Source organism: Telluria sp. LT2P34 (assembly GCF_059685915.1).
Genome location: NZ_JCASIN010000002.1, coordinates 629,818 through 686,070, shown reverse-complemented (window position 1 = coordinate 686,070; position 56,253 = coordinate 629,818). Strand labels below are relative to the sequence as shown.

Annotated in this window: 49 protein-coding genes and 2 tRNA genes (2 of these 51 cut by a window edge); 28 read left to right on the top strand and 23 right to left on the bottom strand. The window is 64.5% G+C overall.

Going from position 1 to position 56,253, the window contains the following annotated elements; all coding sequences use genetic code 11:
* Positions 1-1,237: the 3' portion of an AAA family ATPase gene (locus AC56KZ_RS08885; protein WP_497161787.1), read on the top strand. The gene continues 722 nt to the left of window position 1, outside the view; 1,237 of the gene's 1,959 nt are visible here — the last part of the coding sequence; its start codon lies beyond the left edge, outside the window; the stop codon is at positions 1,235-1,237.
* Between the two features lie 74 nt (positions 1,238-1,311).
* Here AC56KZ_RS08885 and AC56KZ_RS08880 read toward each other — a convergent pair whose 3' ends face one another.
* A complete protein-coding gene (locus tag AC56KZ_RS08880) occupies positions 1,312-3,012 on the bottom strand; it encodes a cation:proton antiporter domain-containing protein (RefSeq protein ID WP_497161786.1) in 1,701 nt (566 codons plus the stop codon).
* A gap of 166 nt (positions 3,013-3,178) precedes the next feature.
* Between AC56KZ_RS08880 and AC56KZ_RS08875 the strand changes: the two genes are divergently transcribed.
* From AC56KZ_RS08875 to AC56KZ_RS08855, 5 genes are all read left to right on the top strand, one after another.
* Positions 3,179-4,360 carry a lipid-transfer protein gene (locus AC56KZ_RS08875; protein WP_497161785.1) on the top strand — a complete coding sequence of 394 codons (1,182 nt, stop codon included), beginning with the start codon at positions 3,179-3,181 and terminating at the stop codon, positions 4,358-4,360.
* Positions 4,361-4,367: 7 nt separating this feature from the next.
* On the top strand, positions 4,368-5,510 hold the full coding sequence (locus AC56KZ_RS08870; protein ID WP_497162128.1) for an acyl-CoA dehydrogenase family protein: 1,143 nt from the start codon (positions 4,368-4,370) through the stop codon (positions 5,508-5,510).
* 86 nt (positions 5,511-5,596) lie between these two features.
* Positions 5,597-6,748 (top strand): CaiB/BaiF CoA transferase family protein, encoded by a 1,152-nt coding sequence (locus AC56KZ_RS08865; protein WP_497161784.1) that lies wholly within the window; start codon positions 5,597-5,599, stop codon positions 6,746-6,748.
* 46 nt (positions 6,749-6,794) lie between these two features.
* A complete protein-coding gene (locus AC56KZ_RS08860) occupies positions 6,795-8,060 on the top strand; it encodes a DUF445 domain-containing protein (protein ID WP_497161783.1) in 1,266 nt (421 codons plus the stop codon).
* 21 nt (positions 8,061-8,081) lie between these two features.
* On the top strand, positions 8,082-8,390 hold the full coding sequence (locus AC56KZ_RS08855; protein ID WP_497161782.1) for a putative signal transducing protein: 309 nt from the start codon (positions 8,082-8,084) through the stop codon (positions 8,388-8,390).
* Between the two features lie 50 nt (positions 8,391-8,440).
* On the opposite strand, the gene AC56KZ_RS08850 is transcribed toward AC56KZ_RS08855, so the two are convergent.
* The 5 genes from AC56KZ_RS08850 to AC56KZ_RS08830 form a co-directional block, all read right to left on the bottom strand.
* Positions 8,441-9,214: a PEP-CTERM sorting domain-containing protein gene (locus AC56KZ_RS08850; protein WP_497161781.1), complete on the bottom strand. Its 774-nt coding sequence runs from the start codon at positions 9,212-9,214 to the stop codon at positions 8,441-8,443.
* Positions 9,215-9,444: 230 nt separating this feature from the next.
* A tRNA-Met gene (locus tag AC56KZ_RS08845) sits at positions 9,445-9,521 on the bottom strand.
* Between the two features lie 79 nt (positions 9,522-9,600).
* Complete coding sequence (miaA, locus tag AC56KZ_RS08840; protein WP_497161780.1) at positions 9,601-10,563, bottom strand: tRNA (adenosine(37)-N6)-dimethylallyltransferase MiaA; 963 nt, start codon at positions 10,561-10,563, stop codon at positions 9,601-9,603.
* Complete coding sequence (gene mutL / locus AC56KZ_RS08835) at positions 10,564-12,471, bottom strand: DNA mismatch repair endonuclease MutL (RefSeq protein WP_497161779.1); 1,908 nt, start codon at positions 12,469-12,471, stop codon at positions 10,564-10,566.
* A gap of 42 nt (positions 12,472-12,513) precedes the next feature.
* Positions 12,514-13,407: a peptidylprolyl isomerase gene (locus tag AC56KZ_RS08830; RefSeq protein WP_497161778.1), complete on the bottom strand. Its 894-nt coding sequence runs from the start codon at positions 13,405-13,407 to the stop codon at positions 12,514-12,516.
* 195 nt (positions 13,408-13,602) lie between these two features.
* On the opposite strand from AC56KZ_RS08830, the gene AC56KZ_RS08825 reads away from it, so the two are divergent.
* The gene (locus tag AC56KZ_RS08825) at positions 13,603-14,247 is read left to right on the top strand and encodes a VTT domain-containing protein (protein WP_497161777.1); all 645 of its coding nucleotides are present in this window, start codon (positions 13,603-13,605) and stop codon (positions 14,245-14,247) included.
* 82 nt (positions 14,248-14,329) lie between these two features.
* Entirely contained in the window at positions 14,330-15,547 is a 1,218-nt protein-coding gene (locus tag AC56KZ_RS08820) for a carbonic anhydrase (RefSeq protein WP_497161776.1), read from the top strand.
* Here the strand turns inward: AC56KZ_RS08820 and AC56KZ_RS08815 are convergent, their stop codons facing one another.
* From AC56KZ_RS08815 to tsaE, 3 genes are read right to left on the bottom strand one after another with little or no spacing between them, the layout of a single operon-like run.
* On the bottom strand, positions 15,548-16,342 hold the full coding sequence (locus tag AC56KZ_RS08815) for a D-hexose-6-phosphate mutarotase (protein ID WP_497161775.1): 795 nt from the start codon (positions 16,340-16,342) through the stop codon (positions 15,548-15,550).
* A 10-nt stretch (positions 16,343-16,352) separates the two neighbouring features.
* Positions 16,353-17,801, bottom strand: a complete 1,449-nt coding sequence (locus AC56KZ_RS08810) for an N-acetylmuramoyl-L-alanine amidase (protein ID WP_497161774.1) — start codon at positions 17,799-17,801, stop codon at positions 16,353-16,355.
* Complete coding sequence (gene tsaE, locus AC56KZ_RS08805) at positions 17,756-18,262, bottom strand: tRNA (adenosine(37)-N6)-threonylcarbamoyltransferase complex ATPase subunit type 1 TsaE (RefSeq protein WP_497161773.1); 507 nt, start codon at positions 18,260-18,262, stop codon at positions 17,756-17,758. The genes AC56KZ_RS08810 and tsaE overlap by 46 nt, the downstream gene beginning before the upstream one ends.
* Before the next feature lie 56 nt (positions 18,263-18,318).
* On the opposite strand from tsaE, the gene queG reads away from it, so the two are divergent.
* Positions 18,319-19,413: a tRNA epoxyqueuosine(34) reductase QueG gene (queG, locus tag AC56KZ_RS08800; RefSeq protein WP_497161772.1), complete on the top strand. Its 1,095-nt coding sequence runs from the start codon at positions 18,319-18,321 to the stop codon at positions 19,411-19,413.
* 8 nt (positions 19,414-19,421) lie between these two features.
* Here queG and AC56KZ_RS08795 read toward each other — a convergent pair whose 3' ends face one another.
* The 3 genes from AC56KZ_RS08795 to AC56KZ_RS08785 all read right to left on the bottom strand — a co-directional run bounded on the left by AC56KZ_RS08795 (position 19,422) and on the right by AC56KZ_RS08785 (position 22,533).
* A complete protein-coding gene (locus tag AC56KZ_RS08795) occupies positions 19,422-19,751 on the bottom strand; it encodes a DUF3052 family protein (protein WP_497161771.1) in 330 nt (109 codons plus the stop codon).
* Between the two features lie 168 nt (positions 19,752-19,919).
* A complete protein-coding gene (locus tag AC56KZ_RS08790) occupies positions 19,920-20,501 on the bottom strand; it encodes a response regulator transcription factor (protein ID WP_497161770.1) in 582 nt (193 codons plus the stop codon).
* 28 nt (positions 20,502-20,529) lie between these two features.
* Positions 20,530-22,533 (bottom strand): sensor histidine kinase, encoded by a 2,004-nt coding sequence (locus tag AC56KZ_RS08785; protein ID WP_497161769.1) that lies wholly within the window; start codon positions 22,531-22,533, stop codon positions 20,530-20,532.
* A gap of 93 nt (positions 22,534-22,626) precedes the next feature.
* On the opposite strand from AC56KZ_RS08785, the gene AC56KZ_RS08780 reads away from it, so the two are divergent.
* From AC56KZ_RS08780 to AC56KZ_RS08765, 4 genes are all read left to right on the top strand, one after another.
* A complete protein-coding gene (locus AC56KZ_RS08780) occupies positions 22,627-23,619 on the top strand; it encodes a TRAP transporter substrate-binding protein (RefSeq protein WP_497161768.1) in 993 nt (330 codons plus the stop codon).
* Between the two features lie 314 nt (positions 23,620-23,933).
* Positions 23,934-24,458: a methylated-DNA--[protein]-cysteine S-methyltransferase gene (locus AC56KZ_RS08775; RefSeq protein WP_497161767.1), complete on the top strand. Its 525-nt coding sequence runs from the start codon at positions 23,934-23,936 to the stop codon at positions 24,456-24,458.
* Complete coding sequence (gene xerD, locus AC56KZ_RS08770; RefSeq protein WP_497161766.1) at positions 24,431-25,333, top strand: site-specific tyrosine recombinase XerD; 903 nt, start codon at positions 24,431-24,433, stop codon at positions 25,331-25,333. Before AC56KZ_RS08775 ends, xerD begins: the two co-directional genes overlap by 28 nt.
* A 70-nt stretch (positions 25,334-25,403) precedes the next feature.
* Positions 25,404-25,607, top strand: coding sequence for a hypothetical protein (locus tag AC56KZ_RS08765; protein WP_497161765.1), 204 nt, complete (start codon positions 25,404-25,406; stop codon positions 25,605-25,607).
* 30 nt (positions 25,608-25,637) lie between these two features.
* Here AC56KZ_RS08765 and AC56KZ_RS08760 read toward each other — a convergent pair whose 3' ends face one another.
* On the bottom strand, positions 25,638-28,748 hold the full coding sequence (locus AC56KZ_RS08760; RefSeq protein ID WP_497161764.1) for an efflux RND transporter permease subunit: 3,111 nt from the start codon (positions 28,746-28,748) through the stop codon (positions 25,638-25,640).
* A gap of 3 nt (positions 28,749-28,751) precedes the next feature.
* Positions 28,752-29,960, bottom strand: coding sequence for an efflux RND transporter periplasmic adaptor subunit (locus AC56KZ_RS08755; protein WP_497161763.1), 1,209 nt, complete (start codon positions 29,958-29,960; stop codon positions 28,752-28,754).
* Between the two features lie 338 nt (positions 29,961-30,298).
* On the opposite strand from AC56KZ_RS08755, the gene AC56KZ_RS08750 reads away from it, so the two are divergent.
* On the top strand, positions 30,299-32,401 hold the full coding sequence (locus AC56KZ_RS08750; RefSeq protein WP_497161762.1) for a putative bifunctional diguanylate cyclase/phosphodiesterase: 2,103 nt from the start codon (positions 30,299-30,301) through the stop codon (positions 32,399-32,401).
* On the opposite strand, the gene AC56KZ_RS08745 is transcribed toward AC56KZ_RS08750, so the two are convergent.
* Positions 32,398-33,381: an endonuclease/exonuclease/phosphatase family protein gene (locus AC56KZ_RS08745; RefSeq protein ID WP_497161761.1), complete on the bottom strand. Its 984-nt coding sequence runs from the start codon at positions 33,379-33,381 to the stop codon at positions 32,398-32,400. The two genes, AC56KZ_RS08750 and AC56KZ_RS08745, sit on opposite strands and share 4 nt — an antisense overlap.
* A gap of 38 nt (positions 33,382-33,419) precedes the next feature.
* Between AC56KZ_RS08745 and ybaK the strand changes: the two genes are divergently transcribed.
* The 3 genes from ybaK (at position 33,420) to AC56KZ_RS08730 (ending at position 35,452) form a co-directional block, all read left to right on the top strand.
* Positions 33,420-33,911 (top strand): Cys-tRNA(Pro) deacylase, encoded by a 492-nt coding sequence (gene ybaK, locus AC56KZ_RS08740; protein ID WP_497161760.1) that lies wholly within the window; start codon positions 33,420-33,422, stop codon positions 33,909-33,911.
* Positions 33,912-34,003: 92 nt separating this feature from the next.
* Positions 34,004-34,624 (top strand): glycerol-3-phosphate 1-O-acyltransferase PlsY, encoded by a 621-nt coding sequence (plsY, locus tag AC56KZ_RS08735; RefSeq protein WP_497161759.1) that lies wholly within the window; start codon positions 34,004-34,006, stop codon positions 34,622-34,624.
* A 165-nt stretch (positions 34,625-34,789) separates the two neighbouring features.
* Positions 34,790-35,452 carry a DsbA family oxidoreductase gene (locus AC56KZ_RS08730; protein WP_497161758.1) on the top strand — a complete coding sequence of 221 codons (663 nt, stop codon included), beginning with the start codon at positions 34,790-34,792 and terminating at the stop codon, positions 35,450-35,452.
* 42 nt (positions 35,453-35,494) lie between these two features.
* Here AC56KZ_RS08730 and AC56KZ_RS08725 read toward each other — a convergent pair whose 3' ends face one another.
* The 3 genes from AC56KZ_RS08725 to AC56KZ_RS08715 form a co-directional block, all read right to left on the bottom strand.
* A complete protein-coding gene (locus AC56KZ_RS08725) occupies positions 35,495-36,355 on the bottom strand; it encodes an endonuclease/exonuclease/phosphatase family protein (protein ID WP_497161757.1) in 861 nt (286 codons plus the stop codon).
* Between the two features lie 110 nt (positions 36,356-36,465).
* Positions 36,466-37,506 (bottom strand): tRNA (adenosine(37)-N6)-threonylcarbamoyltransferase complex transferase subunit TsaD, encoded by a 1,041-nt coding sequence (gene tsaD / locus AC56KZ_RS08720; RefSeq protein WP_497161756.1) that lies wholly within the window; start codon positions 37,504-37,506, stop codon positions 36,466-36,468.
* A gap of 99 nt (positions 37,507-37,605) precedes the next feature.
* A complete protein-coding gene (locus AC56KZ_RS08715) occupies positions 37,606-38,667 on the bottom strand; it encodes a 3-deoxy-7-phosphoheptulonate synthase (RefSeq protein WP_497161755.1) in 1,062 nt (353 codons plus the stop codon).
* 117 nt (positions 38,668-38,784) lie between these two features.
* On the opposite strand from AC56KZ_RS08715, the gene ybiB reads away from it, so the two are divergent.
* The 11 genes from ybiB (at position 38,785) to AC56KZ_RS08660 (ending at position 51,518) form a co-directional block, all read left to right on the top strand.
* Positions 38,785-39,768: a DNA-binding protein YbiB gene (ybiB, locus tag AC56KZ_RS08710; RefSeq protein WP_497161754.1), complete on the top strand. Its 984-nt coding sequence runs from the start codon at positions 38,785-38,787 to the stop codon at positions 39,766-39,768.
* A gap of 297 nt (positions 39,769-40,065) precedes the next feature.
* On the top strand, positions 40,066-40,602 hold the full coding sequence (locus tag AC56KZ_RS08705) for a DUF4402 domain-containing protein (RefSeq protein WP_497161753.1): 537 nt from the start codon (positions 40,066-40,068) through the stop codon (positions 40,600-40,602).
* Between the two features lie 33 nt (positions 40,603-40,635).
* Positions 40,636-41,142, top strand: coding sequence for a DUF4402 domain-containing protein (locus AC56KZ_RS08700; protein WP_497161752.1), 507 nt, complete (start codon positions 40,636-40,638; stop codon positions 41,140-41,142).
* Positions 41,143-41,161: 19 nt separating this feature from the next.
* Positions 41,162-42,022, top strand: a complete 861-nt coding sequence (locus AC56KZ_RS08695; protein WP_497161751.1) for a fimbrial biogenesis chaperone — start codon at positions 41,162-41,164, stop codon at positions 42,020-42,022.
* 79 nt (positions 42,023-42,101) lie between these two features.
* Positions 42,102-44,732, top strand: a complete 2,631-nt coding sequence (locus AC56KZ_RS08690; RefSeq protein WP_497161750.1) for an MSCRAMM family protein — start codon at positions 42,102-42,104, stop codon at positions 44,730-44,732.
* Positions 44,733-44,805: 73 nt separating this feature from the next.
* Positions 44,806-46,014 carry a BaiN/RdsA family NAD(P)/FAD-dependent oxidoreductase gene (locus AC56KZ_RS08685; protein ID WP_497161749.1) on the top strand — a complete coding sequence of 403 codons (1,209 nt, stop codon included), beginning with the start codon at positions 44,806-44,808 and terminating at the stop codon, positions 46,012-46,014.
* A gap of 122 nt (positions 46,015-46,136) precedes the next feature.
* Positions 46,137-46,349, top strand: coding sequence for a 30S ribosomal protein S21 (rpsU, locus tag AC56KZ_RS08680; RefSeq protein ID WP_005665410.1), 213 nt, complete (start codon positions 46,137-46,139; stop codon positions 46,347-46,349).
* Between the two features lie 132 nt (positions 46,350-46,481).
* Positions 46,482-46,931: a GatB/YqeY domain-containing protein gene (locus AC56KZ_RS08675; protein WP_497161748.1), complete on the top strand. Its 450-nt coding sequence runs from the start codon at positions 46,482-46,484 to the stop codon at positions 46,929-46,931.
* 113 nt (positions 46,932-47,044) lie between these two features.
* Entirely contained in the window at positions 47,045-48,841 is a 1,797-nt protein-coding gene (gene dnaG, locus AC56KZ_RS08670; protein WP_497161747.1) for a DNA primase, read from the top strand.
* A 277-nt stretch (positions 48,842-49,118) separates the two neighbouring features.
* Positions 49,119-51,326: an RNA polymerase sigma factor RpoD gene (gene rpoD, locus AC56KZ_RS08665; protein ID WP_497162127.1), complete on the top strand. Its 2,208-nt coding sequence runs from the start codon at positions 49,119-49,121 to the stop codon at positions 51,324-51,326.
* Between the two features lie 113 nt (positions 51,327-51,439).
* A tRNA-Ile gene (locus AC56KZ_RS08660) sits at positions 51,440-51,518 on the top strand.
* Between the two features lie 190 nt (positions 51,519-51,708).
* Here AC56KZ_RS08660 and AC56KZ_RS08655 read toward each other — a convergent pair.
* The 5 genes in view from AC56KZ_RS08655 to AC56KZ_RS08635 are tightly spaced (at most 39 nt apart) and all read right to left on the bottom strand, a layout consistent with a single transcriptional unit that may run on beyond the window.
* Entirely contained in the window at positions 51,709-53,013 is a 1,305-nt protein-coding gene (locus tag AC56KZ_RS08655) for a 5-methylcytosine restriction system specificity protein McrC (protein WP_497161746.1), read from the bottom strand.
* Positions 53,010-54,191: an AAA family ATPase gene (locus AC56KZ_RS08650; protein WP_497161745.1), complete on the bottom strand. Its 1,182-nt coding sequence runs from the start codon at positions 54,189-54,191 to the stop codon at positions 53,010-53,012. The genes AC56KZ_RS08655 and AC56KZ_RS08650 overlap by 4 nt, the downstream gene beginning before the upstream one ends.
* An 8-nt stretch (positions 54,192-54,199) precedes the next feature.
* Positions 54,200-54,748, bottom strand: a complete 549-nt coding sequence (locus AC56KZ_RS08645; protein ID WP_497161744.1) for a hypothetical protein — start codon at positions 54,746-54,748, stop codon at positions 54,200-54,202.
* Positions 54,749-54,768: 20 nt separating this feature from the next.
* On the bottom strand, positions 54,769-55,791 hold the full coding sequence (locus tag AC56KZ_RS08640) for a DNA adenine methylase (RefSeq protein WP_497161743.1): 1,023 nt from the start codon (positions 55,789-55,791) through the stop codon (positions 54,769-54,771).
* 39 nt (positions 55,792-55,830) lie between these two features.
* Positions 55,831-56,253, bottom strand: the 3' portion of a protein-coding gene (locus AC56KZ_RS08635) for an adenine-specific methyltransferase EcoRI family protein (protein WP_497161742.1). It continues 606 nt past the right edge of the window; only the last 423 of its 1,029 coding nucleotides appear in the window; its start codon lies beyond the right edge, outside the window; the stop codon is at positions 55,831-55,833.

Genomic DNA, 56,253 nt, shown 5'->3' with positions numbered 1-56,253 from the left:
CATGCCGCTGCTGCAAGCCTCGGGTTCGGCGCTCGAATCGGGCTATGTTGGCGGCGGTTCGAAAGCGCTCAACGCCCTCTATCGCAAGGCCTGCGCCAAGGGCAAGTGCATCATCTTCCTCGATGAAGCGCAGAGCCTGTTCATGCCGCGCGGCCGCAGCGAAAAGAAATGGGAAGACGATACCGCCAACACCCTGCTTGGCCTGCTCGACGGCGTCAAGAGCGACAAGGGCCAGGGCGTGATCTGGGTCGTCGCCTCGAACTTTGACGACGCCACGACCGACATGGACGAAGCGATGCTGCGCCGCTTCTCGGTCAAGATCAACTTCCGCCTGCCGAACAAGAACGAGCGGCGCGAACTGCTGAAGAGCTTCCTGTCGCGTAAAAAAGAAGGCCTGGTCGACTACCAGGACCTCGACCTCGACCAGGTCGCCGAGATCACCCAGAACCTCAGCCCGGCGCTGCTGGAAACCGTGGTCGAACGCGCTTCGATGCTCTCGATCCAGGAAAAGGTGGTCATCAATACCGACCTGCTGTTCCGTGCCTACGAGCGCGCCACCATCGGCCTGACCGACCGCGCCACCACGCTCGAGAAGCACAAGCAGCGCGAACGCATCGCCCTGCACGAACTGGGTCACTTCTTCATGCAGATCGACCCGCACCTGCGCGCCGGCCTGTCCCTGGCCGAAGTGAAGGAAAAGTCGCACCTGCTGAAAATCAGTACCGAAGCGGTCTCGAAGATCGGCGCGCTCGGTTATGTGCTGTCCTCGGGCGAGGACATGTCGCTGCGCACGCTCGAAGAACTCGAGCACGACGTGGTCGGCCTGTACGGCGGCATGGCGGCCGAAGAGATGTTCTACGGCGCCAGGGGCGTGTCGGTCGGCGCCCAGAACGACATCGAAAAAGTGACCAAGATGCTGAACCTGATGGTCAACCGCCTCTCGATGTACTCGCGCTCGAAGATCGACTACAGCCAGCTGAAGAACGACGCCAGCGGCGAGCACACGCTGCGCCAGATGGAAGCCAAGGCCGATGAGCTCTACAGTTATACGCTGGGCGCGATGCGCGACTACCGCGCCCTGATCGAGTCGCTGAAAGACACGCTGCTCGAGCAATACGTGCTCTCAAAAGACGCCGTCTTCGCACTGCTGGAAGAGCGCAAGGACTTGCTCAATTTCGCCCCGAAACACGCGAGTCTGAAGCTGTGCACCGAGACCGGGCAAATGGTCGCGGCGTAAAGCCGAAGCCGAAAAGACAAAATGCCCGCTGCGCGTTGGACGCCAGCGGGCATTTTTCATTCACACAGCCGCCCTCAGTGCGCGGCCTGCGCCTCTTTCAGGGTCTCGAGCACATAGCGCGTCATGTTGGTCGCCAGTTCCTGCTCGCCCAGGAACACCTTGCCGCCCGTGTCGAGGCGCAGCAGCGCCGCTTCCTGCTCGTTATGCGTGCGCACCACGCAGCGAATCGAAGGATTGAGCATCTTCGCCGTTTCGATCATCGAGCGCACATGGAAGGTGTCGGGAACGGCGATCACCATCACCGACGCGTGCGCGATATGGGCCTGGATCAGCACCGACGGTTCGGCCGCATTGCCGACCACGGCCGGCTGGTCTTCGCTGCGCAGCATCTCGACCAGTTCGCGGTTCTGCTCCGCCACCACATAATGCACCCCCTGCGCGGTCAGCTCGGCGGCGATCATCCGTCCCACGCGGCCGTAGCCGACCAGCACCACCTGCCCGGTGAGGCGCTCCTGCGGGACCGTCATCGGCAGTTCGGCCAGCGGATCGGGATTGGCTTCGAGCTTGCGCACGGCCTCGGAGTTGGCGCGCAGCCAGCGCTGCAGCGGCTCGATCGCCTTGAACAGCAGCGGATTGACCGCGATCGAGATGATCGCCCCGGCCAGGATCAGGCTCTGGCCTTCCTGCGGCATCAGTCCCAGCGAGATACCGAGCGCGGCGAGGATGAAGGAGAATTCGCCGATCTGCGCCAGGCTGGCGGACACGGTGATCGCGGTATTCAGCGGGTAGCGCAGGGCCAGCACCAGGGCCATCGCCGCGAGCGATTTGCCGAAGACGATCACCAGCACCACCGCCAGCACCTTCAGCGGGCTCTCGATCAGCACCATCGGGTCGAACAGCATGCCGACCGAGACGAAGAACAGCACCGAGAAGGCGTCGCGCAGCGGCAGCGATTCTTCGGCGGCGCGGTGCGACAGGTCCGATTCGCGCAGCACCATGCCGGCAAAGAAGGCGCCCAGCGCAAAGGAGACCCCGAACAGTTCCGAGGAGCCGTAGGCGATGCCGACAGCAGCCGCGATCACGGCCAGCGTGAACAATTCGCGCGAATTCGTCTTCGCCACTTTCCACAGGAACCAGGGGAAGAGCTTGCGCCCGACAATGAGCATGAAGGCGATGAAGCCGCCCACCTGCAGCAGTGTCATGCCGAGGGCGGTCCAGAGCGAGGTGTCGCCGCCCAGGCTCTTGCCGCCCAGCGGGCCGGAAAGCGCCGGCAGCAGCACCAGCACCAGTACCATCACCAGGTCTTCCACCACCAGCCAGCCGACCGCGATGCGTCCGTTCATCGAGTCGAGGATGCCGAGGCCTTCCAATGCGCGCAGCAGCACCACGGTGCTGGCCACCGACAGCGCCAGGCCGAACACCAGTCCGGCGCCCAGGCTCCAGCCCCACAGGTGGGCCATGCCGATACCCATCGCGGTGGCAACGGAAATTTGCAGGATCGCGCCGGGCAGGGCGATCTTGCGTACATCGAGCAGGTCGCGCAGCGAAAAATGCAGTCCCACCCCGAACATCAGCAGCATCACACCAATCTCGGCCAGTTGCGAGGCCAGCGATATGTCCGCCACGAAACCGGGCGTAGCCGGTCCGATGACCACGCCGGCGGCGAGGTAGCCGACCAGGGCCGGCAATTTCAGGCGCACGGCGAGCATGCCGAAGATGAGTCCGGCGCCGAGCGCGGCGGCGATGGTGGTGATCAGGCTGAGTTCATGGTGCATGCAGGACAGCTCCTTATCAAGGTGGAATCATTACAGTATAAGCGACGTAGCCGCGTGATCCCGAAAATAGAGGACTGCTTCCAGTGGTTCGGCCATCCGGCGCTCACGTTGCTGGCTATAATCGTTCGCACAAGGCCCAGGCCACCAACGCACACCAGGAGACAGCATGAACAAGGTATTCGTGACCGGCGTCGGGATGATCCCGTTCGCCAAGCCGGGCGCCAGCGCCCCGTACCACGAGATGGCCGCCGATGCCGTCCGCGCCGCCCTGCAGGACGCCGGCATCGATTACCAGCAGGTCGAGCAGGCCTATGCCGGCTATGTCTATGGCGACTCCACCTGCGGCCAGAAAGCCCTGTACGGCGTCGGCATGACCGGCATCCCGATCGTCAACGTCAACAACAACTGCTCGACCGGTTCCACCGCGCTGTTCCTGGCGCGCCAGGCTGTCGCCAGCGGCGCGCTGGAGTGCGTACTGGTGCTGGGCTTCGAGCAGATGAGTCCTGGCGCACTCGGTTCCGTCTTCAACGACCGCCCGGCACCTTTTGACGATTTCGACGCCGTCACCGACCGCCTGGTCGGCAAGCCCGAAATCCCGCTGGCGCTGCGCTACTTCGGCGGCGCGGGACTGGCGCACATGGAAAAATACGGTACGCCCTTCGAGGCCTTTGCCCAGATCCGCGCCAAGGCCAGCCGCCACGCCGTGAACAATCCGCTGGCGCTGTTCCGGAAGGAAGTCACGGCCCAGGACGTGCTGGACGCGCCGATGATCTGGCCCGGCGTGATGACGCGCCTGATGGCCTGCCCGCCAACCTGCGGCGCTGCCGCCGCCGTGCTGGTGTCGGAAAGCTTCGCCAGGAAGCACGGCCTGCGTGCCGACGTCTTCATCGCCGCCCAGGCCATGACCACCGACCGCCCGAGCACCTTCGAGGCCAACGACATGATGCGCCTGGTCGGCTACGAGATGAGCCGCGAGGCCGCCGACAAGGTCTACCAGCAGGCCGGCATCGGCCCGGAAGACCTCGACGTCGTCGAACTGCATGACTGCTTCGCCCACAACGAACTCATTACCTACGAAGCCCTGGGCCTGTGCCCGGAAGGCGGCGCCGACAAATTCATCCGCGACGGCGACAATACCTATGGCGGCAAGGTCGTCACGAATCCTTCCGGCGGACTGCTCTCGAAAGGGCACCCGCTGGGCGCCACCGGCCTTGCGCAATGTTTTGAATTGACCCACCAGCTGCGCGGCAGCGCCGGCGCGCGCCAGGTAGAAGGGGCACGCACGGCACTGCAGCACAACCTGGGCTTGGGCGGCGCCTGCGTCGTGACCCTGTATCAGGGAGCTTGAGGCCATGATGGACATCAGCCCTTCCTGGATGAACCCGGAACTGGAATCCTTCCGCGACGCCGTGCGCCGTTTCGTCGCGACCGAAGTCGCGCCGCACGGCGAGCGCTGGCGCCAGCAGCAGCACGTCGACCGCGAACTCTGGACCAAAGCCGGCGAGATGGGCCTGCTGGCCGCCGACATCCCCGAAGAATACGGCGGCTCGGGCGGCAATTTCGCCCACATGACGGTGGTCTTCGAGGAACTCGGCTATGCCGGCGACATGGCCTTCGGCCTGCACGTGCACGCCATCGTCGCGCACTACCTGCTGAACCAGGGCACGGAAGAGCAGAAGCACCACTACCTGCCGAAGCTGGCCAGCGGCGAGATGATCGCGGCCATCGCCATGTCCGAACCGGGCGCCGGCTCCGACCTGAAAGGCATCCGCACGGTTGCCGTAAAGGGGGAGGACGGCTACCGTCTGCACGGTTCCAAGACCTTCATTTCGAACGGCTACCTGGCCGACCTGATCCTGGTGGTGGCCAAGACCGACCCGGGCGCGGGTTCGAAGGGCATCTCGCTGATGCTGCTGGAAACCCGGAACAACCCCGGTTTTCGCGTCGGGCGCATCCTGGAAAAAGTCGGGCAGAAGGGCCAGGACACCTGCGAGCTGTTTTTCGACGACGCGCACGTGCCGCTCCAGAACGTGCTTGGCGGTGACGAGGGCAGGGGCTTTGCCCAGCTGATGACCGAACTGCCGTATGAACGCACGATCCTCGGCGTTGCCGGCGTCGCCGCCATCGAGCGCGCGCTGCGCCTGACGGTCGAGCACACCAAGGAGCGCCGCGCCTTCGGCCAGGCCCTGATCGAGATGCAGAACACGCGCTTCGTGCTGGCCGAGATCAAGACCGAGGCGACGATCGCGCGCATCTTCATCGACCGCTGCGTGGAAGACATGCTGGCCGGGCGCATGGACACGGTGCGCGCCTCGATGGCGAAGTACTGGATCTCGGACCTGCAGTGCAAGGTCGTCGACCAGTGCGTGCAGCTTTTCGGGGGCTACGGCTACATGCTCGAATACCCGATCGCCCAGATGTACGTCGACGCCCGCGTCCAGCGCATCTACGGCGGCGCCAACGAGATCATGAAAGAGATCATCGCCCGCTCGTTGTGACGCTTTCGTAGGGTGGGCTCGTAATTGAAGCCACTGGCTTCAATTACCCCACGCGGTACAACGCATCACGAGCCAAGGAAAATTCAATGCCGGGCCCATTAGAAGGCATCAAAATCATCGAAATGGTCGGCATCGGCCCTTGCCCCTTCGCCGCCATGATGTTGGCCGACATGGGCGCCGAAGTCATCCGCATCGACCGCAAGCCGCAACCCGGCGTTCCCAATCCCTTCCCCATGCTCGGCACGAAATTCGACGTCATGGCGCGCGGCCGCCGTTCGCTCGCGCTCGACCTCAAGCAGCCCGCGGCGCGCGAGATGGTGCTGCAACTGGCGGCACAGGCCGACATCCTGATCGAAGGCTTTCGCCCCGGCGTCATGGAGCGCCTCGGCCTGGGGCCGGATGCATGCATGGCGCATAACCCGAAGCTGGTCTTCGGCCGCATCACCGGCTGGGGCCAGGCCGGGCCGCTGGCGCAGGCCGCCGGCCACGATTTGAATTACGTCGCCCTGTCCGGCATGCTGCACGCCATGGGCCGCGCGGATGGGCCGCCGGCGCCGCCCCTGAACCTGGTGGGCGACTTCGGCGGCGGCGCCATGATGCTCGCCTTCGGCGTCGTCTGCGCCGCGCTGGAAGCGAAGCGTTCGGGCAAAGGGCAGGTGGTCGACGCCGCCATGACCGACGGCGCGGCCCTGCTCGGCGCCATGATGTACGGCCTGCGCGCCCATGGCTCCTGGAGCGACGCGCGCGGCGCCAACATGCTCGATGGCGGCGCGCCCTTCTACGACACCTATGCCTGCCTCGATGGCAAATTCCTTTCGGTCGGCGCCATCGAACCGCAGTTTTACGCTCAATTGCTGGCGCTGAGCGGCGCAAGCGACCCCGCGCTGCAACAGCAGTGGAACCAGGAGCGCTGGCTTGACCAGAAAGCCAGCTTCGCCGCACTGTTCGCCACCCGCACGCGCGACGACTGGTGCGCGCTGCTGGAAGGGACCGACGCCTGCGTCGCTCCGGTGCTCGACATGGCGGAGGCGCCCCTGCACCCGCACAACCGCGCGCGCGACACCTTCGTCGACATCGACGGCGTGGTGCAGCCGGCGCCGGCCCCGCGCTTTTCCCGCTCCCATCCCGAAGCGGGGCAGGCCGCCGCCGCGCCCGGCCAGCACAGCGCGGACATTCTGGCGGACTGGGGCTGGAGCAGCGAGGCAATCGAAACGCTGGAAAAGGCCGGCGTCATATAGGATTGGCAAGGATGAGCCGAGAGCTCTTACATGCGCGCTGCGATCAATGACAAAAGCACTGGAACTGGATAAATCGAAACGGCTGGCGCTGGCTTTCTTCATCGGCGCCGCCTTGCTGTTCGTCCTGAGCCTGTTCCTGCCTCAGACCTGGTGGACGGGCTTGTTAAAAGCGTTTTCGGAAGCGGCAATGGTCGGCGCCCTGGCCGACTGGTTTGCCGTCGTCGCGCTGTTCAAGCGCGTGCCGATTCCGATCGTGTCGCGCCACACGAATATCATCCCGAACAACAAGGTCAAGATCGCCGATAACCTGGCCTTGTTCGTGCGCGAGAAATTCCTCGATACCGATTCGATCGTGCGCCTGATCCAGAAACACGATCCGGCGCAGAAGGTGGCCGACTGGCTGGTCAAGCCGGCCAATACGGATCACCTGGGCGGCTACCTCGTCAAAGTGGCGGGCTGGATGCTCGACTTCACCGAAGACACGGCCATCCAGAATTTCATGCGCCGCGCGGTGCACACGATGGTGGGCAGCGTCGATTTATCGAAGTCGGCCGGCACCATCCTGGAGAGCCTGACGAAAGGCGGGCGCCACCAGGAATTGCTGAATGAAGGGATTCACCAGCTGGCGCAATTGCTCGATAACGGCGACACGCAATCGTTCATCTCGCAAGGCATCGTCGACTGGCTGCGCGAAGAATATGCCTTCATTGAAAAGATCCTGCCGTCCGAACTGATCGGGCGCAAGGGCGCCGATATCGCGGTGCGCCTGGCATCGGGCATCCTGAGCAAGGTCGCCGCCGACCCCGATCACCCGTTGCGTGCGCGCTTCGATACGTTTACCAAAGAATTTATCGAGCGCCTGAAAGCCGATCCGGCCTTTTCAAGTAAAAGCGAAGAGATCAAGCATTACCTGCTGAACGACGACACCCTCAACAATTACCTGAAATCCCTGTGGGGCGATTTGAAGGCCTGGCTCAAGCGCGACCTCGACAGCCCCGAATCGACGCTGCGCGCACGCATGCAGGCCACCGGCGCCTGGCTCGGCAAGACCCTGGCCGAGGACCCGCAACTGCGCCAGTCGCTCAACGATAACCTGGAGTTGGCCGCACGCGCGGCCGCACCGGAATTCGCGGTCTATCTCACCCGGCACATCGCCGATACGGTGAAAAACTGGGACAGCGCGGAAATGTCGGAACAAATTGAACTCAATATCGGCAAGGATCTACAATTCATTCGCATCAATGGAACGATTGTCGGCGGCTTGATCGGGGTGGTGTTGTACCTGCTGTCGTCGCTGCCGGCCCTGCTGTAGTAAACCTTCACAGGAGAATTCATGGAACAGGCACTGAATGCTTGGCTGGCCGCGCACCCGGAAATCGAAGCGCTGCCGGGACGCGACCTGTTCATCGTCGCGCGTTACCTGGTTCCGATGGAGGCGACACTGATGCAGGGCTGCCTGGAAGCCTCGGGCATCCCGGCGGTCCTGGCCGACGCCCACCTGATGCAAACGGATTTATTGCTGGCGCCCGCGCTGGGCGGCGTGCGCGTGCTGGTGCCGGCCTCGTATGTGCAGCAGGCGCAGGCCGTGATCGAGGCATTCGGGCGCGGGGAATTCGAGCTCGATGAAGATGCGGCGGTATAAAAAAAGCCCCCGCGCAAGGCACAGGGGCAGTTCGACCAGCTAGCGGGATGTCAGGCCTTCTTGCGCTTGTAGCCGGCCATGCCGAGAGCGCCGATCAGCAGCAGCGCGATTGAACCCGGCTCAGGCACTTCCGAAACGGCGGTGGCGCCGAAGATGTTCAGGTGGATGCCGGAGGGCGAGGTACCATTGGCGATGAAGTCGAAGCTCTTCAGCTGGCGCGTTCCATCGACCACGAAACGGTGGCCGAACAGTGCCGGGTCGTTGGCATTTTCGTAGGTCGAGCCATCGGCGGTAAGGCGGTCGAGCGAGTCGGCGAGGTAATACGTATTCGCGTTCGCGTTGAAATCGTTGTACCAGTCATTGACCGTAACCAGGCGCGACAGCACGCTGCCATCCGCATAATTCAGCATCAGATTCATGGTCGCACTGCCGCCGCCGCTCATTGCCGCGACATGGATTTCCTTGTAAAAGCCGGCCAGCGTGAAGTTGACCGGCCCGTTGCCGGCGAACTGCAGCACGTTATTTCCGTTAGGGTTCAGGCCATAGCCAAGCTGCATCGCTGGACGGGATTTGTCGCCCTCGAAGAAGCCGGAGTCGACCAGGCCATTACCGCCAGCGCCTGCGACGGCGGTCGCCCGCGATTGCGTCATGAACACGAAATTGCCGCCGGCGTTATTCACGTCGAGCGAGGTCTGGGTGTTGTCACCGACATTGGCGACGCCGTCGATGTTGTAGACCGGGGCCAGGTCCAGCATGATCTCGCCAGCCTGGGCGAAAGAAGCGGATGCGCACAGTGCCGCCAGTAAGACTTGAATCGATTTCATCAGGATTTCCTCGTTATGGAGTTTGTTTTAATAAAGAACAATGTCCGTAATGCAAGGACTGTGCCAGCACGGCAAGTATTTGATTCAATTAGGAAATAATTATTGCTCTATTGCCAGCAATGAGAGGGTGTAAAGATTTTCGACAAGAATGTTGTCGCGGGCGATTGCGCAGGAGGACGCAAAAAAGCCCCGAAGCTGTTGTCAGCTCAGGGGCTCATCTGGAAATCCTGTGGTGGTGATAGGTGGACTTGAACCACCGACCCCAGCATTATGAGTGCTGTGCTCTAACCAACTGAGCTATATCACCAAGAGAACGCTATTATCCAAGGCGCCGCACGTTGTGTCAAGGCTGTGTGCACGGAGCAAGCACAGTTTTTGCCGACACTCTAGCGCGGCAAGCCCTGCAAGTGCGTCAACATCGCGCCCGCCGGATCGCGCCCGAGGAAGTCGATGACGATCCGGTCCGGCATCGCGCGCAGCCAGGTCAGCTGGCGCTTGGCGAGCTGGCGCGTGGCGATGATGCCGGTGTCAATCAGCGCCGCGCGGTCGATCTTGCCGTCCAGGTAATCCCAGGCCTGGCGGTAGCCGACGCAGCGCATCGACGGCAAATTCGGGCTCAGGTCGCCCCGGGCACGCAGGCGCGCCACTTCCGCCACCAGTCCGCCCTCGTCCGAGTCCCCCAGCATCTGCTCGAAGCGCAGCGCGATGCGTCGATGGAGCACGCTGCGATCCGGCGTCTCGAGCGCGAACGAGACCAGGGCGAAGGGCAGTTCGGGTTTCGCGCGCAGGGCGAGCAGGGCCGACATCGGCTTGCCGGTGAGTTCGATGATCTCCAGCGCGCGGTTGATGCGCTGGGCGTCGTTCGGCGCCAGCCGCTCGGCGGTGACCGGGTCGAGCGTGCGCAGCCTGGCGTGCATGCCGGGCCAGCCGATGCGCGCGGCTTCGGCGTCGAGGGCGGCGCGCACGGCGGTGTCGGCGGTCGGCAGGTCGTCCAAGCCCTCCACCAGCCCCTTGAAATACATCATCGTGCCGCCGACCAGCAGCGGCAGGCTGCCGCGCGCCACGATCTCGGCCACCAAGCGCAGGGTGTCGGTGCGGAACTGCATCACCGAATAGGCATCGAGCGGGTCGATGATGTCGATCAGGTGGTGCGGCACGCTGGCCAGTTCTTCAACCGTCGGCTTGGCGGTGCCGATGTCCATCTCGCGGTACACCAGGGCCGAGTCGACCGAGATGATCTCGACCGGGCGCTCGCGCGCGATGCGCAGTGCCGCCGCCGTCTTGCCCGAGGCGGTCGGGCCCATGATCGCCACCGCCAGCGGCTTGGCGCCCCTAGTGTCGAGCGCCATCTACTGACCGCGCAGGAACAGTTTGTCGAGCGCGGAGATCTCGAGCTGGACCCAGGTCGGGCGGCCGTGGTTGCACTGGTCGGCGCGCTCGGTGCCTTCCATCTGGCGCAGCAGCGCGTTCATCTCCGGGATGCTGAGGATGCGGTTGGCGCGCACCGCCGTGTGGCAGGCGAGGGTGCCGAGCAATTCGTTCCTGCGCTCGATCAGCACGCGCGAGCCGCCGTATTCGCGCACGTCGCGCAGCACGTCGCGCGCCAGCGTCTGGGCGTCGGCATTGCGCAGCAGTATCGGCACCGCACGCACGGCGAGGGTGGTCGGCGACAGCGCGGCGATGTCGAAGCCGAGCGCCTTCAAGGTGTCATGGTGGTCGGTGGCGGTGGCGACCTCGATCGCGTCGGCGAAGAAGGTGACCGGGATCAGCATCGCCTGCACCTGCATGTCCTGGCCCTCGACTTGGGCGTCGAGCGCATTCTTGAGCTGCTCGTACAGGATGCGCTCATGCGCCGCGTGCATGTCGACCAGCACCAGCCCCTTCGTGTTCTGCGCCAGGATGTAGATGCCGTGCAGCTGGGCCAGTGCGAAGCCGAGCGGGAAGTCGTCGTTGTTCGGTGCACTCGACATGACGGGCATCGGCATGGCTGAACCCGACTGCGCCGACTGCGCCGGCCGCTCGCCGGCGCCGGCGCCGGCGAACAAGGCGCCGTAGTTGGCGGTGCTCTGGGCGACACCCTGTTGCTCGGGCGCGTCCCAGCGGCTGCCGGCCGCGAAGGGGGAAGGCGAAAAAGTCTGGCTCAGCTGCGTCCCGAAGCCGGTCTGCTCGTGCGGCCGGCGCCAGTCGGCGGAAGACGAGGACGATGCGATAGCGCCCGCCGTCAGCGGCGCCGGTACGCTGCCGTGGGCCGTGGCCGAAGTCTGCGCCAGGCTGCGCTGCACCGCGTGGAACACGAACTGGTGCACCGCGCGGCTGTCGCGGAAGCGCACTTCGATCTTCGACGGATGCACGTTGACGTCGACCAGCGCCGGATCGAGATCGAGCGCCAGCACGTAGGAGGGGAAGCGGTCGCCATGCAGCACGTCCTGGTAGGCCGCGCGCACCGCGTGCACCAGCAGCTTGTCGCGCACGTAGCGCCCGTTCACGTAAAAGAACTGGCCGTCGGCACGCGCTTTCGAGGCCGTCGGCAAGCCGGCAAAGCCGTGCAGGCGCAAGGGACCGGCCGCTTCGTCGATGGCGAGCCGCGCCTCCGCAAAATCGGACCCCAGGATCTGGCTGCTGCGGCGCGCCATCTCGCACACGTTCCAGTGGTCGATGGTGCGGCCGTTGTGGCTCAGGCTGAAGGCCACGTCCGGGCGCGACAGCGCGATGCGGCGCACGACTTCGGCGCAGTGGCCGTATTCGGTCTGCTCGCTTTTCAGGAATTTGCGGCGCGCCGGGGTGTTGAAATACAGGTCCTGGACATCGATCGTGGTGCCGCAGGGGCCGGACGAGGGCGCTACGGTCCCCAGGTGCGAACCGACGATTTCCCAGGCATGCGGCGCGTCAATCGTGCGCGAGGTGATCGACACCGCCGCCACCGACGCGATCGAGGCCAGCGCTTCGCCGCGAAAACCGAGGGTGGCCACGTTTTCGAGGTCGGTCAGCGACGCGATTTTCGAGGTCGCGTGGCGCGCCAGGGCCAGCGGCATCTGCTCGGGCGCGATGCCGCGGCCGTTGTCGGTGATCGCGATGCGCTTGACGCCGCCTTCCTCGAGGCGCACCGTGATCTGGGTGGCGCCCGCGTCGAGCGCGTTCTCCAGCAATTCCTTGACGACGGCCGAGGGCCGCTCGACCACCTCGCCCGCGGCGATCTGCGAGATGAGCTGGTCGTTGAGCTGGACGATGGGGCGGAACTGGGGCAGGGGCGCGTTCATGCCGATAATTATACGCGTGGCGAATACCCCCCGCCGTCAGACTTATTTTGCTTCGCGCACCGGAATCGGCGCATGGCACAGGTCGATATGGCCGGCCGCGACCTTGGTCCACGGACCGCCGCGGTTGCGCTGGGCATCCACCACTTTCTGGTAAATCGGGCTGTCGGTGCGCATGATCTCGAACTTGCTGCGTTCAGACTCGGGCAGGTCGGCGGCCACGCGGAAGGCCTTGATCGGAATGCGCATTTCCGGCTTGTCGAAAAAGCCCATCGGCGCCGGGCCGCGCGGCACGGTCGACAACAGCGGCATGCCCGAGACGACGCGGCCGACCACGGTGATGTTGCGGTCGAGGTGGCGCGGCGACTGGCCGGTAACGACATACAGCGCGGTGCCGCCGCCGCTGTCGGACTCGGCATCGCGGCCGACGCCGACCATGCCGTAACAGTGCGCAAGCCAGGTTTCGCCCTTTTTCGGATCGCGCCCGACCGGGAAGCCGTTCGAATGGCCCACCTGCGGCGCGTAGCCGTCCACGTCCTTCAGGCGCGTGAAGGATGTGTCGTTCTTCATCGGCACCGTGAACTCGGCCGGCAGCTTGGCTTTCGCGTTCTTGACCGGCTTCGCATTCTTTTCGTCCGGGTCGCCCCACTGCACCACGAAATTGTCCTGCGAGCGGATGATGGCGAGGCCGTCGAAATAGCCTTCGCGCGCCAGCGCCTTGATGTTGCGGGCGTGGTTCGGCGCGAAGGTCGGCGCCATTTCGATGACGACGCGTCCGCCGGGGAGGTCCATGTACAGGGTGTTGTCCAGGTCGAGCGCGCGCCAGTCCGCCGCTTTCGCTTCCTTGACGACATCGGCCACGCTCGGTTTCGGCGCCAGCGGTTTCGGTTCCGCCGCCTGCACGCCAATCGCCGCCACGCTCAAGGCTATGGAAGCCATCCCCAGTCCAACTGCCATCCTTGCTGCCTTCATCTCCGCTCCAGATAATTGTTAGTGTGGGGTAATTGTAATCTTGAAAAGCCCCCGAATCTTGAAAACTTGGCACAGGAGCAAAGATCGGGCCGGGGCTTGTCCCCGGCAGGGAAGAGGGGCGGGGACAGGTGGTATCATGCGGCCTTACCGCTTAGGGCACATATGGATTTAATGCAATTTTTCGACATGATTCTTCATGTCGATAAGACCTTGGGCATGTTGCTCGCCCAATACGGCATTTACGTCTACATTGTCCTGTTCGCCATTGTGTTCTGTGAAACCGGCCTGGTGGTCTTTTTCATCCTCCCGGGCGACACCCTCCTGTTCATCGCCGGCGCCTTCTGCGCCACTGGCCAGATGAGCTATCCGCTGCTGATGGCGCTGCTGATCGCCGCCGCCATTGCGGGAAACACCGTGAATTACCATATCGGCGAGGCGGTCGGCCAGCGCATGTTTACCCAGAATTACCGGTGGATCAACAAGGACGCGCTGCACCGCACCCACAATTTCTTTGAAAAGCATGGCGGCAAGACCATCATCCTGGCGCGTTTCGTGCCGGTGGTGCGCAGCTTCGCGCCCTTTGTCGCGGGCGTGTCGGACATGACCCACTGGCGCTTCCAGCTCTACAACGTGACCGGCGCCGTGGCCTGGGTGGCCAGCCTGGTCACCGCCGGCTATTTCTTCGGCAATATCCCGGTCGTGCGCGATCACCTCAGCGAGATCGTGCTGGTCGGGGTATCGCTGGCGCTCGGGCCGCTGGCGATCGGCGCCCTGTACAAGGCCGGGCGCCGCATGCTCAGCCGCTGATTCGGCAGCCGGAACAGATTTCGGCTCAAGTTTCCCTGCCGGTAAGTCGTTAAAGCCATAAGAGTCCACTTTTCCTTTCCCCATGCGTAAGCTTATTGCCCTGTTCGCCTGCAGCTTCGTCGTGCTGCATGCCAGCGCCGCCGAACCGATTGCCCCAGCTGCCAAGCCCACGCCGGAAGCCGCCAAGAAAGCGGCCGACACCGCCAGGCTGGCGGCCGAGCTGGCCAAGCCCGCCACTGTCAAAGGCGTCGACAAGGCGGCCGCGATCGCGGCGGCGGCCGACAAGCAGCTGGCCGAGAAGCAGGCCGCTGACAAGGCGACGGCCGACAAGGCGGCCAAGGCCGCGCTCGAGAAATCCGCGCCCGCCAGGCCTGCCCCTGCCAAGGCTGCGGGTTCCACCTCCACCACGTCGGCCACCGCCGACCGCGTCGCCGCCGCCATCTCGGCTCAGGCCGAGGACGAAGCCCAGGTCGATCTGTCGGTGAAGATCGCCGCGCGCCTGGCCGAAATGCGCGCCAAGCAGCTGGCGCGCGTCGCCGCCGCGGCCAAGGCGAAGAAGGCGCTTGATGCGCGCCGCAAGAAGCAGGCCGCGGAGCAGGCAGCGGTCGTCGCCGCGCCGAAGATCAGCCAGCACTGGGACTACGACGGCGAATTCGGCCCGGAGAACTGGGGCAAGATCAATCCCGCCTGGGCCCAGTGCGGCAAGGGCAGCCGCCAGTCGCCGATCGATATCCGTGACGGCATGAAGGTCAGGCTCGACGAGATCGACTTCCAGTACGGGCCTTCCACCTTCAGCGAAATCGACAACGGCCACACGGTGCAGGTGAATGTCGCCGGCGGCAACGTCATCACGGTCGGTCCGGAGAGCTACGAGCTGGTGCAGTTCCACTTCCACCGCCCGTCGGAAGAGCGCATCAACGGCAAGGGCACCGAGATGGTGGTGCACCTGGTGCACCGCGGCGCCGGCGGCAAGCTGGCGATCGTCGCCGTGCTGCTCGAGCGCGGCAAGGCGAACGAGGCCATCCAGACCGTGTGGAACAACATCCCGCTCGAAAAGGGGCAACTCGGTTCGCCCGGCATCGAACTCGATCCCATCGAGCTGCTGCCGCAGCGCCGCGACTACTACACCTACATGGGCTCGATGACCGAGCCGCCCTGCACCGAGAACGTGGTGTGGATGGTGATGAAGCAGCCGATGACGGCCTCGCCCGCGCAGATGGCCCTGTTCTCGCGGCTGTATCCGCTCAATGCGCGGCCGATCCAGGCCGGCGGCGGGCGGATGGTGAAGGAATCGAATTAATCAGCTGACGTGGTAGTCGCCGCGCCAGCTTGCGCCCGGCTGCAGCGTCGGCCCAGCTAACAGGGCCGGTTCGATGCACACGAAGCGCCGGTATTCCGCGTCCGCCATGTCCGCCAGTGCGGCTGCGTCAAGCGCCCCCGGATTCCACACCACCGCGTCCGTAAAACCTTCCTGGCGCAGCGTCAGCACGGCGCCGCCGTCGACCAGCGCCAGGCGCGGCGCCACGCCTTCATATACCTGGTCGAATTTGTCGGCAATCGCCAGCTCCTCGGCTTCGACGCCCAGGATGCGCGCTGAGGCGATGTCGTCCACCAGGAAATAGGTGTGCAACGCCGCCGCGAACGGGAAAGCGTCGGCGCCCGTATTGTCCACCTCGAAACGCATCGACAATTCGTTGGCGCGGATCGCCACCCGCAGCCTGAGCGCAAAATCGTGCGGCCAGGCCGCGGCGTGTTCCGCTGCGAGATCGAGCGGGCCGAGTGCGAACACGGCAAAGGCCCAACCGTCGTCGAGGCCGGACTCCAGCAGGCGCCAGATGCTGACGCGCGCAAAACCGTGGCGCATGCCATCGCCGCGCGCGGCGAATTGCGGGAAGATGACCGGCACGCCGCCGCGAATCGCCCGGCAGCCGTCGAGGCTGGACTGCGCGCTGCAGAACAGGCGCTCGCGCCCGTCGGCGCCCTGCCAGGAAATCAGGTGCGCGCCGTAGAGCGTGACGGTGGCCTGGGCGCCGTCGGGGGCGGACAGGAGGACGGCCGGCAGCTGGCCAAAGGTAGTGGAAACGGCGGCGTCCATCGTCATTGCCTCAGGTGATGCGGCTCTTCGCCATCGGCGGATTGGCCGCGAAATAGCGCTTGATGCCCTTGGTGATGGCGGTGGCCAGCTGGTCCTGGTAGCCGTCGTCCTTCAGCTTGGCTTCTTCTTCGGGGTTCGAGATGAAGGCGGTTTCGACCAGGATCGACGGAATGTCGGGCGCCTTGAGCACGGCAAAGCCGGCCTGCTCGACCGCTGCCTTGTGCAGGCGGTTGATGCCGCCGATTTCGCCCAGCACGGCTTTGCCGAGTTTCAGGCTGTCGTTGATCTGGGCCGTGGTCGAGAGGTCGAACAGGACGCTGGCCAGCTGGCGGTCGTGCTTGGCCAGGTTGACGCCGCCGATCATGTCGGCCTTGTTCTGGTCGGTCGCCAGCCAGCGCGCGGCCGTCGAACTTGCGCCTTTTTCCGACAGCACGAAGACGGACGAACCGCGTGCGCGCGCCTCGATGAAGGCGTCCGCGTGGATCGAAACGAACAGGTCGGCCTGCACCTTGCGCGCCTTTTCCACGCGGGTGCCGAGCGGGACGAAATAGTCGCCGTCGCGGGTCAGCATCACGCGCGTATTCGGCAGCGCTTCCAGGCGCGTCTTGAGTTTTTTCGCCACCGCCAGCACGATGTCTTTTTCGCGCGTGCCGCTCGGGCCGATCGCGCCGGGGTCTTCGCCGCCGTGGCCCGGGTCGAGCGCAATCGTCACCATGCGCGTGACGTTGCTGGCTGGGGCGTCTGTCCTGGGGTGCACCTTGGCTTGCAAGCCGGCGGCCGGCGTGCTTGGCGCGATGGGCGGGGGCATCGGCTGCACCGGGCGCGCCGGCGGGGTGCCGGTCATGCCGGCGATTTCCGCTTCCAGGCGCGCGATCGGGTCGGGCGCCACCGGCTGCGAGGAGGGCACCGGCTGCGCCGCCACCGCCGTCGGCGTGCCGTCGCCGGGCGACCATTCGCCCTTTTCGATCAGGGCGGCGATCGGGTCGGCTTCGCGGATCGGGTACAGGTCGAAAATCAGGCGGTGCTTGTATTCGGCCACCGGCGCCAGCGTAAACACCTGCGGCTTGATCGCTTCCTTCAGGTCGAACACGAGGCGCACCACGTTCGGGCGGTTCTGGCCGACGCGCACCTGCTTGATATACGGGTCGTTCGATTCGATCTTCGCGACCAGGCCCTTCAGGGTCTCGTTCAGCTGCAGGCCGTCGATGTCGACCACGAGGCGCGGCGGGTCCGGCACCAGGAAGTGCTCGGCCTTGAGGTTGGTGTCGTTTTCCAGCGTGACGCGGGTGTAGTCCTCCGCCGGCCACACGCGCACGGCCAGGATCTGCGCGGCGCGCGCCGGCAAGGCCGTGAACACCGACAGCAGCAGCGTGCCGCCGGCCTTCAGGACGGTACGGCGGCGGGTGGGCGACGTCACGGAAGTGGAGCCGGAGGGGCGAAGGAGAGTCGGTCGAGGCATAGCAGACCCAAGTGAGACAACGCCTGCAATTCTACATCACGCCCGTGGCCGCTGACCGACAGCAGGACACGTAAATCGGGCGCCGGCAACACCGGCTCGCCTTTTTCCGGCCACTCGACGATGCAGATGTTCTTGCCGTCGAAATCTTCGCGAAAGCCCGCGTCCAGGAACTCTTCCGGGCTCGACATGCGGTACAGGTCGTAGTGGATGACGTTCACCGGGGCGCCATCGAGCGCGATGCGATACGGCTCCGACAGGGTATAGGTCGGGCTCTTGACCGTGCCCCGGTGCCCGCCCGCCTGCAGCAGGGCGCGCGTGAGCGCGGTCTTGCCGGCGCCGAGGTCGCCATGCAGGTAGATGACGAGGCCGGGCAGGAGGGCGCGCGACAGTGCCGCGCCCAGTTGCAGGGTGGCCGATTCGTCCGGCAGGTAAGCTGTGAACTGAGTTGGAGTGCGCTGCATCAATTAGAATGTCATGTTTGGCGGCGCGCTCGCGCCGCTCTGTTTACCTTGCCCGTATGTCCACACCCGTCCCCGACCTGCAGGAATTGACGCGCGCCATCAAGGCATGGGGCGCGGAGCTCGGCTTTGCCGACCTGCGCATCGCCGACGTCGACCTGGCGCACGCCGAGGCAGGCCTGGCCGCCTGGCTGGCGGCGGGCCACCACGGCGAGATGGATTATATGGCAAGCCACGGCATGAAGCGCGCCCGCCCCGCCGAGCTGGTTCCCGGCACGGTGCGCGCGATCGTCGCCCGCATGGACTATTTGCCTCTCGAATCCGGTGATTGGCGCGCGCGCGAACTGGCGCGCCAGCTCGAGCCGGGCGCGGCCGTGGTGTCGCTGTATGCGCGCGGCCGCGACTACCACAAGGTGCTGCGCAGCCGGCTGGCGCAACTGGCCGAACGCATCAAAACCGAGATCGGGGACTACGGCTACCGGGTGTTTACCGATTCGGCGCCGGTGATGGAATTGCCGCTGGCGCAAAAGGCCGGCCTCGGCTGGCGTGGCAAGCACACGCTGCTGCTGTCGCGCGAGGCCGGCTCGACCTTCTTCATCGGCGAAATCCTGGTCGATTTACCCTTGCCGGTCGACGCGCCCACCAGCGAACATTGCGGCAGTTGCAGCAACTGCATCGCCGCCTGCCCGACCGGCGCCATCCTCGGCCCCGGCCGGCTCGATGCGCGCCGCTGCATCTCCTACCTCACCATCGAACTGAAGGGCAGCATTCCACTGGCGCTGCGGCCGCTGATCGGCAACCGCATCTATGGCTGCGACGATTGCCAGCTGGTGTGCCCGTGGAACAAGTTCGCCCAGCGCGCGAGCCTGCCCGATTTCGACGAGAGGAATGGCCTGGGCGCCGCCAGCATGGTCGAGCTGTTCGGCTGGGACGAGGAAGCATTCAATCGCCGCATGGAAGGCAGCCCGATCCGGCGTATCGGCCACGAGCGCTGGCTGCGCAACCTGGCCGTGGGACTGGGAAATGCCGCACCAGCGGCGGCAGCGGGCCAAGGCGATCCGGCCATCGTCGCAGCCCTGCAGGCGCGCGCCGATCACCCGTCGGCGCTGGTGCGCGAACACGTGGCATGGGCGCTGCAGCGGCACGGCTTGTAACTTGCGTATTACAGTTCGATGCGTTTTGCGCGCATGGCCGACCAGTCGCCGTCGATCGAGATCATCGCCACGGCGGTGATGCCGTTTTCCTTCAGATAATCGTTGATCGTGTCGCGGTTGATATCGGTGGCTTTCGACGCGGTCTGCTTCAGGTAAGCGATCCAGAGCGAACCCTTGTCGGCGAGGCGCTCCTTGGCCGCCGGCAGGTATTGCTCGAGGTCCTTGCGGTGCATGCAGAACATCATGATCACATCGAAGGGACCGTCGCCTTCCTGGATCAGCTCCTGGGGGAGCTGCGACACCACCGCCGGGTGGGCCCCGCCATTCATGATCAGCATGGATTTCGCATTACGCAAAAACATCCTGTCTGCAACTGTCTTTTCGCTCATGTGCTTTCCCTAAAAGAAGTTGGTGTCCCTGGGACACTGGCGGGGAGGCGTTCAATTTGATTTTACAAGCGATCCTCCAAAGGGCGGGGTTCGGGACGTGCTGTGCGCCACAGACCCTTACTTCAACAGGCCCGCCAACTCCACCGCCGTCTTCACCTGCATCTTGTCGAAAATATGCGCCCGGTGCACTTCCACGGTGCGCATGCTGATGCCCAGCTCGTCCGCCACGACCTTGTTCATCTTGCCCGCCAAAATCAGGTCCAGCACTTCGCGTTCGCGCGAGGACAGCGTGGCCAGGCGCGCCTGCACGGCGGCGGCGCTGGCGGCAGTGCGTGAAGCGGCCAGCGCCTGGTCGACGCGGTCCATCAGGTCGTTGTCATTGAAAGGTTTCTCGAAGAAATCGAAAGCGCCGCGCTTGAGCGAGTCGACCGCCATCGGCACCTCGCCGTGGCCGGTCAGGAAAATTACCGGCCAGCGCGCCAGCCAGCCGCGCCGGATGAGCTGGTCGAAGACGGCGATGCCATTCATGTCCGGCATGCGCACGTCGAGCAGCACGCAGTCGCCTTCCGGGTCGGGCGCGCCGGCGCCGTCGAGGAAGGCCTGGCCGCCGGGGTAGCCACGCGCCTCCAGCCCGCGCGACTGCGCCAGCCAGGCGAGGGCGTCGCGGATCACGTCTTCATCGTCGACGATATGCAGCATGCGGTCTCCGGGTTCTTTTCTTATGCGCTTATTGTAGCCCGGCCTCGGCCTTGGCCGCGGCCTCGAGTCGAGGCAGGCTGAAGCTGAAGACCGTGCCGCCGCCCGGATTCGGCGCGTGGGTGAGGGCGCCGCCGTGGAATTCGATGGCGGTGCGGCAGATCGACAGGCCCATGCCCATGCCTTCGGCCCGGGTCGAGAAGAAGGGCGAGAACAGGCGCGTGGCCACGTCGGGCGCGATGCCGTGGCCGTGATCGGTCACCGACACGGCCACCCGGGCCGCGTCGTAGGCGGCGCCGATGCGCAGGATGCGACGTTCCGGCGGCGCGGCGGTCATGGCTTCGATGGCGTTGCGCGTCAGGTTGAGCAGGACCTGTTCCAGCATCAGGCGGTCGGCCAGCACCGGCGGCAGCCCGGGCGGCAGCTGGACCTGGAGGGAGACCCTGGACTGGCGCGTCTGCAGCTCGATCAGGGCGCGCACGCCGTCGACGACGCTGGCGATCGTCACCGTTTCGCGCTTCGGTTCGCTCTTTCGCACGAACGCATGCACGCTGCCGATGATCTGGCCGGCGCGCTGGGCCTGCTGGCGCGCCTGTTCCAGCGCCCGCCGCAAAAGAAGCGGCTCGACCGGCACGCCCTTGTCGGCGCGGTCGAGCACGTTCAAAGCCCCGGCGGTGTAGCTGGAAATGGCGGCCAGCGGCTGGTTCAGCTCGTGCGCCAGCATCGACGAGATCTCGCCCATCGTCGCCAGGCGCGCGCCCGCTTCCAGCTTTTCCTGCTGCTGGCGGTTGAGTTCCTCGGCCTTCTTGCGGTCGGTGATGTCGAGGATCGAACTCATCCAGCCGGTCTGCTCTCCCTGGCTATCGACCAGCGGCGCCTCGAACACCAGCACCGGCACCCGCACCCCATCGGAACGCTGGAACACCGTCTCGAACTGGGGCGTGATGGTGCCGGCCAGGACGCTGGCGAAGCGTTCCTCGTACTCGCCCAGCGCTTCCGGCGCCCAGTAGGGCATCGGTGGCTTCCTGCCCAGCAGTTCTTCCGGCGCCAGCCCGACCATGTCGCAAAAAGCCTTGTTGACATAGGTGACGCGCCCCTCGAGGTCGCGCGCGCGCAGTCCCGTCATCAGCGAATTTTCCATCGCCGTGCGAAACGCCATCTGCTGGCGCAGCGCGGCTTCCGCCGCCAGCGTGCGCGAGATGTGGCGCCACAGGGCGAGCAGGCTCCACAGCAGTCCCAGCGCCAGCACCACGACCGAGCCGACCAGCAGGTTCGGCAGCAGGCGCGGCGCACCCTTGACGCTGTCGGTGACGAGCACGATCGAAGCGCCCGGCAGATCGAGCGCGCGGCGGTGGGTGTAGACGCCGCGCCCGGGACCGCCGGCGGCGCGCGTGGCCAGCGGCGCGTCGCTCCGGTCCACCAGGCTGAGCGCATTGTCCTGGGCGAACCACCACGGCACGGCTTCGTCCAGCAGCAGCTTGAGGTCATAGGTCGCGACCAGGCTGCCGGCATGAACGCCATCGCGAAACAGGGGCAGGACATAATCGACGAGGCCGGGAGATTGCCCCGTGGCGCCATACGGTTCGGTGTAGCGGCCGGCGCGCGTCAGGCGCGTGATCTCGTGGGTGTCGACCGCGTCCGCCTGCGGCTCGGTGGCCGCGCGCCCGGCGCCATGGCGGGCCAGCGGCGCGCCATCGGGACCGAGCCACAGCACGCGGCGCAGCTCAGGCCCGTTCTTGAACATCTGTGCGAAGCGCGCCTGCAGCGCCTCCGGCGAAGGCGGCTTGACCACCAGGTCGGCGCCGAGGGCGGCCAGCGCTTCCTCGCTGCGCGCGAGCTCGAAGCGCAGTGTCTGCTCGACCCATAAGGTGTCCGCAATCAATTGCTCTTGGCGCTCGGTGGCTTCCATCTGGCGCGCCTGCCACGGCAGCCAGAACAGCACGGCCAGGAACAGCAGGACAAGAAATACCGGCAGCATCCAGCGCACGGGGCGCGCGAGCCTGGCGCGGCGCGGCAGTGTGAGGGGATTCTTCATGCCTGTTCGTGGGAAAATAGTCGGGCTGGTAGTATGGCGAAATCCATCGTCGCACAGTTTCGGGTAGTGATCGATTACATGAAGAAAACAAACATGCGCAGGCTGCTCGTGGCTGCGGCCGCCGCGCTCGCGCTCGGCATGCCGATTGCGTCGGCGCAGGGGCCGATCGTCATCAAGTTCAGCCACGTCGTCGCGGTCGGCACGCCCAAGGGCCAGGCCGCCGAACGCTTCAAGCTGCTGGCCGAACAGGCCACGCGCGGCCGGGTGCGTGTCGAAGTGTATCCGAACAGCCAGCTCTACAAGGACAAGGAAGAACTCGAAGCCCTGCAACTGGGCGCCGTGCAGATGCTCGCGCCCTCGTTGGCGAAGTTCGGCCCGCTCGGCGTGCGCGAATTCGAAGCCTTCGACCTGCCATATATTTTCGCGTCGAAGGCAGCCCTGTACGCGGTGACCGAAGGCCCCATCGGCAAGCGCCTGCTCGACAAGCTCGAGCCGAAGGGCATTACCGGACTTGCCTATTGGGATAACGGCTTCAAGCACATGTCCGCGAACCGGCCGCTGCGCCTGCCCGCGGACTTGCGCGGCCTGCGCATGCGCATCCAGTCCTCGACCGTGCTCGACGCGCAAATGCGCGCCCTCGGCGCCCGGCCCCAGGTACTGGCCTTCTCCGAGGTCTACCCGGCGCTGCGGATGGGCCTGGTGGATGGCACCGAGAACCCGCCGTCGAACATGTACACCCAGAAAATGCACGAGGTGCAAGGCCACCTGACCGTGTCGAACCACGGCTACCTGGGCTATGCCGTCATCGTCAACAAAAAATTCTGGGACGGCTTGCCGGGCGACATCCGGCGCCAGCTCGAGCGGGCGATGGTCGAGGCGACCGCCTTCGAAAAAGCCATCGCCCAGCGCGACAATGACCTGGCGCTGGCGGCCATCCGCAAGGCCGGCAAGACGGCCATCCACCATCCGACGCCGCAGGAACAGGCCGCCTGGCGCCGTGCCTTGTTGCCGGTGCACCGGCAAATGGAAAACCGGATCGGCAAGGATTTGCTCGGCGCTATTTACAAGGAAACGGCAGACAGATAAATCCGTCCTGTGGCGGCGAAACCTCGCCCATGCCCGATTTTCATAAACCGTATATAAAAATCTATTCTCTGTCGGTACAGTTGCGTTATGATTGGGCGTTGTCGGCACCAGAACAGTGCATGACGCCCGGACACACGTCTTGGGGAGGGCAGAAAAAAACGGTAGTCCATACCGCAGAAGCATGTGAGGAGACTCACGTCTGACAGAAGTCGTTGGCATGCCAAACGACCGGGACGTGGACAGATTGAAGCGCACCTTTGGGTGCGCTTTTTTTTTCGTTGGTGCAGCAGCGCCGCGAGTAGTAAACTGCGCCTATGACGACACAACAAGGCAGCGAGCTGTTTTCCGCCATCGTGGCGGCCCCGTTCGGCGCGATCGGCATCCGCACCGAAGGCGAACGGCTGCGCGAGATGGTTTACCTGCAGCCGCGCTTCGAGGAAAAAGACGCCGCCAACGCGGTCGCCGAACTGGCCGCGCGCCAGGTCGAGCGCTACCTGCTCGACCCCGACTTCCGCTTCGACTTGCCGCTGTTCGAGGCCGGCAGCGCGTACCAGAAGCGGGTATGGGAAGCGATCAGCGCCATTCCGCGCGGCACGGTGCTGACCTATGGCAGGATCGCCAAGAATATCGGTTCGGCCCCGCGCGCGGTCGGCCAGGCTTGCGGCGCCAACTGGTTCCCGCTGATCATCCCCTGCCACCGCGTTACCGCCGCCGGCGGCCTCGGCGGCTTTTCCAACAACGACGACGAAAACGGCTTTCACCTCGCGGTGAAACGCTGGCTGCTGCGCCACGAAGGCGCGACCGCATCTCCATGGCAGCAGCAAGCGATCTGGGACTGATCGACGAGTTCTGCGACACCCTGTGGCTGGAGCAGGGCCTGGCAAAGAACTCGCTCGACGCCTACCGGCGCGACATGCGCCTGTTTTCGGCCTGGCTGGAAGCGAAGCGGCCCGGGCGCGGCCTGCTCGGCGTCGCCCCGGAAGACCTGGCCGGCTATTTCGCCGAACGCCATCCCGACACTAAGCCGAGCACGGCCAACCGGCGCCTGTCCGTCCTCAAGCGCTTCTACGCGCTGGCGCTGCGGCGCAACGCCGTGCTTGAGGATCCCTGCCTCAAGATGGCCACCGCGCGCCAGCCGGCGCGCTTCGTGCACACGCTCACCGAGAGCCAGGTCGAAGCCTTGCTGGCCGCGCCCGACGTCGCCACGCCGCTCGGTCTGCGCGAACGCACCATGCTCGAACTGATGTATGCCAGCGGCTTGCGCGTGTCGGAACTGGTGGCGCTCAAGATCGTCGAACTGAGCCTCAATGACGGCGTGCTGCGCGTGACCGGCAAGGGCGCCAAGACACGGCTGGTGCCGTTCGGGGGCGAAGCGCGCCAATGGATCGAACGCTACCTGAAGGATGCGCGCGGCATCATCCTCGCCGGGCAGGTCGACGACGCCCTGTTCGTGACCGGCCGCGGCGGGCCGATGACGCGCCAGATGTTCTGGGTGCTGATCAAAAAGCATGCCCTCAAGGCCGGCATCCGGGCGCCGCTGTCGCCGCACACCCTGCGCCACGCGTTCGCCACCCACCTGCTGAACCATGGCGCTGACCTGCGCGTGGTGCAACTTCTCCTGGGACACTCGGACATTTCCACCACACAGATTTATACCCATGTTGCGCGCGAACGCCTGAAGCACCTGCATGCGGCACATCATCCACGTGGTTAATTCAAATTTGTAAAGCTTAACTGCGTCATAATAGCTTCCGCACCAATCCAATCAAGCACACGAGGTAATCATGGCCAAAACCAACTTCAGTTACGAGAAGCGGCAACGGGAACTGGAAAAGAAGCGCAAGACCGAAGAAAAAGCCCGGCGCAAAGCAGAAGCGAAGAACACGCCGGGCGGAGCAGGGGATGAACCGGCGGAGGGGAATGAGGCCGGGGTTGACGCCGAGGTCGAGGCCGATACGGATGCGCAGGAGACACAGGCGCAATCGTGATGTTGGGTGGGCACTCGTGCCCACCCTGGGTCATTTGACCACCACCGGCACGGCATCGACAAACTGCTCGTGCCCCTTCGCCAGCCAGCGCCGCACGCGCTTGCCGAAGCTGTCGAGGTAGCTGTAGGCCACCGGCACCACCACCAGCGTCAATAAGGTCGAGGTAATCACGCCGCCGATCACGGCGCGTCCCATCGGCGCTTGCGTTTCGCCGCCGTCGCCGGCGCCTATCGCCATCGGCAGCATGCCGAAGATCATCGCCAGCGTTGTCATCAGGATCGGGCGCAGACGCACTTGTCCCGCTTCCAGGATCGCCGCGAACTGGGCCTTGCCTTCACGCTGGCCGTGGTTGGCGAAGTCCACCAGCAGGATCGCATTTTTTGTGACCAGCCCCATCAGCATCACCACCCCGATCACCGAAAACACGTTCAGGGTGCTGCCCGTCGCCAGCAGCGCCAGCAGCACGCCGATGAGCGACATCGGCAGCGACATCATGATCGCCACCGGCTGCAGGAAGCTGCCGAATTGCGAGGCCAGCACCAGGTAGATGAAGATAATCGCAATCACGATCGCGGAGCCGAAATTGGCCATCGTCTCGGCCATCTGCTGGGCGTCGCCGCCGACGTCGAAGCGCACGCCTTCGGGCAGCTCGATGCCGTCCATCGCCTTCTTGATGTCGCTGTTGACGTCGCCCGAGGGCCGCCCTTCGATACCTGCGTAAATCGCCACGCGCCGCTCGAGCGCCTGGCGCTTGAGCACTTGCGGGCTGAACGAGGGCACGAAGTCGACCACCTGGCGCAGCGGCACCATGATCGGGTTGCCGGCCGCATCGATCCGCGAGGAGGCCAGCGACAGGTCGGCCAGGTCGGCCACCTTCTGCCGTCCGCTCCTCGGCAATTGCACGTTCACTTCATAGTTCTGACCATCCGGCGCCAGCCACTGGCTGACCTGGTCGCCGCCGACAAACGGACGCAGCGCCGCGCCGACCTGCGCCACCGACAAGCCGAGGTCGCTGGCCAGCTCGTTGTTGATCTTGACGACGGTGGCCGGGTTGGCGCCTTCCTGGCTGTATTCGATGTCGGCCACGCCCTTGATGGCCCGCATCTTGTCCATCAGCTTGTGCGCGGCGGCGTCCAGCTTGGCTTCGTCGCGTCCGAGGATGGCGATGAAGATCGGCTTGTTCCCGACCGACATCGTGATGCCGGCAATCGACGCCAGACGGGCGCGGATCACGGACTCCATCTCTTCCTGCGAGCGGCGTCCGGTCTTTTTCACGTCGGTCAGTTTCAGCACGACCTGGGCGCTGTTGTGGCCTTCGTAGACGCCGATGGCGCTGCTGATCGCCTCGACTTCCTTGAACTCGCCGAGCGTCTGTTCGACCTGTTTTACTTTGCCGTCGGTATAGGCCAGGCTCGAGCCGACCGGGGTTTTGAAGCGCATCTCGATGAAGCCGTTGTCGGTCTTCGGTGCGAACTCGCCGCCGATCAAAGGAATCAGGAACAGGCTGCCGACAAAAATCCCCAGCGCCAGGGCCAGCGTCGCTTTCCGCCAGCGCAGGGCCAGCGCCAGCACGCGCCCATACCAGCCGTGCACGTGCTCGATGCCGACCTCGATCTTCGCCATCAGGCGGCCCAGCCAGGGCAGGTATTTGAAACGGTCCTGCACCGGATCCGGCCAGACCGAGGACAGCATCGGGTCCAGCGTGAAGCTGACAAACAGCGACACCAGCACGGCCACCGCCACCGTCACCCCGAACTGCAGGAAGAAGCGGCCGATGATGCCGTCCATGAAGGCGATCGGCACGAACACGGCGACGATGGCAAAGGTGGTGGCCATCACGGCCAGGCCGATTTCGCTGGTGCCTTCTTCGGCCGCGCGCAGGTGGCTCTTGCCCATGCCGAGGTGGCGCACGATGTTTTCGCGCACCACGATGGCGTCGTCGATCAACAGGCCAATGCACAGCGACAGCGCCATCAGCGTCAGGAAATTCAGGGTGAAACCGAAGTAGCGCATCGCGATGAAACTGGCCAGCACCGAGATCGGCAGCGTCAGCCCCGTGATCACCGTGCTGCGCCAGGAATGCAGGAACAGGAACACGATCACCATGGTCAGCAGCGCGCCTTCGATGATGGTGCGCTTGACGTTGTCGAGCTGCTGCTGGACGGTGGTGGACTGGTCGTCCATGACGCGGAACTGGACGTCCGCCGGCATCGTTTTCTTCAGCGCTTCCACCATCTTGATGATGCCGGTGCCGACCTGCACCGTGTTCGCATCCTGCACCTTGGTGATGTCGAGCGAGATGGCGCGCACGCCATTCACGCGCGAGATCGAGGTTTCCTCGCGCTCGCCGTCCACGACATCGGCCACCTGCGACAGGTAGACCGGGCCGCTGGCGCGGCGCGCGACGATGATGTTGTTGAACTCGCGGGCATCCTTCATCTTGCCCTCGACCCGCACCAGGCGCTCGCTGGCGCCGTACTGCAGGTTGCCGGCCGGGAGGTTGGCATTGGTGGCCTGGATCGCGCGCAGCACTTCGTCGATGCCGATGTTCTGGCTGCGCAGCTGCTCCGGTTTCACATGCACCAGGATCTGGCGCCGCGCGACGCCGCCGGTACGCACTTCGCCGACGCCGGCCACGCTTTGCAGGCGCTTCACGATCACCTGCTCGGCCAGCGTGGAGAGGGCGCGCATGTCGCGCGCGGTGGAGGTGACGGACAGGCGCACGATCGGCTGCTGGTTCTCGCCGTCGGCGCGGATCACGAACGGTTCCTTGACCTCTTTCGGGAAGCCCGGGCGTACCCGCGCCACCTTGTCGCGCAGGTCCTGCATCGCCTTGTCCATGTCGGTGGCGATGTGGAATTCGATGCCGACGCCGCTGCGGCCTTCCCAGGAATTGCTGCGGATATTCTTGATGCCGCTGACGGTGTTGATGGCTTCTTCCATCGGCCGCGTGACGTCGTTCTCGACCTGCTCGGGCGAGGCCCCGGGATACTGGGTCTCGACCCAGGCATGGGGAATCTCGACGTTGGGCATGCTTTCCACGCCCAGGGTACGGTAGGAAAACAGGCCGAGCACCATCAGGCCGACCATGACCATGGTCGCAAAAACCGGGTGGCGGATGCTGACGCGCGTGATCCACATGGCTCAGTCCTTCCTGGCGAGCACGACCGGGCTCTGTGTCACGGCCAGCTTCACCGCGCTGCCCGGCTTGACGCCGTCGAGCGGCACCGCCAGCAGCACGGCGCCGGCGTCCAGGCCGGCGGTCACCTCGGCGAGGCCTTCGTCCTCGCTGCGCATGCCCAGCCGCACCGGCTGCGCCACCACCTTGCCGCCATCGACCCGGTAGACCACATCGACGGCGCCGTCCTTGCGCAGCGCCGCCAGCGGCACCAGCGGACGGGCGCCGGACTTGTCGACCGTGATGTCGCCTTTCGCGAACATGCCGGCGCGCAGCAGCCCGTCGGTATTGGCGACGCTGACATACACCAGCATCGAGCGCGAACCCGCTTCGGTGGCCGGGTTGATGCGCGCGACCCTGCCGGAAAATTCTCTGGCCGCGAAGCCATCGACCTTGAAGCGCACCTCCTGCCCGACCCGCACGCGCGGGATGTCGGAGGCCGGGACCTGGGCGTCGAGGGTCAGCTGCTGCAGGTCGACGATCGCCATCACCGGACTGTCGGGCGAGAGCTTTTCGCCGGCCTGCACGAAACGCTTGCTGACCACGCCCGACAGCGGCGCGCGGATCACGGTGTCGTTCAGGGCGATGCGCGCCAGCTCGAGCTGGGCGCGCGCGCCGTCGACTGCCGCCTGCGCCAGTTCGACGCTGCTGCGGGTAGTGTCGAAGGAATTTTGCGAAATGTATTTTTGCTCGAGCAGGGCGCGGCTGTTGGCTTCGTTTTTCGTCGCCAGGCTCAGCCGTGCGGTCGCTTCCTTCAGCATGGCGGCCTGTTGGGCGACCCTGGCGCGGGCGTCGGCGCCATCCAGGCGCGCGATGACCTGGCCGGCGGTGACCGTCATGCCTTCGCGTACGGTCGTTTCCAGCACCACGCCCGAGACCTTCGACTTGACGGTGGCCTGGGCCAGCGGCGCAAGCGAGCCCGACAGCGGCAAGCGCAGGGCCAGCGCGCGCGCCTCGACCGTGACGACGTCGTCCCGGGCCAGTTCGAACACGGTCGGCTTGGCCGCCTTGGCCGCTTTGGCGTCCTGCACCGGCGGCCCCGCGTTCTTGCCCTGCCACGCAAACCAGCCGCCGCCGGCCAGCGCGGCCAGCGCCAGCGCAATCGCGGGTTTCACCCAGCGGCGCCGGGTGGAAGGGGAAGGCGCCGCAGCGGGCGGCAGGGTGTCGATTTTCATGGCGGCCCTTGTTGTATGTTGTTGGGAGCACGGGAAACGGTTCAGCAGGAGGCGCGCGCGTGCTCCGTCTGGGGAAGAGTCGGAGCTCCGGGCGCATGGTAGGGACTATAGAAATCGACCAGGGTGAACGCCATCGGAATGCGACAAGCAGGCGTTTACGGACGCTGAAGTGCAGGAAAGGCCGACCGGATGCCGGCCTGGCCTGTGACGCTTATGCATTGCTCATAAGTTTGTGCGCGCGCAAACGCGGGTATGCTGGCAGCATCAAGAATGAGGTGCAAGAATGAGACTTTACGGCGTATCACGCACCGTCGTTTCATTCGAGAAAAGGATTTCTTGTGAGCAGCGAAATGTCCGAGCCGCCGTGGTCCGCATTCCCCGGCGGCCCTGCGCGCGAGGCGCTCGATTGGTTGTATCGTTTCGTGGCCGCAATCGAATTCAGCCCCGCGGTGGCCGTGCACAGCCAGGACCGCAACGGCGTCGTCCGCTTCTGGAACCATGCTTGCGCCGATCTGCTCGGCATTCCTGCCAGCGAGGCAATCGGCCGGCCTTTCACCAGCCTCGTCAAGCACATCGGCATGGAAAGCGAATTCGACGATACCATCGAGGGCGTCTGGCGCACCGGTGAACCGGTCAAGGCGCACGAATGGCATGTCGAGCTGCGCGACGGGCGCCGCCTTTGGCTGCATTCGAGCCATTTCCCGGTGCCGGGGGAGGGCGACGGTCACCCGGAGACCCGCCAGGTATTCTGCATGGAAATCGACGTCACCGCCCTCAAGGAACTCGAGGAGTCGCTGCGCCGCGCCAGCCAGGTCTTCGACCATGCGGTGGACGCCATCCTGCTGGTCGATCGCAATCACCGCGTGCTGGCCGCGAACCGCGCCTATACCGCGCTGACCGGTTACCGCGCCGAGGAAGCCGTCGGCGCATCGCTCCCGAACCTGAAGCTGGGCGTGCCCGACGGCGCCTACTGCGACCGCCTACGCGACCATCTCGACGGCCACCGCCACTGGGAAGGGGAGCTGTGGGGGACGCGGCGCGACGGCAGCACCATTCCGATCCGCGCGGCGATGTCGTCCATCGTGGACGAAGCAGGCGCCATGACCGGGTACATGATGATGTTGTCGGACATTACCGAACGGCGCCGCGCCGTCGAGCAGGCGCGCCACCAGGCCGAGCACGACGCGCTGACCGGCTTGCCGAACCGCATCTTGTTCATGGACCGGCTCGAGCAGGCGCTGGCTGCGTTCACCCGCCAGGGCCGCCAGTTCGCGCTCATGTTCATCGACCTCGACCATTTCAAGGCGATCAACGACAACCATGGCCATGACGCCGGCGACCAGGTGCTGCAGGAAATGGCGAAGCGGCTGCGGCGCTGCGTGCGGCGGATCGATACCGTCAGCCGGCTGGGCGGCGACGAGTTCGTTGTCCTGCTGGCCGACATCGGCACCGTCGACCAGGAGGCCCATGTCGCCCACGTGGCCGAGACCGTCCTGCAGGCGGTGGCGCGGCCGGTCGAGAACGGCGACAAGCAGGCAAGCGCGCAAATGAGCCTGTCGGTGTCGATCGGCATGGCCCTCTGCCCGGGCGATGGCACCGATGCGAAAACCCTGCTGCGCCATGCGGATGTGGCGATGTACCACGCCAAGCAAAGCGGCCGCAACGCCTTCCACTTCTTCAGTCCCGAGATGCATGCCCGCGTGCAGGAGCGGGTCGAGACGGAAAAGCGCTTGCGCCGCGCCCTGGCGCACGGCGAGTTCGAACTCGAATACCAGCCCGAGATCGAGCTTGCCAGTGGCCGCACGGTGGCCTTCGAAGCGCTGCTGCGCTGGCGCGACCCCGAGCGTGGACGGCTGCTGCCGGAAGCCTTTATTGCCGCCGCCGAGGAGTCCGGCCTGATCGTGCCGATCGGCGAATGGGTGCTGCGCGAAGCCTGCCAGCAGGCACGGCGCTGGCGCGACGCCGGCTTCCCGGTGGTGGTGGCGGTGAACCTCTCGAACGTCCAGTTCTGCCATGACCAGCTGCTCAGCCATGTCGACGCCGCCTTGCGCGAGTCCAGCCTGGCGCCGGAATTCCTCGACCTGGAAATCACCGAACACGCCATTATGAAAGCCGACGCCGCCACGCTCGCCACCATCCACAGCCTGCGCGAACGCGGCGTGCAATTGACCATCGACGACTTCGGCACCGGCCTGTCCAGCCTCTCGCAGCTGCGCCATTTCCCATTGTCAAAACTGAAGATCGACAACAGCTTTGTCGACGACATCGTCAACGCGCCGGAAGCCGCGGCGGTGATTCCGGCGATCATCGCCCTGGCCCACAGCCTGAAGCTGCGCGTGGTGGCCGAAGGGGTGGAGACGCAAGCGCAGCTGCAGTATCTGCAGCAGCACGGCTGCGACGAATACCAGGGCTTTTTTTCAGCTCGCCAGGGAGCGCTCTAAAGCCCGGATTCCATGAGGCCGTGGCTTTCATCGTAGAGGCGGATGCGCGCCAGCACCTGGCCGTGGTCGGAGGCTTCCGGCAGCGCCAGGTCGAGGTGGTCGTTCAGGTAGATCACATCCACCACTTCGCCGATGGCGCCGGGCAGCGCGCCGTTGAATTCTTCCGACACCAGGATGTGGTCGATGGTCGAATAGTGGCCCTCGTGCACGCTGGAGAAGCCGAGGTGGCGCGCATGGTCGGCCCGGCGCTGCACCTGGCTGGCATCGTACAGGCGGTCGCCGAGCGGGGTGCCGGCGCCCAGGACGATGCTGGTGGTGACCGAATCGGCGACGTCGTTGAAGTCGCCCAGCACCACGCGCGCACGCCGGTTGGCGCGGCCCATTTCGGTCAGCAGCACGCGCAGGGCGGCGGCCTCGGTGCCGCGCCGGATCAGCGAGCGCAGGCAGGCGAGGGCGTACAGGGCGGGGTCTTCGCCGGTGTCGCCGGTGCGGTAGTCGGGGCGGCGCGACTTCAAATGCACCACCACCACGTCGACCGACACGTCGGCCGAGACGGTGACGACGGCATGCAGCGGCGCCCGGGTGAAGCGGGCGGCATCGCGGCTGCCCGGCGGCAGTTCGATCCCGCGCGGAAAGTCAACCATTGCCTGCATCGACTCCGCCTGCCTGGCGAGCGGCAGGCGCGAGACCAGGGCCACGCTCGGCGTCAGGCGCAGCGCGGCCGGGTCCGGGTTGAAGCCGAGGTGGAAAGCTTCGCGATAGCGCGCGGTGCGCGCCAGTACTTCCTTTAGCGTTGCCTGCGAAAAGATCTCCTGGAAGCCGATGACGTCGGCATCGAGCAGGTCGAGCTGGTGCGCCGTCCAGTTCAGCTTGGCCTCGTATTCGGCCTCTGTCGTGGGCTGCAGGTTGTCGTACAGCTTGACGCCGGGCGGGGCCAGGTTGCATACGTTAAAGGTGGCAAAGCGTATTTCTTGCTGCATAATAGAAACCCTTTATTCCAGTGTTTAGCGTATCACGCATGGCAAAGAAAGAGCACGTGTCCGAGACACCCGCCACCGGGTTGCTGCGCAAGGAAGGCGTGGCTTTTACCGAGCATCCGTATGCCTATGAAGAACATGGGGGCACCGCCGTTTCCTCCCAGGCACTCGGGGTAGCCGAACATGCGGTCGTCAAGACGCTGGTGATGCAGGACGAGGCGGCCCGGCCCCTGATCGTGCTGATGCACGGCGACCGCAAGGTGTCGACCAAGGAACTGGCGCGCCAGATCGGCTGCAAGAAGGTCGAACCCTGCAAGCCGGACGTGGCCCAGCGCCACTCGGGCTACATGATTGGCGGCACCTCGCCCTTCGGCACGCGCAAGGCGCTGCCGGTATATGTCGAGGAATCGATCCTGGAGATCGACAAAATCTACATCAACGGCGGCCGGCGCGGCTACCTGGTCGGCATCGCTCCCGGCGTGCTGGTCGAGGTGCTTGGCGCCCGACCGGTGCGCTGCGCCCTGGCCGACTGAAGGTCTGCTCCTGGCTTCTGGCGCTATCTTCCCTCCCTGCGCTGGTGTATATTCACGAGCCCGCCAGAGGGACATAACAGAGAGACAAGAATATGAACACCGTGCTTTTCACCATTGCCGCCTATTTGATCGGCTCGATTTCCTTTGCCGTCGTGATGAGCCGCGTGTTCGGCCTGTCCGACCCGCGCACCTACGGCTCGAAGAACCCGGGCGCGACCAATGTGCTGCGCAGCGGCAGCAAGAAGGCGGCCATCGCAACCCTGGTCGGCGACGGCGCCAAGGGCTGGCTGGCGGTGTGGCTGGCGATCAAGGTCGGTCCGCAATACGGCATTGACGACGCCGGCGTGGCGCTGGTCGCGATCGCCGTTTTCCTGGGCCACCTGTGGCCGGTATTCTTCCGCTTCGTCGGCGGCAAGGGCGTGGCCACCGCGCTCGGCGTGCTGCTCGGCCTGAACGTCTGGCTCGGCCTGGCAACGCTGGTGACCTGGGTGGTCGTGGCTTACGCGTTCCGCTATTCGTCGCTGGCCGCACTGGTCGCCGCGATCTTCGCCCCGTTCTACTACGGCCTGCTGTTCGGCGTGGACGAGATCCTGTTCGCCGTCCTCGCCATGTGCGCGCTGCTGATATGGCGCCACAGCGCCAACATCGGCAATCTCATCGCCGGCAAGGAATCGCGCATCGGCAGCAAAGCCAACGGCGCTAAAAAGAAGTAGGGTGGGCGGCTCGTAATTCAGGCCCCCAGCCTGAATTACCGCACGCGTTCAACCAGCTCAAGAATAGCCGCGCAATGGCCCTGGTTGATTCTTCTCCAAGCACCCCCACATACCGCCAAAGCCCGCGCACCCTGCGCCGGCATTCCCATGGAAGGCGGTGCCCCTGTGAGCAAACAATTGCGGATTGATTTCGTGTCGGACGTGTCGTGCCCGTGGTGCGTGATCGGCCTCAAATCGCTGGAGCAGGCGCTCGAACGCGTCGCCCCCGATGTCGTCGCCGAGCTCCATTTCCAGCCCTTCGAACTGAACCCCAAGATGGGTCCCGAAGGCCAGGACATCGTCGAGCACATCACCGAAAAATACGGCGCGACGCTCGAGCAGCAGATCGCCTCGCGCGAGATGATCCGCCAGCGCGGCGAAGCGGCCGGCTTCACCTTCGACATGGCCCGCCGCGGCCGCATCTATAACACCTTCGACGCCCATCGCCTGCTGCACTGGGCCGAGACCCAGGGCCGCCAGCATGCGCTGAAACTGGCCCTGTTCGAAGCCTATTTCACCCAGGCCGAAGACCCGAGTTCGCGCGAGCTGCTGGTGCGCGTGGCGGGCCAGGTCGGCCTCGACACGGCCGAAGCCCAACGCATCCTCGAGAGCGGCGAGTACGCCGACGACGTGCGCGCGGCAGAACAGTTCTTCCAGCGCGCCGGCATCAACGCGGTGCCGGCCGTCGTCATCAACGGGCGCCACCTGATCTCGGGCGGCCAGCCGCCGGAAGTGTTCGAGCGGGCGCTGCGCGAGATCGCGGCGCAGGGCGAATCGCCGTCGATGTGATCGGGTAGGGTGGGCATCCCGTGCCCACGCGGGATGCTGCACTCAGCTATCCGACCCCGGCAGCAAATCCAGCACCACCGGCTGGTGGTCCGAAGCCGCCGTCTCGGACTGCACCTCGACCGCCGCCACGCGCGGCACCAGGTCTTCGGTCACGAAAAAATAATCGTAGCAGTCCGGCCTGGCGGGCCAGGGATAGCCATGCAGCCCGGTGGTGGGCGCGTGGCCCTGACCGGGGTGGCAGGCGCTCCAGGCGTCGACCAGGCCAAGGGCGCCGTCAATACCCGGCGCCAGCCAGGCCTGGTAGTCGTCGGCGCCGGGCGCCATGTTGAAATCGCCGCAGTACACCGCCGACGCGGGCCGCAGGCCGAGCTGGAAGGGCGGATCGAGTTCGGGGTCGAGCGCGAAGCCCTGCGCACGCGTACAGGCTTCGGCATGCAGTTCCCTCAGCCTGCGTACCTGGGCCATCCTTTGCAGCGGCGAATAGTATTCCAGGTGCGTGGTCACCAGGCGCAGCTTGGCGCCGGGCGCATCGAGCACGACTTCGGTCGCGCCGCGCGGCATGCCCGGCGGGCTGCCTGGCTCGAGCGGCCAGGGCAGCATGTGGCGCTGCGCCTGGGTGATGCGGTATTTCGAGAGGATCAGGTTGCCAAACAGGCGGGGGACATTGTTGCGGTAGATCTCGCTGGGCGCGTGCTCGATCGCGTGGTAACCGCCAAACGCGCCTGCCAGTTGCTTGAACTGGTTGGCGCTCGCGCTGCCTTCGAGTTCCGGGTGATTCGCCGCCACTTCCTGCAGGCAGATAACGTCGGGGTTCAGTCTGCGCAGCACGTCGATGATAGCGTGGATGCGGATGCGCCCGTCCTTCCCACAGCCCCAGTGAATGTTCCAACTAACAACCCGCATGTAGGCCTCCGAAAACTGAACCGCCCGATATTGCCACCGTTTGGCACGCTGCGGTCACACGGTAGGATCGGTGTCAGCCTTGCAAGTTCACACCTGCCGTGCGCCGATCCTTACGCCGCTTCCAGCTCGTCGAGCGGCCAGCGCGGGCGTACATTGAAGGCGTAATCGCGGGTGGCGAGCGCTGGATTCTTTTGCAGGCGCAGGGCGCCGGCGAACGCGATCATGGCGCCGTTATCGGTGCAGAACTCGAGCTCCGGATAGAACACGCGGAACTTGCGCTTGTCGGCCGCCGCATTGAGCGAAGCGCGCAGCTGCGCGTTGGCGCCGACGCCGCCGGCGATCACGAGGCGTTTCAGTCCCGTGTGGCGCAGCGCGTTGACGCATTTTGCGGTGAGCACGTCGACGATCGCATCGACGAAGCCGCGCGCGATGTTCGCCTTGTCCTGCTCGCAGATGTTGGCGATCACCTTCTCTTCGTGGTTCTTCACCACCGTGAGCACGGCCGTTTTCAGGCCCGAAAAGCTGAAATTGAAATCCTTCGAATGCAGCATCGGGCGCGGCAGGGTGTAGGCGGCAGGGTCGCCGAATTCGGCCAGGCGCGAGATCGCCGGTCCGCCCGGATAGCCCAGGCCGAGCAGCTTGGCCGACTTGTCGAAGGCTTCGCCGGCGGCGTCGTCCAGGGTTTCGCCAAGCAGCGTGTAGCGGCCGACGCCGTCGACCCGCATCAGCTGGGTGTGCCCGCCCGACACCAGCAGGGCGATGAACGGAAAGCCCGGGCGATCCGCGGCCAGCAGCGGCGACAGCAGGTGCCCTTCCAGGTGATGCACGCCCAGCACCGGCTTGTCGAGCGCCAGCGCCAGGCTGCAGGCGACCGAGGAGCCGACCAGCAGCGCGCCGGCCAGGCCGGGACCCTGGGTGTAGGCAATGGCGTCGATGTCGGACTTGTCGATGCCGGCCCGGGCCAGGGTTTGCTCGAGCAGGGGCAGGGCGCGCCGGATATGGTCGCGCGAGGCGAGTTCGGGCACCACGCCGCCGTACTCCTCGTGCATCGCAACCTGCGAATGCAGGGCATGGGACAGCAGGCCGCGCTCGGTATCGTACAGAGCCAGGCCGGTTTCATCGCAGGAGGATTCGACGCCGAGAACAATCATGGGAAATAAAGAAGGGGAAAGCGGAAGAGGGCATTGTAAAGCAGTATAAAAAATGGCGGCCAGCGCCGCCATTTCCTCACCACGAACAGCAGGCGGATGTCACGGACGCTGCATCAGCTCGCGGTGCGCATTGCGCAGCATCGTCGCCGTATCTTCCCAGGCGATGCAGCCATCGGTCACCGAGCAGCCGTACTTCAGCTGGGTCAGGTCCGCGGGGATCGGCTGGTTGCCGCTGACGATGTTCGACTCGATCATCACGCCCACCAGCGAACGGTTGCCATGCTTGATCTGCTGGATCACGTCCGACATCACCAGCGGCTGCAGCTCGGGCTTCTTATAGCTGTTGGCGTGCGAGCAGTCGACCACCAGGTTGGCCGGCAATCCGGCTTTCGTCAGGGCCTGTTCGGCGATGGTGACGGAGACCGAATCGTAGTTCGGACGGTCGCCGCCGCCGCGCAGCACGACATGGCCATACGCGTTGCCGCGCGTGCGCACGATCGACACCGCCCCCTTGTCGTTGATACCCAAAAACGCATGCGGGTTGGCCGACGACAGTACCGCATTGATCGCGATGCTGATGTCGCCGTCGGTGCCGTTCTTGAAGCCGACCGGCGTCGACAGGCCCGAGGACATTTCGCGGTGGGTCTGCGATTCGGTGGTGCGCGCACCGATCGCGGTCCAGGCAATCAGGTCGCCCAGGTATTGCGGCGAGATCGGGTCGAGCGCCTCGGTGGCGGTCGGCAGGCCCAGTTCGCAGACGTCGATCAGGAACTGGCGCGCGCGCTGCATGCCGACGTCGACCTGGAACGAATCGTCCATGAACGGATCGTTGATATAGCCCTTCCAGCCGGTGGTGGTGCGCGGCTTCTCGAAGTACACGCGCATCACCAGCAGCATCGTCTCGGCCACCTCCTCCTGCAGCTGCTTCAGGCGGCGCGCGTAATCGAGGCCGGCTTCGGGGTCGTGGATCGAGCACGGCCCGACGACCACGAACATGCGCTTGTCCTTGCGGTCGAGGATGTCGCGTAGGGAGGCGCGGCCGGCCATCACGTTGGTGAACGCGAGTTCGGACAGCGGCAGCCTGGCGTGCAGCTCGCTTGGCGTAGGCATTTTGCCAAACGAGGTAACGTTGGTATTTTCGATATCGGGGGTGATCTGCATGGGGCGGTCCGTGGGCTGGGTCTGATCGATGAGTGTAGCGCCATTTGTGCTGCCTTGCACCATTCCCTGTCAAAATCCCCGATGTCGGCCAGGGGCTGGCCGGTGTAAGCTTATGCCATGCATAACCAGATCCCACCCCCATCCGAATCGGCATTACCCTCCTTCCCCGCGGCCGCCTACATCAAGGAGATCGGCCGTGGCGTCAAGGGTGCGCGCAGCATGTCGCGCGCCGATGCCGCCCTGCTGTATGCAGCGATGCTCGAAGGCCGCGTGTCCGACCTCGAACTGGGCGCGATCCTGCTCGCCATGCGCATCAAGGGCGAGTCCGTCGACGAGCTGGCTGGCTTCATGGAGGCGGCCGAAGCCTCGTTCGCGCCCCTGCCGAGCCCCCCGGGCGATTACGCGCCGGTGCTCATCCCGAGCTACAACGGCGCCCGTAAATTGGCCAACCTGACGCCGCTGCTGGCGCTGCTGCTGGCGCGCGAAGGTGTGCCGACCCTGGTGCATGGGGTGCAGGCCGATCCGGGACGCGTCACCAGCGCCGAGATCCTGGCTGAAATGGGCCTGGCGCCGGCCGCCACCAGCGTCGACCTGGCCGATGCCTTCGCCGCGCGCCGCCCCGCCTTCATGCCGATCGAGACGCTTGCGCCGCGTTTGGCCTGGATGCTGTCGCTGCGGCGTATCCTCGGCGTGCGCAATTCCACGCATACCCTGGTCAAGATCCTGCAACCCTTCGAAGGCGCCGCCCTGCGGCTGGTCTCCTACACCCACCCGGAATACCTGCAGACGCTGGGCGAATATTTCACTACGGACGCGCCGCGCGACAGGGGCGACGCCTTCCTGATGCGCGGCACCGAAGGCGAAACCGTGGCCAACCCGCACCGCGCCCAGCAGATCGACTGGTTCCACCATGGGCAGCGCACCCTGCTGGTCGAGCGCGACGCCCCGGCCGATGCCCTGGCACAGGTACCCGAGGCGCGCGACGCAGCGGCAACGGCTGCCTGGATAGCGGGCGCCCTGCGCGGCGAGCTGCCCGTGCCGCCTTCAATCCTGGCGCAGGTGGCTGCTTGCGTAAAAGCGGCGCGCGCTCTGCGCGCCTGAACGACATCGGCATACGGGCGTCGGCGAACGCCCGGCCTTTCCTCTCCTGCCGCCCATTCGCGGGCAACGCATCCTCTTTTAGCCCAGCAACGTTTGCTTTTGCGCAAACGGCTCCGTCTTGTCCATGGGAATAATGATCTTTGGCAAAAAGCCGCAACTTGCTTTATTGCACTATGGAAAAACGATACCGCAAGGCAACGAGATTGGTGTCCACACCAACATCAACGCGTTCGGTGGCTTGATCAGACAAGTCCGGCTTCACGGGCCGGTCCTCCAAAAATTTCAAGGATGACTAGCATGACCAAGAACACCCGCTTCACTTCGCATGGTTTCCGCCTGGCCGTCCTGGCGCTGGCAATCGCCGGGTCCGGTAGCGCCATGGCTGCGACCACCACCGCCAGCGCCACCGGCACCATCATCTCGCCAATCAACATCACCAAGGCCGTTGATCTGGTCTTCGGCAACCTCGCCCCGAGCGCCGCGGCTGGCACGGTCACGCTGACACCGGGCGGAGGCCTGACCGCAGACGCCAACGTGACTATCATTGCCGGCGTGGCGCCCGCCGCAGCGCGGTTTGACGTCAGCGGCCAGGCCGGCCTGGGCTATTCGATCAGCGTCACCGGAGGTCCGTTGACCAGCGGCGGGAACTCGATGACGTTCACCCCGGTGAGCGACCTGACCGGCGGTACGATCACCAGCGGTAACGTGACTGCGGGCATGCTGTCCGCTGGCGGCACCCAGAGCATCTTCGTCGGTGGCGTGCTGAGTGTCGGCGCCACCCAGGCGCCCGGCAGCTACACCGGCACCATCACGGCACTGGTCAACTACAACTAAGAGCCCGGGTAGCGGCGCAAGCCGTTATTGAACATGCTGGTATTTCGCTGCCGTTCCTCCAGGTTCGCACGCATCGCGAGCATCGCCATCCTGGCGATGCTCGCGCTTCCCGTGCGCGATGCGCTCGCCCAGCAGGTTGTCGTGCTGAGCAATACCCGGGGCCTCGATTTCGGCCGCTTCGTCGCCGCCAGCGGCGGCACCATTGTGCTGAGCCCCGCCGGCCTGCGTTCGCGTACCGGTGGCGTGGTGCTGCTCAATTCCCCGAATGCCGGGCAGGCTGTGTTCAATGTCAACAAGAGCGCCAATGGCAGCAATAACAGGGCTGTCATCGTGACCCTGCCCGCCAACGGCAGTATCCGCCTGACCAGCGGCGCCAACAGCATGGCGATCGGCAGCTTCACGCGCACTCCCGCCACGACGACCATCACGATCCCGAACGGCGGCACGATCCTTTCGGTCGGCGCAACGCTCACCGTGGCGCCCAACCAGGCGCCGGGTAGCTATACCGGCTCCTTCCCCGTGACCGTCAATTACCAGTAATCAGCGCAAGGACAATTTTATGGCTTACTTCCCGTTCGCACCCGTTTCCGCCGCACGCCTGGTGCGGGGCTGCGTGCTTGCCGCGCTGCTGCTGGCGCCCTTCCTGCCGGCGCGTGCGGACCTGATGCTGCACCCGACGCGCATCGTGTTCGACAAGAGCGCGCGTGCCGCCCAGATCGAGCTGATCAACAAGGGCAGCAAGCCGGCCAGCTACCGGATCTCGCTGGTGAACCGCCGCATGACCGAGCTTGGCCAGTTCGAGACGGCCGACAGCGCGCAGGACGGCGAGTGCTTCGCCGACGAGATGCTGCGCTATTCGCCGCGCCAGGTCACCCTGCAACCGGGAACGGCCCAGACCGTGCGCGTGATGTTGCGCAAACCGGCCGAGCTGGCCGACGGCGAGTACCGTTCGCACCTGCAGTTCGACAAGCTGCCCGATGTCGAGGGCAATGCCAGCATCGAGAACCAGGGCGCCGGCGCCGGCGGCATCGGCGTGGTGATGAACGCCCTGGTGGGCGCGTCGGTCCCGATCATTGTGCGTCATGGCGCCGTGGACGCCGGCGTCAAGCTGGCGGAGCTGGCCTTGAGCCGGGACGAGGCCAAGCGCCCGATGCTTGCGCTGCAATTCCAGCGCGAGGGCGCCAGCTCGGTATATGGCGATGTCAGCGTCGTCTTCACACCCAGGAATGGCAAGCCTTCGGTCCTGGCGCAGATAGGCGGCATCGCCGTCTACACGCCGAACCGCGTGCGCAAGGCAACGCTGCCTCTGCAGCTGCCTGCCGGCCTGGCGCTGGCCGCAGGCACGCTCGAGGTCAGCTACCGCGACCGGCCCGAGGCCGGCGGCAAGCTGCTGGCGCAGGCCAGCCTGAACCTGCCGTGAGGGCGCCCGGGCGGCTGCCCGGCTGCCAGGCGCCAATTGCCTAGGCCCTTATCCGGTGGGCCAGGCGCATACGGGATCGATGCATCGATGTCGCACGGGCTTGCTGCTCGCGGCGCTGGTCGTGCTGCCCGCGACGCTGGCGCCGCTGCAGCCGGCAGCAGCGGCAACGGCGCAAAATAACGAAGCCAACCTGGTGTTGCTGGAGGTGCGCATCGGCAGCCAGCTGCTGTCCGAGGGCGTCACGGCTTACGAGATCGGACGCGACGTCTACCTGCCGCTGGGCGAGATCGCGCGCCTGCTGACCCTGGCCATCCGGGTGGCGCCCGGTGAAGGCCGCGCCAGCGGCTACATCCTCACCGAAGAGCGCGGTTTCAGCCTCGATGTGCAGGCGGGCGCGCTCGACATCGCCGGCCGCCGCGAAGCCTTCGAGCCGTCGCAAGTCAAGCTGGAAGGGGGCGAGGTCTTCGTCGCCAGCCGGGTGCTGGCGCGCTGGCTGCCGGTCGATTTCGACCTCGACTTGTCCAACCTGGCCTTGAAGGTGCGCCCGCGCGAACAGTTGCCGCTGCAGGCGCGCCTGGCGCGGCGCGAGCGCGGCAGCCTGCCCGGTGCCCGCGGCGGCTATCTCGATCCCGGCTATCCGCGCCTGGCCACGCCCTACCGCCTGGCCGACCTGCCTTTCGTCGACCAGACGCTCGGCCTGGCCGCGAACCGGCGCAATGGGCGGCGCCAGAGCGAGGCGTCCTACACCGCCTACCTGACCACCGATCTGCTGGGGATGGAGGCGGCGCTGTATGCCAGCCGCGACCGCAACGAGCACGATCTGTCGTCCGGGCTGCGCCTGACGCTCGGACGCAACGATCCGGATGGCGGCCTGCTCGGTCCCCTGAAGGCGCGCAGCGCGCTGTTCGGCAGCGTGCCGGTTCCCGGTGTGGCCAACATCTCGAGCAGCAGCCCGACCGGCAACGGCATCGCGCTCAGCAACCGCCCGCTGGACCAGCCGACCAGCTTTGACCGCCACACGCTGCAGGGCGACTTGCCGCCGGGCTGGGATGTCGAGCTGTACTACAACGAGGCCCTGGTCGGCGTCCAGCAGTCGCGCCCGGACGGAAAATACAGCTTCGAGGACCAGCCCCTGGCCTACGGGCCGAACGAATTCCGGCTGGTGTTCCACGGGCCGCTCGGACAGATGCGCGTCGAGCGCCAGTCCTTCCTGCTCGAACAGTCGGCGCTGCCGCGCGGCGCCTTGTTCTATGACCTGGCCGCACACCGCGACCAGGACGGGCGCCAGCGCGCGCTGGCCCAGTTCGAGTGGGGCGCGAGCGAACACCTGAACCTGACCGCCGGCTGGCAGCGCCTGCCGCTGTTCGACACCACGCGCAGCTATGCCAGCCTGGGCCTGCGCAGCTATTGGAAAAACGTCATCCTGACCGCCGATACGCTCAAGGCCGACGACGGCGGCAAGCTCGCTGAAGTGGGCGTGAAAACGCGGTCCGGCAACATCGCGCTGTCGGCCAGCCGCGCCCGCCTGGACGGCTTCAGCAGCGACTTCTTCGCGGCCACGGGCGACCGCGTGCGCACCCGCGACGAGCTGCGCGCCGAAGGCGTGCTGGCGCTGGGCGGCGCCGGCTTCTTTCCGCTGTCGCTCCAGCTCCGGCGCGACGTGCTGGCCTCGGGCGCGGAGCAGCGCGAAGTGCAAGGGCGGGTATCGGCCTATCGCCACAGCACCGCGGTCAGCAATGCGCTGCGCTGGCAGTCGCTGGGCGGCGCCGAGCGGGCCGAAGGCTTGCTGCAAGTGAGCCGCAGGGTGGCCGGCATCGGCATCACAAGCCAGCTGCAATACACGCTCAAGCCCGACACCGCAGTGAGCAGTGCGGTTGTGTCGGCCGACTGGTACCTGCTTGACGGCTACATGCTGAACCTGGGCGTGACGCGCATGTTCCACGAGCGCGAACTGCGCGCCACCGGGTCGCTCAACAAAAGCCTGGGCAGTTTCGGCCTCGGCGTCAGCGGTTTTTATTCGAACCACGGCGATTACGGCGCCGGCGTGCAGCTATTCATGGCGATGGGGCTGGAGCCACGCGGCAGGCGCCTGCTGCGCGAAGCCCAGCCGATGGCGAACGTGGGCGCGGCGTCGATCCGCGTCTTCCTCGACAAGAACCTGAATGGCGCCATGGACGAGGGCGAGGAGGGCATTCCCGGCGCCGGCTTCACGGTCAACGGCGCCAATTACGGCGTGCGCACCGACGCCGGCGGCCTGGCATGGCTGCCGCGCCTGCCGGCCAGCCAGCACACCGACATCGGCATTGACCCCGACACGCTCGAGGACCCGCAGTGGCAAGCCCAGCTGCGCGGGGTGCGCATCGTGCCGCGCCCGGGCAAGGTCAGCCAGGTGGATTTCGCCGTCAGCGTGACCGGCGAAGTCGATGGCACGACTTACCTGCTGGCCAAGGGGACACGGCGGCCGATCGGCGACCTGCAGCTCGAACTGGTCGACGCGTCGCGCAAGGTGGTCTCGACCATCGCCAGCGCCGCCGACGGCTATTACGTCATGACCGGTATCTTCCCCGGCGAGTATTTCCTGCGCATCGCGCCGGACCAGCTCAAGCGCCTCGGCTTGCAGGACACCGGCATGCACATCATCAAGATCGGGGTCGACGGCACCGTGCTCAACGGCCGTGACCTCGACGTGCGGGGTGCCGACGGCGCTTGAATGCCGGGTTTGCGTTTACAATGGCCGGTTTCGCGCAACGCGGATCACGGATCACGGAACACGGCGGGCAGGCATGGCAAAACAATTCGATGTAGCGGTAATCGGCGCGGGCGCGGCCGGCATGATGTGCGCGGCCGTGGCCGCCGGGCGGGGCAAGCGCGTGGTCCTGATCGACCATGCCGAGAAGCTGGCCGAAAAGATCCGCATCTCCGGCGGCGGGCGCTGCAACTTCACCAATATGAACGCCGGGCCGGCAAACTTTCTGTCCGAGAACCCGCATTTCTGCAAAAGCGCGCTGTCGCGCTACACGGCGCAGGACTTCCTGGCGCTGGTCAAGAAATACCGCATCGGCCACCACGAAAAGCACCGCGGCCAGTTGTTCTGCAACGATTCGAGCGAACAGATCATCGCCATGCTCAAGGCCGAGTGCGCCGCGGGCGAGGTCAACTGGCGCATGCCATGCAAGGTGCTGTCGGTCGCGAAAGCAGGCGAGGGCTTCGTTCTTGCCACCGACCATGGCGACATCGAAGCGGCCAGCGTGGTGGTGGCCACCGGCGGCCTGTCGATCCCGAAGATCGGCGCGACCGACCTCGGCTACCGGCTCGCCACCCAGTTCGGCCTGCCCCTGGTCGAGCCGCGTCCCGGCCTGGTGCCGCTGACCTTCGACGGCCCCAGTTGGGCGCCATTCGCACCACTGGCCGGCATTGCGCTGGAAGTGGAGGTGTCCACGGGCAGCGGCAAGGGAAAAACCGCCAAGCGCGGCCTGTTCCGCGAAGACCTGCTGTTCACCCACCGCGGCCTGTCGGGCCCGGCCATCCTGCAGATTTCCAGCTACTGGCAGCCCGGCACGCCGATCGTGATCAACCTGTTGCCGGAACTCGAGGTCGCTGAAGAACTGATCGGCGCGAAAACCACCGTCAAGAAGCAGCTCGGCAACGTGCTGTCGGCCTGGCTGCCGGCGCGCCTGGTCGAGGGCCTGCTGCTGGCCAACGGCTTCACGCCAGAGTCCCGCCTGGCCGACATGCCCGACGCCAAGCTGCGCCAGCTGGGCGATGCCATCAACCGCTGGGCCATCGTGCCGACCGGCTCCGAAGGCTACCGCAAGGCCGAAGTCACGCTCGGCGGCGTCGACACGCGCGCGCTGTCCCAGCAAACGATGATGGCCAGGGACGTGCCGGGCCTGTACTTCATCGGCGAAACGGTGGACGTTACCGGCTGGCTAGGCGGGTATAATTTCCAGTGGGCCTGGGCTTCAGGCTTCGTCGCCGGAGAGAGTGTTTAGAGGTTTTTTCCTCCTGCAAACTCCTGTGTCAATTTCATCACACGCCCGTAATCTCTTCCACTGCTTGTCAAAAGCTGCTAGAATTTCGTTCTTCCCTAAATCCAACACGGTTTGATTTTTACATGACCACTATCCGCCTTAAAGAAAACGAGCCGTTCGAAGTCGCTATGCGTCGCTTCAAGCGTACTATCGAAAAAACCGGTCTTCTGACTGAACTGCGCGCACGCGAGTTCTACGAAAAGCCAACTGCAGAGCGTAAGCGCAAGCTTGCCGCTGCCGTGAAGCGCCACTACAAGCGCATCCGCAGCCAGCAACTGCCAAAGAAACTGTACTAAGACTGTCCAGCCGGCTTGCACCGGTGACAGAGCAAAAGGCTCGTCCCGGCAGCCGCTAGGAAGTCCTGTGAACCCGCCCTGGTTGTTACCCCGGCGGGTTTTGTTGTTTGTATCCATCCATTCGGAGATGCCATGAGCCTGAAAGAACAAATCACGAACGACATGAAAGCGGCGATGCGGGCCAAGGAAGCCGGCAAGCTGAACACGATCCGCCTGATCCTGGCCGACATCAAGCGCAAGGAAGTCGACGAGCAGATCGAACTGGACGACCAGCAGACTGTCGCCATCGTCGAAAAGATGATCAAGCAGCGCAAGGATTCGATCACCCAGTTCGAAGCCGGTAACCGCCAGGACCTGGCCGATATCGAAAAAGCCGAGCTCGAAGTGCTGGCAAACTACATGCCTGCGGGGCTGTCGGACGACGAGATCGCGGCGGAAGTTGCCGCTGCCGTCACGGCGTCCGGCGCCGCCGGCCCGCAGGACATGGGCAAGGTCATGGCCATCGTCAAGCCGAAGCTGGCTGGCCGCGCCGACATGACCGTGGTCTCGACCCTGGTCAAGAAAGCACTATCCGGCGCTTGACGAGACACCTGAGGCAACAACGAAAAGCCGTTTGACCCCATGATTGTTGTAGATCAACTTTGCAGCGAACGCTGCGGTATAGTCTGACCTTAGACAAACACTGTACAAGCAACGTGATCCCGCAATCATTTATTACCGATCTGCTCAACCGTGTCGACATCGTCGACGTGGTTGGGCGCTACGTCCAGCTGAAAAAGGGCGGCGCCAATTACATGGGGCTGTGTCCGTTTCACAGCGAAAAATCCCCCAGCTTCACCGTCAGCCCCACCAAGCAGTTTTATCACTGCTTCGGCTGCGGCGCGCATGGCACCTCGATCGGTTTCCTGATCGAATACTCGGGCATGGGTTTCGTCGAAGCGGTCAAGGACCTGGCCCAGGGCGTGGGCATGGTCGTGCCCGAAGCCGACGACAAGATTCCGCCCCAGCAGCGCGCCGCCCAGCAGGCGCAGTCGCAATCGATGACGGAAGCGCTGAGCCAGGCCTGCGATTACTACCGCGCCCAGCTCAAATCCGCACCGAACGCCATCGACTACCTGAAGAAACGTGGATTGACCGGCGAAGTGGCAGCCCGCTTCGGCATGGGTTACGCGCCCTCCGGCTGGGACAACCTGCGCACGGTCTTCCCCGACTACGACGCGCTGGCGCTGGTGGAATCGGGCCTGGTCATCGACAAGGTCGACGAGGACGGCGGCAACAAGAAGCGCTACGACCGCTTCCGCGAACGCATCATGTTCCCGATCCGTAACACGAAAGGGCAGGTGATCGGCTTCGGCGGGCGCGTGCTCGACAGTGGTGAACCAAAATACCTGAACTCGCCGGAAACCCCGCTGTTCCAGAAGGGACTCGAGCTCTACGGTCTGTTCGAAGCGCGCCAGGCCATCCGCGACGCCGGCTATGTGCTGGTGACCGAAGGCTATATGGACGTCGTCGCCCTGGCCCAGCTCGGCTTCCCGCAAGCGGTTGCCACGCTCGGTACCGCCTGCACCAGTACCCACGTGCAAAAGCTGCTGCGCCAGACCGACAACGTCATCTTCAGCTTCGACGGCGATAAAGCCGGGCGCCGCGCCGCACGGCGCGCACTTGATGCATGCTTGCCGCAGGTCAGCGACAACAAGACCATCCAGTTCCTGTTCCTGCCGCAAGACCACGACCCCGACAGCTTCGTGCGCGAGTTCGGCGGTGATGCTTTCGCGCAGGAAATCAACGACGCCATGCCGCTGTCGCAATTCCTGCTGCGCGAAGTGACCGCCGAGCATGACCTGTCGACACCGGAAGGGCGCGCCCGCGTGCAGTTCGATGCCAAGCCGCTGCTGCAATCGATGACGCCCACCAGCCTGCGCCTGCAGATCGTGCGGGGTCTTGCCAGCCTGACCGAATCGACGCCGGCCGAAATCGAAAGCCTGTTCGAGCTGTCCAAGCCGGTATCGGTGGCAAAACGGGCGCCGCCGCGCCAGGGCCGGCCGGAGCCGGTGGGGCTGCCCTTGCAGATCGAACGTATTCTGGTTGCGCATCCAGCGCTGTCCCTGAACCTGGACGAGGCGGCGCTGCAAGCGCTCGATTATCTCGGCCAGGAATCGGCGGACGCCTTGCGTTACCTTATTGGCATGGCGCAAGCACTTGGCGAGTACGGCAACTTTGCTGCCTTGTCCGAACAATTGAAAGAGGGCAGCGGCGCCTACGACGAAATCATCGCCAGGATCGCGTCGGAGCCGGAATCGGATGCCGACGCCGAACGAATCGTACTTGCCGGTGCTGTGAGGCAAATCAAGAAAAATGCCTTGGATGAGGAGTTAAAACAGTTGTTTTCGAAGGGCCTGGCCCCAGATCAGGTAAGCACTCGCTATCGCGAGATCACGGCCCAGCAGCAGGTCTTGGCGCGTGAAGAGGCAGAGTCGGCAGCAGTGCGTTAGGCCCCTGTTGTGAAAGCAACAAGTGCCCTGTGTTCGACTGGAAAAAGTAGGGGTGCGTGCTATAATAAAACGCTAACTATTGCAACCTTTGAAATGACTTTCATGTCCAAAGGGTCGGGGAGTTTCAGTTAGCGCAGCAGTGTTGTACGCTGTATGCAGCGTGATGTAAGGTAACAAAACTTTATCTTTAACCATCGTAAAGTTAGTCGTTGTGACATCGAAAGCGCCTGTGCCAACCAAGAAACCCGAACCCATCGTGGCTGCCAAAACCACCAGAATGTCCGCCAAGGCGGACAATGCACAAGACAAGGCGGAAGTTCGCACCGCGGGCACCGCGCCACTCGTTAACCAGACCACCGATGCGGCCACGCTGGCCGCCATCGATACCTCGGGCTACGTGTTGCCATCCGTGAAGGTACCGGGGCGGCGCGGGCGCAAGCCGAAGGAATTCACGCCCGAGAACGAAGAAGTCGCTGCCCTCAACGCCGTCGAACGCGCCGAACTGAAAGCCGTCGACAAGGCCAAGGCCAAGGACCGCAAGGCCAAGGAAAAGGCTCTGCTGAAAGACGCGTTCTCGGCCGACACCGAAGCGAGCGAAGAAGAAATCGAGACCCGGCGCCAGAAGCTCAAGGCGCTGATCAAGTCCGGCAAGGAGCGCGGTTTCCTGACCTATGCGGAAATCAACGATCACTTGCCGGAGAACATCGTCGATCCGGAAGCGATCGAAGGCATCATCGGCACCTTCAACGACATGGGCATTGCCGTGTACGAGCACGCGCCCGATGCCGAAACGCTGTTGCTGTCCGACAATGTCGCCACCGTCACCAGCGATGACGAAGCCGAAGCCGCCGCCGAGGCCGCGCTGTCCACCGTCGACTCCGACTTCGGCCGCACGACCGATCCGGTGCGCATGTACATGCGCGAGATGGGTTCGGTCGAACTGCTGACCCGCGAAGGCGAAATCGAAATCGCCAAGCGCATCGAGGATGGCCTGCGCGACATGATCCAGGCCATTTCCGCCTGCCCGGTCACGATCGCCGAAATTATCTCCGCCTCCAAGCGCATCGCCGCCGACGAAATCAAGATCGACGAAATCGTCGACGGCCTGGTCGACGAAGACGGCGCCGAAGAGACCCCGGTCGCCGCCATCGTCCCGAGCGCCGAGGGCGACGAAGAAGACGAGGAAGACGAAACCGCCGAGGAAGAGGGCGAAGAGGAAGAAGCCGCCGCCAGCACCGGCGCGGCCGGCTATTCGGCTGAGCAGCTGGAAGCGCTGAAGCTGTCCGCCCTCGAAAAATTCGGCACCATCGAGTCGCAGTTCGACAAGATGCGCAAGGCCTACGAAAAAGACGGCTACAACTCGAAAGCCTACGTCAAGGCCCAGGAAACGATCTCCAGCGAACTGCTCGGCATCCGTTTCACCGCAAAAGTCGTCGAAAAGCTGTGCGACACCCTGCGCGGCCAGGTCGACGAAGTGCGCCACATCGAAAAGCAGATCCTCGACGTTGCCGTGAACCGCTGCGGCATGCCGCGCGCCCACTTCATCAAGGTCTTCCCGGGCAATGAAACGAATCTGGAATGGGTCGACGGCGAAGTCAACGCCGGCCACGCCTACAGCGCCATCCTCGGCCGCAACATCCCGACGATCAAGGAACTGCAGCAACGCCTGATCGACCTGCAGTCGCGCGTCGTGCTGCCGCTGCCGGACCTGCGCAACATCAACCGCCAGATGGCGGCCGGTGAAATGAAGGCCCGTAAAGCCAAGCGCGAGATGACCGAGGCCAACCTGCGCCTCGTGATCTCGATCGCCAAGAAATACACCAACCGCGGCCTGCAATTCCTCGACCTGATCCAGGAAGGCAATATCGGCCTGATGAAGGCGGTGGACAAGTTCGAATACCGCCGCGGCTATAAATTCTCGACCTATGCCACGTGGTGGATCCGCCAGGCCATCACCCGCTCGATCGCCGACCAGGCGCGCACCATCCGTATTCCGGTGCACATGATCGAGACCATCAACAAGATGAACCGCATCTCGCGCCAGATCCTGCAAGAAACGGGTGCGGAACCGGACCCGGCAACGCTCGCGATCAAGATGGAAATGCCGGAAGACAAGATCCGGAAGATCATGAAGATCGCGAAAGAGCCGATTTCGATGGAAACGCCGATCGGCGACGACGACGATTCGCACCTGGGCGACTTCATCGAGGACAACAACACCTTGGCCCCGTCCGACGCTGCCCTGCATGCCTCGATGCGCGGCGTCGTGAAGGATGTGCTGGACTCGCTGACCCCACGCGAAGCGAAGGTGCTGCGCATGCGTTTCGGCATCGAGATGTCGACGGACCACACGCTGGAAGAGGTCGGCAAGCAGTTCGACGTCACCCGCGAGCGCATCCGCCAGATCGAAGCGAAGGCCCTGCGCAAGCTGCGCCACCCGTCGCGCTCAGACAAGCTGAAGAGCTTCCTGGAGGGGAGTAATTGATTGGTGGGTGCCAGGCCTTGACGGCTCGACACTAAACGCAATATCCTCTCGCCACTTCGTCCGGGATACCGCAGCGCGGTGGCGAGATTCTTCTTCCCATCTGTACAAGTTTTGGGCCTCTAGCTCATGCCTGGTTAGAGCAGCGGACTCATAATCCGTTGGTGCCGTGTTCGACTCACGGGAGGCCTACCAATAAAAGTTAAGGGTTAGCAGGATAGTGACTGCTAACCCTTTCCTTTTTCCGCTCTCCGCTAGGCAGATCGCAGGCAGAAGCGATTTAATATCCGGCGCGCACCTCTAGCGGCTGGCGCAGTTCCTTCCGACGATCCTGGAACCGGCATGACGCCCCGAGGGCGAATGTTTTTGCTCGCGACGTCCGCATTCACTCCGACTGTGCATTTTCGGGTTTAGCAATGTTGCTGAGCAGCTCACCGTCCAGCCATGCCCTGATTGTATCAATCAGGGTCCTTGTTCCTTCTGGCAGTGTCAATCCCATCAGGTTGAGTGGGATTGCGGTTAACTCGATGTCACTGCCTCCCAAAGCTGATGGCACCCGCCAGATCGTTGGCTCGCGATTTACGTCAACCGGATAGGTCAGCGAGACCCGCTGGCAGCCAAGGACATGGCCAGCGGTCAGCACTTGATAAGTGTCCGGTGCTTTCGGTCGCGAGCCGAGACGCTTGTACTTGGAATCGGTGACCGCGACCGGAACATCTTGGGCGTCGCGGAAAACCACATCAGGTGTCGTCTCCAGCCTCGTCCCTGAGCCAGCAATGACCTCACCGAACTTCAACGCGCCTTTACTGACTCGTTTGCCCCCTTGACTGGCCGCACGCTGACATAGCCAGTATATGTACTTCTCGTAGATAACATCGGAGTTCCACAGGAACCCAGACAAGGCATGATCGCCGCTTGCATGATGGACACCGGCCCCTTCCAAGAGCAATACCCCGACCACTCGCGCCGCCTCCAGCCCCTGGTACTGGATGCCGAGGCCGATTCGCTGCGCGTCAAGGAGGTGGGGAGGTTGTCGGCCGACATGGGAGAGGCCGGCTGCGATCTCGCGCATTGCCCGGGCTCGTCCGGGTGCTTTCACAGTTGCAGCTAGACATTCAGCGGACCAGCGCAGTAGCCGGGCTAATGCCGTGTCGCTAGTCAGGAGATCAGCGACGTACGGAAGCTCCCACTGGCGTACCACCCACTCGCTTAAACGTGAGGTGTCCAGACTCCCTCGAAGCGTGTAGTCGGTTGCCTGCTCGCTCAGGTAGCAGCGCGGTAGACCGCGTGCCGCCCCCTTGCCATAGGACGCAAGGAACATCTCGGCGAGTAGGTCAGGCATGGACAAGGACGATAGATGGGCCGTCGTTAGTTCGTCGACATGACCGCCCTCGACAACCGTGAGGATCCGCCACAATACCGTCTGCCAGCTGCCGTCGGCACTATTCAGGAATTTCGGAGCGATCTCGAGGTCGGTGTCGCCGATGCGGACGACGCCTGTGACGTCCTTGGCTCGAAGCTTCAGAAGCCCGTTGCCGATGTCCTCTGCCCGGATAGGATCGCCTGAGAGCCCTAGCGCCCGGCGCCAACGCTTGTTTGCCTCGGCCAACGCGCAGAGATCCAGATCCTTGACTGGACAACTGACCGGTTCGCCATACTCCTGGAGCTTGATGCGCACCAGGGAAGTCATCGCATCAGCCACCTGAAAGATCGCTTGATGACGTCGATGTCGAGCTCGCTGACCCGGACGGGGGCAATGGTCCTCGCCCCGACCGTTCTCCCCACTGCAGTTCGCAGCCTCCAGGCATAGCTCCCGACTGGTGGAGCATTTTCGACGCGCAAGAGGTCCATCAACTGCTCAGGCCGGCCAGAGTACCTGTCCTCCAGCTGGGGAAACAGGACGTCGTCCCAGGTCTTGGCCAGGGTGCGCCATACGTCCTTTTCCTCGACTGGCTGGACGGTTCCACTGGCGTCCGTCTTGTTGGCCAGCACCGGTGTGAGAAGGCCATGGCCGAGCTCGAACTCGGGACCCAGGTCGGAGGCGATGGTGACGTTCAGTCGGTCGAGGAGGAGATAGGCGGTTTCAAACGGAGTAAGCGTTTCCCAGTTGTCCTCAGTGGGCGCCGGGACCATGGTCTGGTCCAGACCCCAATGCCCAGCAAGGACGGCGAGATTGGGTCGCATCTCGATCCGGTCGAACCGGCGTCCAAGTGCGCTGTCGATCGGCACTGCCGCCCGATCGACGCTGTTCATCGTCGAGACAATGTAGACATGCTTCGGGAACGTGAAGCCTTCTGGAATTGTCGACGCCGCGCCACCGGGCCGATGGATCTCTTCACTGCGGCCCTCTTCGTAGGTTAGCTGTCGAAGTGGCAGCGGGAGAGGAACTCTTCCACTGTCGCGATAATCGAAGTCAAGGAAGGTCATGAACTCGCCGAATATGCGGGCGGCATTGCCGCGGTTGATCTCATCGATAAAGATCACGACTGACTTGTACTTGGACCCAGGATCCGCGAGCTCGAGCGCGGCGTCGAGAAAGACCCCGGCCCATGGCCGCAGGCGGGTACCCTTATCTGTGATCTCCGGCCGCAGCCCAAGCACGAAATCCTCATAGCCATACGACTGGTGGAAAGTTGTCCACACAACCTTCACGGGTTGTGGGATCGTGATTTCCTGTTCAGGCCTGCTGAATGGCGTATCAGCATCAGCGATGTCGAGAAGAATGCCCCGCGTTGCCTCTGGCGGCTTATTCAAGGCATCGAACAGCTCGCTGATCAGCCTCGTCTTGCCTGTGGCAGGCGGGCCGTAAAGCAGTACATTTCTGCCGGCACCCCACGAGGACAGAATGTCGTTAATTTTGTCAGCCATGTCGCATTTCAGTCTGGATTAATAATACCGCCCACTTTGCTTGAGTAAAGATCCCAGTTAGGATCGTCGCGCTTCATACTTGCTGGGCGCACGCCTTTCTTGAACCCTGCATAATAATCGCCGCCAAAGGTCTTGGCGATATAGATACGGAGTCCACCTACAGGAAAGTGCGGGCGCGCCTGTACTGCGTTAGCCACACTGTCAGGGGCAGTCGGGAAGTCAGAGGTCGCCCATGCCGGGTGACGCTGGGAATTCGGCTGCTGGCGATTCTGGCGCGCGATGCGCATCCGACCGCCGCTTTTTGGCATGAATGTGATTGGACCGGACACCCCGGGCTTTCCAACGACCCCGGCTTGGATCACGAATTCTCCCATCGAGTCCAGAGCGGCCCTGGTGATGCCGAGGAAATCAAGGGTGTCCTGAACGATCGACTTCGGAATTTCAATGTAGAGGGAACCGCCTCCGCCCTTGATCTGATGGTGTCGCTCGATGTTGTAGAACTCGCCCGGCTGGACGTTGCGCCACCAGATGAGCTCGATATTCTGTTTTTGTGCCATGGTTAAATGGTCCTGTGTAGTTAGAAGGTCTCGATGTGATACAGCCGCTCCAGCACGGATCCATCCTTGACTCGGTCGTTACTGCGGTAGCGGACATGTGGTAGCTCATGCAGTGTAACCTTGCCGAACTCGCTTAGGATAGAGGAGAGCTCGTCTTCTTTCACCTGGCCGTCCTCGCTGTAAGAGATGAATACGTGAGGGACCTTGAGGCGATCGAGCGTCTGGCGGAAGGCTAGGCCGGCGCTGCGCCGGTAGCAAAAGTCGGACGCCTGGTCCATCCAGGGCCGCAGCCCACCATCGCCGGCCGCGACCGGTTCATCTTCGCGAGCGAGTGTCTCGAGGATGTGGTAGTTCCCGGCATACTGTCTCTTGGTATACGGTGGATCGAGGTAAACCGCATCGACGCGAAGCGTCGCCGCATGGTCCTCGACCGGCCCCTGGAGTACCGCATGGTGCCCCGGCGTGCATTCAAACTCGATCGGGCCGAAGGTGAGCGGCTGAAGCGCGGGCCGGGAGAGCTTGCTGAGGAAGTACCCGTAGGTGCCGCTGATGTTCGCCACCTTATTAGTGGACATGATCAGATGATGGAGCAGCACGCTGTGCTCGACCTCGGTCAGGGCGCCGGATGCGGCCAGCGTGCGGATTCCGGCCCGGATGCCGTCGATGTGCGCCGCGTTAGCCGCCGAGAAGTAGAGCCGTGGGGCGCGCCCGTTCGCGGGCCTGCCGGCCTCGCCGAACTCATTAGAAAAGTAGCCCTGTACTGGCGTAACCGAGCGCATCCACGCCAGGGCCTTGTCGTAGCCGCCTAGTACCTTGAAGGCTGGCGCCTGCTTGGCAAGCAGGCGAGTGCGTGCATGGACGACGGGGAATGTCAGCGCATCAGCTGCGGTGACGGAGTAACCAGCACGGGCCAGCGCCAATGAAACAGAGGCCGTGCCGCACATGGGGTCAGCGATCGATGAGCCTGCCGGAAGGATTTGCGCGATCTCGCCGACGATCCAGTCGGCTAAACGCGTCTTGTTACCGAGGTAACGGAACGACATGATGATTTCTCTGGTGTTTCGCAGCCATGGAGATCATGACTACCTTTTTTGGATGACGATGCGGTCATACATGCGGCGATAAGTGCCGTCGCCGTTTGGCAGGTAGAAACGTGGTCCGCCCTGCTGATAGGTGTTCTTTTCCGCTACTTGCGACATCGGTCGGCCAAGGGTCTTGCTTGAGCCGAGTATGTCGAACTGCAGTGGGTTGTACTTGTCAAGGAAGGTGATCGGAACGCCCATGGGACCGTCGTAATCGAAGGGGATGCTCATGGTCTTGCTGACCTCGATCGCGTCGAAGTTTGCATATTTCGGGTATGCGTCCGGAAGGTAGGGGATCTGGAGGACCAGGTCCTCATGCCGCCCGGGACAATCGAGGTTGGTAAACCAACGAACGCCTTTTACCCTGATGTACTTGTTGCCGTGCTCGTCGACCCGCGATCCAGCGGCCGTGATCGGGTAGTC

Excerpts from the sequence above, each read along its gene's own strand:
- plsY (WP_497161759.1), top strand. The coding sequence starts at position 34,004 with ATGAACACCGTGCTTTTCACCATTGCCGCCTATTTGATCGGCTCGATT.
- AC56KZ_RS08690 (WP_497161750.1), top strand. The coding sequence starts at position 42,102 with ATGCATCGATGTCGCACGGGCTTGCTGCTCGCGGCGCTGGTCGTGCTG.
- AC56KZ_RS08830 (WP_497161778.1), bottom strand. The coding sequence starts at position 13,407 with ATGGCTTCCATAGCCTTGAGCGTGGCGGCGATTGGCGTGCAGGCGGCG.
- ybiB (WP_497161754.1), top strand. The coding sequence starts at position 38,785 with ATGCATAACCAGATCCCACCCCCATCCGAATCGGCATTACCCTCCTTC.
- AC56KZ_RS08850 (WP_497161781.1), bottom strand. The coding sequence starts at position 9,214 with ATGAAATCGATTCAAGTCTTACTGGCGGCACTGTGCGCATCCGCTTCT.
- AC56KZ_RS08865 (WP_497161784.1), top strand. The coding sequence starts at position 5,597 with ATGCCGGGCCCATTAGAAGGCATCAAAATCATCGAAATGGTCGGCATC.
- AC56KZ_RS08860 (WP_497161783.1), top strand. The coding sequence starts at position 6,795 with ATGACAAAAGCACTGGAACTGGATAAATCGAAACGGCTGGCGCTGGCT.
- AC56KZ_RS08695 (WP_497161751.1), top strand. The coding sequence starts at position 41,162 with ATGGCTTACTTCCCGTTCGCACCCGTTTCCGCCGCACGCCTGGTGCGG.
- AC56KZ_RS08645 (WP_497161744.1), bottom strand. The coding sequence starts at position 54,748 with ATGGCACAAAAACAGAATATCGAGCTCATCTGGTGGCGCAACGTCCAG.
- xerD (WP_497161766.1), top strand. The coding sequence starts at position 24,431 with ATGGCAGCAGCAAGCGATCTGGGACTGATCGACGAGTTCTGCGACACC.
- AC56KZ_RS08790 (WP_497161770.1), bottom strand. The coding sequence starts at position 20,501 with ATGCTGCATATCGTCGACGATGAAGACGTGATCCGCGACGCCCTCGCC.
- AC56KZ_RS08745 (WP_497161761.1), bottom strand. The coding sequence starts at position 33,381 with ATGCAGCAAGAAATACGCTTTGCCACCTTTAACGTATGCAACCTGGCC.
- mutL (WP_497161779.1), bottom strand. The coding sequence starts at position 12,471 with ATGAACGCGCCCCTGCCCCAGTTCCGCCCCATCGTCCAGCTCAACGAC.
- AC56KZ_RS08760 (WP_497161764.1), bottom strand. The coding sequence starts at position 28,748 with ATGTGGATCACGCGCGTCAGCATCCGCCACCCGGTTTTTGCGACCATG.
- rpoD (WP_497162127.1), top strand. The coding sequence starts at position 49,119 with ATGTCCGCCAAGGCGGACAATGCACAAGACAAGGCGGAAGTTCGCACC.
- AC56KZ_RS08825 (WP_497161777.1), top strand. The coding sequence starts at position 13,603 with ATGGATTTAATGCAATTTTTCGACATGATTCTTCATGTCGATAAGACC.
- AC56KZ_RS08715 (WP_497161755.1), bottom strand. The coding sequence starts at position 38,667 with ATGCAGATCACCCCCGATATCGAAAATACCAACGTTACCTCGTTTGGC.
- AC56KZ_RS08875 (WP_497161785.1), top strand. The coding sequence starts at position 3,179 with ATGAACAAGGTATTCGTGACCGGCGTCGGGATGATCCCGTTCGCCAAG.
- queG (WP_497161772.1), top strand. The coding sequence starts at position 18,319 with ATGTCCACACCCGTCCCCGACCTGCAGGAATTGACGCGCGCCATCAAG.
- AC56KZ_RS08755 (WP_497161763.1), bottom strand. The coding sequence starts at position 29,960 with ATGAAAATCGACACCCTGCCGCCCGCTGCGGCGCCTTCCCCTTCCACC.
- AC56KZ_RS08765 (WP_497161765.1), top strand. The coding sequence starts at position 25,404 with ATGGCCAAAACCAACTTCAGTTACGAGAAGCGGCAACGGGAACTGGAA.
- AC56KZ_RS08650 (WP_497161745.1), bottom strand. The coding sequence starts at position 54,191 with ATGGCTGACAAAATTAACGACATTCTGTCCTCGTGGGGTGCCGGCAGA.
- AC56KZ_RS08855 (WP_497161782.1), top strand. The coding sequence starts at position 8,082 with ATGGAACAGGCACTGAATGCTTGGCTGGCCGCGCACCCGGAAATCGAA.
- AC56KZ_RS08780 (WP_497161768.1), top strand. The coding sequence starts at position 22,627 with ATGCGCAGGCTGCTCGTGGCTGCGGCCGCCGCGCTCGCGCTCGGCATG.
- AC56KZ_RS08785 (WP_497161769.1), bottom strand. The coding sequence starts at position 22,533 with ATGAAGAATCCCCTCACACTGCCGCGCCGCGCCAGGCTCGCGCGCCCC.
- AC56KZ_RS08795 (WP_497161771.1), bottom strand. The coding sequence starts at position 19,751 with ATGCTGATCATGAATGGCGGGGCCCACCCGGCGGTGGTGTCGCAGCTC.
- tsaD (WP_497161756.1), bottom strand. The coding sequence starts at position 37,506 with ATGATTGTTCTCGGCGTCGAATCCTCCTGCGATGAAACCGGCCTGGCT.
- AC56KZ_RS08810 (WP_497161774.1), bottom strand. The coding sequence starts at position 17,801 with ATGCCTCGACCGACTCTCCTTCGCCCCTCCGGCTCCACTTCCGTGACG.
- AC56KZ_RS08655 (WP_497161746.1), bottom strand. The coding sequence starts at position 53,013 with ATGACTTCCCTGGTGCGCATCAAGCTCCAGGAGTATGGCGAACCGGTC.
- AC56KZ_RS08685 (WP_497161749.1), top strand. The coding sequence starts at position 44,806 with ATGGCAAAACAATTCGATGTAGCGGTAATCGGCGCGGGCGCGGCCGGC.
- ybaK (WP_497161760.1), top strand. The coding sequence starts at position 33,420 with ATGGCAAAGAAAGAGCACGTGTCCGAGACACCCGCCACCGGGTTGCTG.
- AC56KZ_RS08705 (WP_497161753.1), top strand. The coding sequence starts at position 40,066 with ATGACCAAGAACACCCGCTTCACTTCGCATGGTTTCCGCCTGGCCGTC.
- rpsU (WP_005665410.1), top strand. The coding sequence starts at position 46,137 with ATGACCACTATCCGCCTTAAAGAAAACGAGCCGTTCGAAGTCGCTATG.
- AC56KZ_RS08815 (WP_497161775.1), bottom strand. The coding sequence starts at position 16,342 with ATGGACGCCGCCGTTTCCACTACCTTTGGCCAGCTGCCGGCCGTCCTC.
- AC56KZ_RS08640 (WP_497161743.1), bottom strand. The coding sequence starts at position 55,791 with ATGTCGTTCCGTTACCTCGGTAACAAGACGCGTTTAGCCGACTGGATC.
- AC56KZ_RS08820 (WP_497161776.1), top strand. The coding sequence starts at position 14,330 with ATGCGTAAGCTTATTGCCCTGTTCGCCTGCAGCTTCGTCGTGCTGCAT.
- AC56KZ_RS08880 (WP_497161786.1), bottom strand. The coding sequence starts at position 3,012 with ATGCACCATGAACTCAGCCTGATCACCACCATCGCCGCCGCGCTCGGC.
- tsaE (WP_497161773.1), bottom strand. The coding sequence starts at position 18,262 with ATGCAGCGCACTCCAACTCAGTTCACAGCTTACCTGCCGGACGAATCG.
- AC56KZ_RS08675 (WP_497161748.1), top strand. The coding sequence starts at position 46,482 with ATGAGCCTGAAAGAACAAATCACGAACGACATGAAAGCGGCGATGCGG.
- miaA (WP_497161780.1), bottom strand. The coding sequence starts at position 10,563 with ATGGCGCTCGACACTAGGGGCGCCAAGCCGCTGGCGGTGGCGATCATG.
- AC56KZ_RS08725 (WP_497161757.1), bottom strand. The coding sequence starts at position 36,355 with ATGCGGGTTGTTAGTTGGAACATTCACTGGGGCTGTGGGAAGGACGGG.
- AC56KZ_RS08775 (WP_497161767.1), top strand. The coding sequence starts at position 23,934 with ATGACGACACAACAAGGCAGCGAGCTGTTTTCCGCCATCGTGGCGGCC.
- AC56KZ_RS08700 (WP_497161752.1), top strand. The coding sequence starts at position 40,636 with ATGCTGGTATTTCGCTGCCGTTCCTCCAGGTTCGCACGCATCGCGAGC.
- AC56KZ_RS08870 (WP_497162128.1), top strand. The coding sequence starts at position 4,368 with ATGGACATCAGCCCTTCCTGGATGAACCCGGAACTGGAATCCTTCCGC.